The sequence below is a fragment of the Pseudomonas sp. B3(2017) genome (assembly GCF_002113595.1).
GTDB lineage: Bacteria > Pseudomonadota > Gammaproteobacteria > Pseudomonadales > Pseudomonadaceae > Aquipseudomonas > Aquipseudomonas ekonensis.
This window is the reverse complement of sequence record NZ_NEIU01000017.1, coordinates 57672-112644: the sequence shown is the minus strand read 5'-3', so window position 1 is coordinate 112644 and position 54973 is coordinate 57672. Positions and strand designations below refer to the sequence as shown.

The window sequence follows — 54973 nt, the reverse complement described above, 5'->3', positions numbered from 1 at the left end:
CTGGACGGAACTCCCCGTCGAGAGATGAGCAAAGAAACTCTGGACGCGCTGGAGAAAAAGTTTGGCGCGGACCTGGCGAAGCAGGCGGGCGGTCTTTCGCCTGAAACGACAGCCTTGGCCCTTTCCAATCTCTCACGTGTGGATCATTCGGCACGACACTTGATTGACGCGGGCATCATCACCGCCAATGCCGGTTCGAAAGCCGCGAGGGAAAGTTTCAGGGAAATCGCGGAAAACGTATTGACCAACCCGACAAAGACCTTCGATCACGTCATGTCCCAGGGTGGGCAGGCGGTGAAGGGGTACTACGGGAAGATCGATGGCAAGGATGTGGTAATTTACGTTGCGAAAGAGCCGAAAGGAAAGATCAAGGTAGGTGATCTCGTGACGGCTATTCAGCCAACACCTCAGCAAATGGTGAATTTTGGATTATGAAAACGGCTGAATGTCTCGGAATTTTCTGGAGCGACAAGGATCCGGCTACCGGCAATGTTTGTCAGGATGAAGTCAGTGGCCTGATATTTTATGGTTACTGGTCACAAGGCTTTTCGTCTGAATTCGCCAACCGGTTGGCGGCATTCGAGGCCATCTGGCAGGGGCGGGCGCAGTTCAATCCACGGTTATGGGAGGATGCCTCCCTGAGCGATCTTTCGGTGGAGGTCAGGATTCTCGCCTGGCCTTCCGACAGCGAGTGGCCTTCGCTGATTGAGCGCTCGCTGGCGTGGTTCGTCAGTCTGGGCGCCACCATCGCGTGGTGCGGAACGGAATACAGCAGCCCGTCAATTGAAGTGTTCAGCCTTGATGACGATCAATGGGCCGGGAGTGTGTATGCCGCCTACAGCAACGCAACCGGACTGCTCCTGGGCTCCGGTTTGTCCGCCGATTACAGGGAGCTCGAAGCGGTCGAGCTGAATCATGCCTACAAAGCAGCGTTCGGGCTTGTCTGAAAAGCGCCTTTCGTCTGGTTCTTTGAGTAGTCCGGGCTACTTGGGGTAGAGCGGCGGCAACCCGCTGTCGCCCACCGAAAAAGAAAGGGGACGAATCTATTTAATGCCAGTACCTTGCCTGCCGACAAGGTGGAGCAGATGAAGACGGTTGCCATCGGTGCGCAGGCGATAGTGGGGCCGATGAAGTTTGCACTGAACCTGGCTGCGAACGGCATCATGAATCTGGCCGCTGGCGAGCAGATTGAGGAGTACAAATCAAAAGCGGCCTTCAATCTGACCGTGTTTTTTACCGGAAGAAACACAGAGGAAGAGATTAAAGCCCTGGACGCGAGCAATGAGCTTGCGAAGATCGAACACGCCAAAGGGAACAAGGACTACCCTCTCGATGGCGATGGACAGGTTGTCGCTTCACGGTTTTTGATTGATGCTGTGTTAGGTGAATTCAAGTCGATTGGCGCCAAGGCTGGCGGTCGGGTAGTGGAAGTCACCAGGAAAAAGAGTCCAAAAGGCATACAGAAGATTCCTGGCTTTGGAGAGATAGATGATTTCATTGCATCACAATCGACTAACCTTAACAAAAAGCTTGGAGCAAAAATTGGTGAAGGTCGGTTACCCTATGAAAGAAGTAGGGCTGGGGTAGAACAGGCTAAAGCGACAGTTAAAGAAACTTTGGAGAACGCCACCTCTGTGAGTCCACTGATCCCCAGCTCAACTGTTCGAGGAGGTTACGATCTAATTCATGTATACAGCTCCAAGACGAATAGCACCGTAAGTCTGCGAGTGTTGCCGGGCGGAAAGTATGAGTTTGATATATTGATTCCAGAAAAGTCATCCAGGTTTTAATATGGGGGCGAAATCCTGTGCTGATTAATGAATTGTTGCGTGATGTCAGGTTTCGCTCGTTTTTTCTGAGTGGAAGTTTGGTTTGTGAGTTTTTAGTATTGTTTTTTAAGGTTTCTATTTCTGGGTGGGTATCTCTAACGATTGGCGAAGGAGTATTAAAGTTTGTAGCGTTGGATTCAGATCCGGAATTGCTGGAGTTGTCGGAAATAAATGATGATTTTGCGTACCCTATTAAGTCGTTGAATGGGTTGGATAAGTTTCTGGGGTTGAAGATTTTGGCGGTGTATGAATACAGGTTGAGCGGTGTCGATGAAGGTTGCATTGGAGTGTATTTGGATTTTGGCGACTGCGGGTTTAGTGTGGTTGAGTCTGATGGCTGTCTGTCAGTTATAGATGGCGCTGTTCAATTTTCAAGTGATAATGTTTTGCTGTGTAAAGTTGGAGTTTAGTTGGTGGTAACGGGTTTGGTTCTGACCCAGCATCGCCTCCTGTTCGGCCTGATATTCAAAAAATAAAAAATGGAGGATTTCTTCAGTATGCCTGGGTTCGGCTCAGAATTAGCCGATGCCACACGAAAAACATCGAAGAGAGTTCAAGGGCAGCCTGTCTACGAAGTGACTTCGAAGAATCCGCCATTAAGGAAAGGCGACCAGATTTATCTTGATAATGCTCATAATGATCACCTTGAGGTTTTCGACAAATTTAACGATGTGAGGCTTGTGTTGAATTTTGATGGTTCGGTGAATCAAGACAAGACGGATAAAGCCAAGGCGGAAAAAAGGAAACTGAGATGAATGACTTTGAATCGGTGAAAAGCCTGATCATCCAGACGATTAAAGAGAGGTCAGGTAGTTTCGATGGTGACAGCCTAGAAGCTGATTACAGAATGAACTGGGATGAAGACCTGTCGGAAGTGCTGGAGTACGTCCTCTGCAATATGTCTAATGCGGCATTCGCTAAACAGAGTGGAGATGACGTTATGTTGAAAGTGGCACTGATGAATTCATGTATACGTCTCAAGGAATTGTTTTTCTTTTTCAGGGATATCCAGGACGATCTGGAGGCCTTTGTCCTAGAATCGGGTTGGCCAGAGGTCCCAGAGGGATATGTATATAAAGAAAAACTGAAATGATCGGCGCTCTGATTGATCAGTAGGTTAAACAAGCAAGGGAGTGTAAAAGTCTGAAAAAGGGTAGTCGGTGGTCGGTGATCATGGAGTATTTATTGCTTAAGTGGAGCGAATGGTTGGTGCCGGTGGGGATCTTGTGAGGGAGAGTAAGTAAAAGTTAAGTTCAAGTGCTGATAGGAAAATACCTTGCTTGGGTTGGAACTGGAAATGAGGGGTTACGGGTGGAAAAGGAAACTGAAATGAATAACTTTGAATCGGTGAAAAGTCTGATTATTCAGACGATTAAGGAGAGGTCAGGTAGTTTCGATGGTGACAGCTCAGAGGCTGATTACGGAATGAACTGGGATGATAAACTGTCGGAGTCGCTGGATTACGTCTTTTGCAATATGTCTAATGCGGCATCCGCTAAAAAGAGCCGAGATGACGTTATGTTGCGAGTGGCACTGCTGCGCTCTTGTATACGTCTCAAGGAATTATCGTTTTTTTTCAGGGATATCCATGACGATCTGGAGGCCTTTATCCTAGAACCGGGTTGGCCAGAGATCCCAGAGGGATACGTATATAGAGAAAAACTGAAATAATCGCGCCCTCTGATTGATTGGTTAAGTAAGCAAGGATGTGTGAAAAGCTGGAGGTAATAGTATGCTTACGCAAGATTTCGAACTCGTCCAAAAAGTTTTTGAACTGGTAGAGGCAGGATAATCCACGGTTATGATGCCTTTCGATACAATGTCGAGTGGGGAGGAAACTATATGGAGACTGAACTTGCCGTTGAAAAAGATGGATCAGAAAATTGGAGCGCTGAAACCGATTTCAATATTTCAAAAATTTATGCGTTGGTAGAGCAGCTACATGGAAATGCAACTGCTCGTGGCGAGCCGTGGGCGTCCTTTGTCTTGTCTTATCGCGAAGGCGAGCAAGTGAAGATAAACTTTACATACTAAGCAGCGAAAGAAAGGGGACGAATCTATTTAATGCGATGATCAATTCAATAAACCTGACCCTTTTCACCCTTTATTCGTTAACGCGCCCACGATCTGAATCGCCGACCTTGACCAGAGCAAACGGAACTCTCTCATTGCACCATTCGAACTACCCCCGCCTAAAGGTATTCCTGGCCTTTCTTCTGTGCCCGTTGGTCCCTGGCTTCGTCGCCGGGATCGTCAAGACCGTTGCGACGGTTGCCCATCTGGCCATGAACCCGAGGCTGATCGGTGAGATGGGGCCGGAGCTGATGTTGATGCCGTTCCTCGCGCCCGTGCTGGCGCTGTTGATTTTCATCGTGCCGTTTCTGCTTTTCTCTTCGGTGATTACGGGGCTGAAAGTGACGAGAACGGTGCGAACCTGTGCGATGGTTGCGTTGGTGGGCGCCTGTGTCGCCACGTTGTGGGTCGTTCCGTTTGTGGTCGCCGTTTCCCGGGATGACCCACGGGGGAATGGCCTGGAATATGCCTTGGAGTTGGCCGGGCTGTTTGCTGTCTCGACGGCCACGTGCTGGCTGACCGCACGTTTCTTTTTGCCGGAGCCGGTCAGTCTTGAGGTCGATTCCGGTCCGGGTGTCGATTGATCCCCGCGCCACTGATTCAGAATCCCAACGCAAACGCCCCGAACAATGTCGGGACGTCTTCATTAATGTTGAGGCTGTAGAGAAAGGGGCATATCTATTTGAAGTGGGAAGCAATTTAATCGATGTGTCCACGTTCTTAATAAGCCTTGATTGTCGAGGATGTTCATGAAGCTCAAGTTTTATCATCAGCCAGGCGGAACCTATCCTGAAGTCGGGCAGATATTCCATGCGGTAGCTGAAGTGGTTTCAACGGATGAAGAGGCGTCGCGCTACGAGCTCTATGTCTGCAGTGTTCTCAGTGCGATCGCTCAGATCCCAAAGGATTGCGATCGATTGCTGACTGCCATTGAGTCGGTAGAGACAGGCGAGCAGGAGTCCGTCAGCGATGGTGGCAATGATGTTCTGCTGAACATTGATGCGAGCGCTGTGCAAGTCGATATTCTGGTCAACGATGACTGGGTGGGTCAGCCTGAGGGCAGGTTTACTCTTCAGGAGTGGCGTAAAGTGCTCGAAGGATGGAAATATCTTTTGGAGCTACCCAAAGGTTCCGCGCAAGTTGTGATGGTCGAGTTGCCATAGGCAAACGGTTGACCGCGCGCTTCTTTTTGCCTGAGCCGGTCAGTCTTGAGGTCGATTCCGGTCAGGGTGTCGATTGATCCCAGCGCAAATTATTCAGGCCCCCTACGCAAACGCCCCGAACGATGTCGGGGCGTTTTCATGTGTCGGGTTCAATAGCCGGGGTGTTTAGCGGAACGCCGGCACCACGTGCTTGATGAACAGCTCCAGCGATTTCTTTTTCTCCGCGTGGGGCAGGCTGTTGTCGCACCAGAAGCTGAACTCGTCCACGCCCAGCTCCTTGTAGTACTTGATCCGCGGAATGATTTCTTCCGGCGTACCGATCATTGCGGTCTTGTGCAGGCTTTCCAGTTCGAATTCCGGGCGGCCGGCGAATTTCTCTTCCGGGCTGGGGGCGAGGAAGCCGTTGACCGGGACTTCCTTGTTGCCGAACCACGCGTCGAACGTGCGGTAGAAGCGTGAGATGGCCTTGGCGCCGACTTTCCAGCCGTCCGGATCGTCAGCGGTGTGCACGTGGGTGTGGCGCAGCACCATGAGTTGCGGGCGCGGCACGCCGGGGTTGTTGTCCAGAGCGGCCTGGAATTTGTTCTTCAGGTCGACGACTTCTTCGTCGCCCTTCATCAGCGGCGTGACCATCACGTTGCAGCCGTTGGCCACGGCGAAGTTGTGGGAGTCCGGGTCGCGGGCGGCGATCCACATCGGCGGGTTGGGCTTCTGCACCGGTTTCGGCACGCTGGTGGAGGTCGGGAATTTCCAGATGTCGCCGTTGTGGGCGTAGTCGCCTTGCCACAAGGCGCGCACCACCGGAACCATTTCCCGCAGGGCCTGGCCGCCGGCCGATGCGGGCATGCCGCCGGCCATGCGGTCGAACTCCACCTGATAGGCGCCGCGGGCCAGGCCGACTTCCATCCGGCCGTTGCTGATCACGTCGAGCAGGGCACATTCGCCGGCCACCCGCAGCGGGTGCCAGAACGGCGCGATGATGGTGCCGGCGCCCAGGTGGATGGTGGTGGTCTTGGCCGCCAGGTACGCCAGCAGCGGCATCGGGCTCGGCGAGATGGTGTATTCCATGGCGTGGTGTTCGCCGATCCACACGGTACTGAAACCGCCGGCCTCCGCCATCAGGGTCAGTTCGGTCAGGTCTTCGAACAGTTGGCGGTGGCTGACGCTTTCGTCCCAGCGTTCCATGTGTACGAACAGGGAAAATTTCATGACGCTACCTCGGATCTCTTGTTGTTGGCCGGTCGCTGTCGGGCCTGTTTAACGGCAACCGGTTGGGGTCAGGCGAAAACGGGCAGGGCGCCCATCTTGCCGTGGCAATACACCAGCGGTCCTGCGTCTTGCTCGGGCACGATCAGGTTCTTCACCGCGCCGACCATGATGGCGTGGTCGCCGCCCTCGTATTCGCGCCACAACTCACATTCGATGATAGCCGTGGCGTTGGCCAGGATCGGGTTGCCCAGCTCGCTCAACGTCCATTCGATGCCCTGGGCCTTGTCCTTGCCTTTGCGGGCGAACGCGTAGGCCTCGCTCTGCTGGCCGCCGGACAGCACGTGGATGGCGAAGCGTTTGCTCTTGATCAGGACAGGGTAGGAGTCGGAGCTGTAGTTGGGGCAGAACAGCACCAGGGCGGGATCCATCGACAGCGAGCTGAAGGCGCTGGCGGTCAGGCCGACGATCTGGCCGTCGTCATCCAGGGTGGTGATGACGGTTACGCCGGACGGAAACGAACCCATGACTTGTTTGTAGAGGGCGGCATCGATCATTGGACGATCCTCGGATGGGGTGACGCGGTTTTTATGTGTTTGTGGGTCTGATGGTATACCGTAATACATCGTTTGCAAGCGCTTTTTTGATGAAACGATAAACGCGGCGCTTTCGTCGGAAACTCAGGGTTTACGGGGCTTTTCCGTAGCCGCAGGGGTTTGGGATCAGGGAGGATGGCGGATCAGATGACGCGCCGAACAGCGGATCAGTCTTGTGTAAATGTTGGAATACCATAATATGGTGTTCGCTCAGGATGGGCGGCGAATCCCTCCTGGTTTGGCTTCATACAAAGATAAAAACAGACAAGCTCGAGTTCATGCATATGTCCCAGATGTCCCGGCAAGATCCGTTGATCGAGAATCACACGGTCGACTACGTCCCACTCGCGGAACGCCACGGGAAGGCCCGCGACCTGTTCACCCTGTGGTTCAGCACCAACATCGCGCCGCTGCCCATCGTCACCGGCGCCATGGTGGTTCAGGTGTTTCACTTGGATCTGTTCTGGGGGCTGCTGGCGATTGTGCTGGGGCACCTGATCGGCGGCCTGGTGATCGCCCTGGCGTCGGCCCAGGGGCCGCGCATGGGCATTCCGCAGATGGTGCAGAGCCGCGGCCAGTTCGGCCGTTACGGCGCGCTGCTGATCGTGTTCTTCGCGGCGGTCATCTACATCGGCTTCTTCATTTCCAACATCGTGTTGGCCGGCAAGTCCATCGTCGGCATCGCGCCGTCGGTGCCGGCGCCGCTGAGCATCCTGATCGGGGCCCTCGGCGCCACGGCCATCGGCGTGATCGGCTACAACTTCATCCATACCCTCAACCGCATCGGTACGTGGGTGATGGGCAGCGCGCTGCTGGCCGGGTTCCTCTACATCTTCGCCCATGACCTGCCGGCGGACTTCTTCACCCGCGGCAGCTTCAACCTGTCCGGCTGGCTGGCCACGGTGTCGCTGGGGATCATCTGGCAGATCAGCTTCTCGCCTTACGTGTCCGACTATTCGCGTTACCTGCCGGCGGACATCGGCATCGCCAAGCCGTTCTTCGCCACCTACCTGGGGGCGACGCTGGGCACGATCCTGTCGTTCGCCTTCGGTGCGGTGGCCGTGCTGGCGGCGCCGGAAGGCACCGAGGCGATGGCGGCGGTCAAGCTCTCCACCGGTTGGCTGGGGCCGATCCTGATGGTGCTGTTCCTGCTCAACATCATCAGCCACAACGCCTTGAATCTGTACGGCGCGGTGCTGTCGATCATCACCTCGATCCAGACCTTCGCCAGCCAATGGACGCCGAGTGTCAAGGTACGTGTGGCGCTGTCGAGCGTGGTGCTGGCGGGCTGCTGTGTGGTGGCGCTGGGCGCGTCGGCGGACTTCATTTCCCAGTTCATCGGCCTGATTCTCGCGCTGCTGTTGGTGCTGGTGCCGTGGGCGTCGATCAACCTAATCGACTTCTACCTGATCAAGCGCGGCCGCTACGACATCGCGTCGATCTTCCGCGCCGACGGCGGCCTCTACGGGCGCTTCAACCTGCACGCGATCATCGCCTACTTCATCGGCATCCTGGTGCAGCTGCCGTTCGCCAACACGTCGCTGTACGTCGGGCCTTACGCCAATCTGGTGGACGGCGCGGACCTGTCGTGGCTGGTGGGGCTGGCCGTAACCTGCCCGCTGTACTACTGCCTGGCGACCCGCAGCCAGCCACAGCGCAGCGGGCGGGCGCAGTTCAGCTACACGGACTGATCCGCAAGCGCCTCACCCGCAATGCCCGGCCCTACGCCGGGCATTGTCGTTTCCGCACTGCGGCGGTCACTCAAATTGGCCGTTTCGATCCCCTTTTGGCCAACCGGCCACTGTGCCCGGCCAGCGCCGTCGGCAAGAATCGGACGCAACCGACAAGAACAACAGGATGCCGCAACACCTTGCCCTTGGCTGACGATCAGCCGCTGCCGTGTACAGAACAACAAAACCATCGAACTCACGCCGCTTCAGGGGAAACAACCATGGTCACGATCAAACGCATGCTGGGCGCCACCGTGTGCGGGCTGACGCTGCTGGCCAGCGCCGTCCAGGCCGAACAGCGCGAATTGCGGGTCTACAACTGGGCGGACTACATCCTGCCGTCCGTGCCCAAGGATTTCGCTGCCAACAGCGGGATCAAAGTGACCTGGGACACCTTCGACACCAACGAATCCCTGGAGGCGAAACTGCTGACCGGCAACTCCGGCTACGACCTGGTGGTGCCTTCGAACCAGTTCCTCGACACCCAGATCAAGGCCGGCGTGTTCCAGAAGCTCGACAAGTCCAAATTGCCGAACTGGCAACACCAGGATCCGGCGCTGCTCAAGCTGCTGGACGCCAACGACCCCGGCAACCAATACGGCGTGCCCTACATGTACGGCACGGTGCTGATCGGCTTCAACCCGGCCAAGGTCAAGGCGGCGCTGGGTGAGAATGCGCCGGTGGACAGCTGGGATCTGGTGTTCAAGCCCGAGAACATGGAAAAGCTCAAGTCCTGCGGCGTGGCGATGCTCGATTCGCCGTCGGAGATCCTGCCGCTGGCCCTGCATTATTTGGGGCTGGACCCGAACAGCCAGAACCCGGATGACTACGAAAAGGCTAAGGCGCTGATGCTGAAGGTTCGGCCGTATGTCACCTACTTCAACTCGGCGAAGTACATGACCGACATCGCCAACGGCGACATCTGCGTGGCCATCGGCTACTCGGGCAGCTTCTATCAGTTCGGCAACCGGGCGAAGGAGGCGGGCAACGGCGTGGTGGTCGACTGGCGCCTGCCGAAGGAGGGCGCGCCGATCTGGTTCGACACGTTCGCCATTCCGAAGAGCGCGCAGAACGTGGCCGAGGCCCATGAGTTCCTGAACAACCTGCTCGATCCCAAGGTGATCGCGCCGATCAGCGATTTCCTCGGCTACCCGAACGCCAACAAGGATTCGATGGCCCTGATCAACAAGGACATCACCGAAAACCCCAACCTGACGCCGACCCCTGCGGCGCTGGCGAAGCTCTACGTGGTGCAGCCGCTGCCGCAGAAGCTGGAGCGGGTGCGCACGCGGGTGTGGACGAGCATCAAGTCCGACAAGTAAGAGCGGGGCTTGTGTGTGGTGAGGGAGCAAACGCCCTCACCACAACGCAAATCACCGGGCATCCGGCTCGGCGGCAGCCTTGCTCCGGCTGACGATCAGGCTCAAGACCACCGACAGCAGAATCACCCCGCCCACCACCGCCAGCGACCATTCCACCGGCATGTGGAACCACGGCATGAGCGTCATCTTGCCGCCGATGAACACCAGCACCAGCGCCAAACCGTACTTGAGCAGATGGAAGCGGTCGGCCATGTCCGCCAGCAGGAAATACAGCGCCCGCAGGCCCATGATCGCGAAGATGTTCGAGGTGAACACGATGAACGGGTCGGTGGTGACGGCGAAGATCGCCGGGATGCTGTCGACCGCGAACATCAGGTCGCTGGCCTCGATCAGCACCAGCACCAGGAACATCGGCGTGGCCCAGCGCACGCCGTTCTGCACCACAAAGAAACGCTCGCCGTGAAACCCGTGGGTGATGCGCAGATGCCCGCGCACCCAGCGCAGCAGCGGGTTCTTGTCCAGGTCCGGCTGGTGCTCGGCGAACATCAGCATCTTGATCCCGGTGACGATCAGGAACGCGCCGAACACATACAAGAGCCAGGCGAACTGCGACACCAGCCACACGCCGGCGAAGATCATCGCCGCGCGCATCACGATGGCCCCGAGCACGCCGTACAGCAGCACCCGACGCTGCAGCTCCGGCGGCACGGCGAAGTAGCCGAAGATCATCACGAACACGAACATGTTGTCGATCGACAGCGATTGCTCGATCAGGTAACCGGTGAGGAACTCCAGGGTTTTGACCTTGGCGATTTCAGGGCCGAACTCGCCGTTCAGGTACCACCAGAGCAGCCCGGCGAAGGCCAGCGCCAGCGCGCACCAGGCGATCACCCAGCCTGACGCTTCGCGCACCGACACCCGATGGGCCTTGCGCCCGCCGAACACGAACAGGTCCAGGGCCAGCATGGCGAGGACGAAGACAATGAAGGCGCCCCACATCCAGGGCTCGCCGATGTTGATGGGTTGCATGCCGTTCTCCCTGTCTTTATGTTTTTCGGGGTGGACGGGGCCATGCTAGTGGGAGCCTTCCGACAAAGAAAAATCGTTTATTTCGTGGGTATTGTTCGTAAATAGCGAAGTGTCGGAATACAACACTTCTTTGCTAACCTCGCTGTCGAGCCAGTCCACCACTCCGGGAGCCAAGATCATCGACACGCCAGATCCTCAAGCCGTCTGCAGCCCGATCACCAGTGCCGCCATATTCATCGTGGCGACCCTCAACGCCGGGGCTGAGGCCGCCGACACCGTGCGCGGTTGGTGCGCCGACGTCGCGGGGCTGACGCGCTCGGTCGGCAAGCGCGTTCCCTCGGGCAACCTGTCTTGCGTCTGCGGGTTTTCCTCCAACGCCTGGGATCGTCTGTTCGGCGGTCCGCGCCCGGCATCCTTGCACGGTTTTCGCGAGTTCGGGGTAGAAGGGCGGCGCGCCGTTTCCACGCCGGGCGACCTGCTGCTGCACATTCGGGCCGACCAGATGGATCTGTGTTTCGAGCTGGCGACGCAGTTGATGTCCGCGCTGGACGGCGCCGTGACGGTGACCGACGAAGTGCAGGGTTTCCGTTATTTCGATATGCGCAGCATCATCGGGTTTGTCGATGGCACGGAAAACCCGGTCGGCCGCAAAGCCGAGCATTTCGCCCTCGTGGGCGATGAAGATCAGGCGTTCAGCGGTGGCAGTTATGTGCTGGTGCAGAAGTACCTGCACAACATGAAGGCGTGGAACGAGTTGTCGGTCGAGGCCCAGGAGCGGGTGATCGGCCGCACCAAACTGTCCGATATCGAGCTGGACGATTCGGTCAAGCCGAGCAATTCCCACAGCGCGCTGACGACAATCACCCAGGATGGCGAAGAGGTGAAGATCCTGCGCGACAACATGCCGTTCGGTCGGCCCGGCGCGGGGGAGTTCGGTACTTACTTCATCGGCTACGCGCGTTCGCCGGAGCCGCTGGAACTGATGCTGGAAAACATGTTCGTCGGCAAGCCGCCCGGCAACTACGATCGGTTGCTGGACTTCAGCACGGCGGTCACCGGCAGCCTGTTCTTTGTGCCTTCGGCGGATCTGCTGGAGGCGTTGGCGGAGCGATAAAAAAGGCGGGATCGAATGATCCCGCCTTTTTTCTCACTTGCCGATCGCCAGGGCTGGCGTACGCGGCGGCACCAGACGCTTCGAGCCGGTTGCCTCAAACGCCGCCGCCAGGCGCAGCAGCGTCGAGTCGTCGTAGGCGCGGCCGGCGAAGGTCAGGCCCACCGGCATGCCGATGTCCGCCATGACACCCATCGGCACGGTCACGGTCGGCACGCCGAGGTGACGGATGGCGAGGTTGCCGTTGGCGACCCAGATGCCGTTGCTCCAGGCGATGTCCGCCGACGCCGGGTTGACGTCCGCGTCCGCCGGGCCGACGTCGGCGTTGGTCGGGAACAGCACGGCGTCGAGGCCGAGGCGGTCCATCCAGTCTTCGAGGTCGAGCTTGCGGGTCTGCTCCAGGCCGCGCAGGCCGTCGGGCAGGGTCGGGATCTGGTCCCACGGCTTGATGCCGCGCTCGGCCATGCGCACGTATTCGTCCATGCCGGCGGCCAGGTCGCCTTCGCGGTTGGGCAGGGTGCCCGGATCGTGCGGGAAGATCTTCGGCCCGTCGACGTCCGCCAGGCGGTTGAGTTTCGGATCGCCGTTGGCCCGCAGGAAATCATCGAACGCCCAGGCCGACAGATCCCACAGCTCGTCGTGCATGAACTCCTTGGACACGATCCCGCGGTTGAACACGGTCGGCGCGCCCGGGCGGTCGCCTTCGCAATTGGACACCAGCGGGAAGTCCACCTCGATCACTTCGGCGCCGGCGGCTTCCAGCGCCTTGCGCGCCTGGTTCCACAAGTCGATCACCGAAGGGCGGGTGTTGATGCGTTGGCCGGTCGGGCCACCGATGCCGGGCGCTTCGCTGGTGCCGGCCTCGGCGTCGGCGTTGATGTACATGCGCGGCACGCCCAGACGCTTGCCGGCCAGGGCCGCAGTGCCGACGGCCAGTTCGGCGTAGGAGGCCGGACGCACCGACGCCACGCTCGGGATCGGCACCCACGGCTGCAGACGCCACAGGTCGCCACGGGTGTCGGTGTCTTCGGCCACGACCACGTCGAGCACTTCAAGCAGGTCGGCCATGGTGCGGGCGTAGGGCACGACCACGTCCATGGTCGGCGTCAGCGGCCAGTTGCCGCGCACCGAAATCACCCCGCGCGACGGCGTGTAGGCGCACAGGCCGTTGTTGGAGGCCGGGCCGCGGCCGCTCGACCAGGTTTCCTCGGCCAGGCCGAACGCCGAGTAGCTGGCGGCGGTGGCAGTGCCGGCGCCGTTCGACGAGCCGGAGGCGAAGGGAGCGGTCAGATAAGCGGCGTTGTACGGGCTTTCGGCGCGGCCGTAGACGCCGCGCTGCATCCCACCGTTGGCCATCGGCGGCATGTTGGTCTTGCCCAGGCAGATCGCCCCGGCGGCGCGCAGGCGTTCGATGGTGAACGCATCGCGGTGGGCGACCAGGTCGGCGAAGGCCGGGCTGCCGGACGCAGCGGTCAGGCCCTTGACCAGGTAGCTGTCCTTGGCGGTGTAGGGGATGCCGTCCAGCGGGCCGAGGGTCTTGCCGGCGGCGCGGCGGGCGTCGGAGGCCTCTGCTTCCTTCAGGGCTTCAGGGTTGCGCACCACCACGGCGTTGAGGGCGGTGGCGGTCTGCGGGCCGTCGTAGGCGTCGATCCGCGCGAGATAAGCCTGCACCAGCTCGACCGCGGTGGTCTGGCCCGATTCCAGGGCTGCGCGCAATTGGGCAATGGAAACTTCAGTGACTTCGATCATGCTGTTACCGCCGACAGGTTCTCAGATGGGTTGTTCGTCATGGTTATCGTGGCACGGTGTCAAGAATCCTTGATGAGCGAGACTCTACCCTGAAGTGATGCGGATGGGGTATTCAAATTCGATAAATATCGGCATTTATCATCGAAAAAATTCACCGGGCGTCTCTCCGAACTGTTGCCGGAACGCGGCGATGAAGGCCGAAGTTGAATCATAGCCGCAGGCCAGCGCCACATCGGTGACCCGTTCGCCCCGTTCCAGCGGCGTCAGGGCGCCGAGCAGGCGCAGGCGCTGGCGCCAGGCCCGGAAGGTCAGGCCGGTGTCGCGCAGGAACAGGCGGCTGAGGGTCTTTTCGGTGACGCCGAACCGGTCGCTCCAGTGCTGCAGCGTGGTCGACTGATCGGGATGCTGCTCAAGGCTGCGGTAGATCTGCTGCAAGCGGCTGTCCTGGGGCAGTGGCAGCATCAGGTCGATTTGCGGGGCTTCGGCCAACTGGTCGAGGATCACCTGAGCGAGCCGACCGTGGGGGCCGTCCAGGTCGTACTCCACCGGCACGCCGCTGAAGGTGCGGATCAGCTCGCGCAGCAAGTCGTTCACGGCCAGCACATGACACCGTTGCGCCGCCCGGCCTGCGACGCTGCAATCGATGTACAGGCTGCGCATTTCCGTGTGCGGCGAACTGAACACCCGATGCGGCACGCCGGCCGGGATCCACACCGCCCGCTCCGGCGGGGCGACGAAGCGCCCGGCGGCGGTCTGCACTTCCAGCACGCCCTGGATCGCGTAAGACAACTGCACCCACGGGTGGCTGTGGCGGCGGGTGAGGGCGCGGTTGGGCAGCGATTCGGTGCGGCCGTAGAGCGGTCGCGGCAGGCTGGGCAGTCCGGGAATGCTGCGTCTGACGCTTTTGTCGTGTCCTTTAGGCGGCATCTGTGGGCTCTTCGGCGTTAGTCGGTCATTGCCGATCACGTTAGAGTCGCCTTCACGTACTGGCAACCCCCGGAAGACCGCTTATGACCCGCCCACGCTTGTTACCCGACAACTTCACCCTGACCCTGATCGGCGTGGTGCTGCTGGCCAGTTTCCTGCCCGCCAGCGGCCAGGTCGCGGTCGGCTTCGGCTGGCTGACCAACATCGCCATCGCGCTGCTGTTCTTTCTGCATGGCGCCAAGCTTTCGCGGGAGTCGATCATCGCCGGCGCCGGCCACTGGCGCCTGCATTTGCTGGTGTTCGGCCTGACGTTCGTGCTGTTCCCGCTGCTGGGCCTAGCGCTCAAGCCGCTGCTGTCGCCGCTGATCGGCGACAACCTGTACATGGGCATGCTCTATCTGTGCGCGCTGCCGGCCACGGTGCAATCGGCGATTGCGTTCACTTCGCTGGCCCGGGGCAACATTCCGGCGGCGATCTGCAGCGCGGCGGCCTCCAGCCTGTTCGGGATCTTCCTGACGCCGCTTTTGGTGACGCTACTGTTGAACGTCCATGGTGACGGCGGTTCGACCCTTGATGCCATCGTGAAGATCAGCGTGCAGCTGCTGTTGCCGTTCATCGCCGGACAGATCGCCCGGCGCTGGATCGGCGCCTGGGTCGGGCGCAACAAGCATTGGCTCAAGTTCGTCGATCAGGGTTCGATCCTGCTGGTGGTTTACGGCGCCTTCAGCGAGGCGGTGAACGAAGGCATCTGGCATCAGATCCCGGTGTTGGATCTGTTCGGGCTGGTGGTGGTGTGCTGCATCCTGCTGGCGCTGGTGCTGCTGGCGTCCACGGTGCTGGGCAAGGCGTTCGGCTTCAGCCAGGAAGACCGCATCACCATTCTGTTCTGCGGTTCGAAGAAGAGCCTGGCAACCGGTGTGCCGATGGCCCAGGTGCTGTTCGCCGGCAGCACGATCGGCGTGCTGATCCTGCCGCTGATGCTGTTTCATCAGATTCAGTTGATGGTGTGTGCAGTGCTGGCGCAGCGATATGCCAAACGGCCGGAGTCGATTCCTGAACTGATGGCTCAGGTGGATCCATAAGGGAGTTGGCTAAGTAAGGGAGGGTGAAACGAGGAAGAAAATGGCAGGGGCGGCTGGATTCGAACCAACGCATGGCAGGATCAAAACCTGCTGCCTTACCGCTTGGCGACGCCCCTGTATTCGGTTGGCCTGTCTGGCTTCCCGGAAAGTGCGCGAAATTTAACAACATTTTTTCCGTCTGGGAAGCCCCGAACGAAATAATTTTCTTGGAAAACAGCCTGTTATCTTTTTTGCGCCGCCCGTGACGGCTCATTTCGCCGCTTTTCCTACAGCGTCCCCGAGTATTTCACCGCCGCAGCGGCACGGGAGGGGACGTTCAGCGTGCGCAGCAACGAAGACACATGAATGCGCACGGTAAACGGAGATATATCGAGTTCCCGGGCGATTTCCTTGTTCGTCTTGCCTTGGGCGATCAGCCGCAGCACTTCCTGCTGACGGGCGGTCAACGCCGTGCCGGATTCCAGCGGCAACAGGCCCGAAGGCGCAAACCTGACCAGCACTTCACCCTCGCGGATGGCCAGGATCGCCTGGCCGATCTCGTCCGGGGCGATGTTCTTGCCGATGAACCCGTCGATCCCGGCGGCCATCACTTCGCCGATCAGCGTTTCGTCGTCCACCATCGACACCACGATCAATGTGGTGCGCGGCCATTGCAGGCGCAGTTGCGCCAATTGGTCGAGGCTGGTCAGGCCGGGAAAGCGCAGGTCGAGGATCAGTGTGTCCGGCTCGTCGCCTGACCGGAGCAAGCGCTGCACGGCCTCGAAATCGCCGGCCTCGTCGACGGCGGCCTCGGGCAACAGGCGCTGGACGGTGCGCAGCAGCGCTTCGCGAAACAGCGGGTGATCGTCGGCTATGATGATTCGGCAAGCCATGGCTGCACCCTCCCTGGGTCTGGCGTTCCGTTGGCTTGCACCTTAGCACCGGGCAAAGGCGTTGCCTGTTGGTTCGTGCTGGATCTGACGACTGCCGCACAAGGACGTTCCCATGAAGTTCGAAAAGAACACCGAGCTCGACCAGGCCAACCTGCGCATCATTCTGGCGAGCGTGGCCCTGGCCTACATCAGCGTGCTGGGCTTTCTGCCGGGGCAGCGGGTGGACACCTACCTGCCGATCATCGCCTACATCAGCGTGTTCCTGCTGGCGTCGGCGGTGCTGCGCCAGGCCATTGTGCGTTGGCCCGGGCATTATCCGGCGCGGCGGATCTTCGGCATGGTCAACGACTACACCGGCACCTCGTTCGGGCTGGTGATGGGCGGCGCCACCGCGTTGCCGCTGTATGCGGTGATGGTCTGGGTCAACCTGGGCAACGGCATGCGCTACGGTTCGCGTTACCTGGCGATCGCCACGGCGCTGGCGTTGGCGGCGCTGGTCGTGGTGTACAGCCTGACGCCGGTGTGGCAGGCGCAGCCGTTCATGGTGCTGATGCTGATGATCACCAGCACGGTGATTCCGTTCTATGCGCACCTGCTGCTGGAACGCACGCGCAAGGCGTCGGAAGAGGCGGTCGCGGCCAATCTGGAGAAGTCGCGGTTCCTGGCCCAGGCCAGCCACGACCTGCGCCAGCCGATCCACTCCATCGGCCTGTTCACCGCGTGCCTGCGCGAGTCCCGCCTGGGTGACGAAGAGCGCCGGCTGGTGGACAACATCGACCGTTCGCTGCTCAACGTCTCGCAGCTGTTCCGTTCGATCCTCGACCTCTACACCCTCGACAACGGGCGGATCCAGCCCAAGCTCCAGACGTTCGAACTGGGCGAATGGCTGGCCGACCTGATCCGCCAGAACGCCGAAGCCGCACGCTGGGCCGGCGTGGAACTGCGCCTGCGTCCGTCCCGGCACTGGGTTCGCACCGACCCGGCGCTGCTGGCGACCATGGTGCAGAACGTCCTGTCCAACTGCTTCAAGTACGGTGCGCACCGGCCGGTGCTGATCGGCGTGCGCAAGCGTGCCGGCGGGCTGGCCATCGTCGTGTACGACTGCGGCAACGGCATCGCCGAGGAACATCTGCCGAAGGTCTTCGAGGAGTTCTACCGGGTTCGCCAGTTACGGGACAAGGATGTGGAGGGCGTGGGGCTGGGGCTGTCGATCGTCAAACGGTTGGGGCAACTGATCGGTGTCGGGGTGACGCTGCGCTCGCGGCTCGGGCATGGCACGGCGGTGACCCTGTTCGGATTGCCGTTGGCGACGGCGCCTGCGTTGCCGGCGGTGCGCGATGAGGCGCGTCAGGCGGGCATGCTGACTGGGCTGAAAGTGTGTCTGGTAGAGGATGACCGCAACGTGCTGCTGGCCACGTCGGCGCTGCTCGAGCGTTGGGGGTGCGTGGTGCAGGCCGAGACGACGGGGCAGGGGCTGGTGACGGACTGCGACATCATCGTCGCCGACTACGACCTGGGAGCCCACGGCACCGGCATCGAGTGCATCGACGACATTCGCCGGCAGCGCGGTCAGGCGGTGCCGGCGATGATCATCACCGGGCATGACATCGAGAAAATCCAGGCGGCGCTGCATGACCGTCGGATCGCCATCCTGTCAAAACCGGTGCGTCCGGCCGAGCTGCGCGCGACCTTGCGTGCGCTGCGCGAGCGGCGGGACGAGCCGGTGGGCGCCGGCAGCGACAGCCTGGCGTGAGGGCGGATCCGGTTACCGGTACGGGATCGGCGAGGCGCCTTTGGGCAGGCAGGTCAGCGGCGGCGACATGATCCCCATGCTGGCCACGGCGACGATCGCGCCGCTGGGCAGCTCGCAGTTGTACTCGCCGCCGGCGGTGTAGGCCGTGTAATAGGTGAGGGTGCTGTCGCTGCGCACGTTGGCGATCTTGGTGACGGGCTGGCCGATCACGGTCTGGGCCCGTTCCTTCATGCTGTCTTCGGTGGGTTTGGCGGTCTGGCAACCGGCGGCGCCGGCCAGCAGCGCACCGATGACAGCGAGTTTGCAGAGGCGTGAGTGCAGTTTCATGGTGTGTCTTCCTTGGTGTTGTTCTTTTTCCGGGCGCGACGGTGCCGTGCACGGTGCAAGGGCCGTGTGGGGAAGCGTCGGGGGTTGCGGGGACTATAGCGCCGGGCGACGCAGCGGTCATTAGCACAAATGTGCTAGCGGGGACGAAACGGGCGGTCGGATGGGACCGCCCGTTTTACCTGGCTGGGCCGGTTATTGAGGGCTGTTGAACTGGTCGGAATAGCTGCCGGTCATGAGCGCCGAGGCGACCCGGTCGGAGCCGACGCCGACGCGGGAGTAGGCCAGCCGGTTGGCGCCGACCTTGTCCGCGCCATCGGCGGCCAGGGCGCCTGCACCGACATGGTCGGAACCGTCGGAAGCCACAGCGCCTGCGCCGACATGATCGGAACCGTCGGAGGCCACAGCGCCCGCGCCGACGTGGTCAGAGCCATCGGAAGCCACAGCGCCCGCGCCGACATGATCGGAACCGTCGGAAGCCACGGCGCCCGCGCCGACGTGGTCAGAGCCATCGGAAGCCACGGCGCCTGCGCCGACGTGGTCAGAGCCATCGGAAGCCACAGCGCCTGCGCCGACATGATCGGAACCGTCGGAGGCCACAGCGCCCGCGCCTACATGATCGGAGCCGTCGGAAGCCACAGCGCCCGCGCCTACATGATCGGAGCCGTCGGAAGCCACAGCGCCTGCGCCGACGTGGTCGGAACCGTCGGAGGCCACAGCGCCCGCGCCTACATGATCGGAGCCGTCGGAAGCCACAGCGCCCGCGCCGACGTGGTCGGAACCGTCAGAGGCCACGGCGCCCGCGCCGACATGGTCGGAGCCGTCGAAAGCCACAGCGCCCGCGCCGACGTGGTCAGAACCGTCAGAGGCAACGGCACCCGCACCGACATGATCCGAGCCATCGGACGCCAACGCCTGCGGCTGCGCCGCCCAGGCCACAGGCACCACCACCGTTGCGGCCACCGCAAGAACGACGCCTGTCAAAAGCTTGTGTTTCATGATCTTCTCCACGACCCATCAGCCACAACGCGTCCGAGCGGCGTCCGTCGGCTGCACCGGCGGCAGGGCTCGTTGGCCCGGGGTTAACCAGATTGGCGATTGGCACGGGCGCACCGCCAGGTGCACGGGTGTCGACGTACTGCATGAAACTTCGTTAGCGAACTGAAAAGTATAGTCGGCCAATCGTCGGCGACGGAGGCCGCTCGGCCCGGGGCGATAGTCGGTTAACGTCCTTGCGGGCGGGCGCTAGAAGGAAATCGGTCTAAAAAGGGCGTTTCGGATTTCAAAGCCTTTGCTAGGCTCATAGGTGTAGGCGAACACGCAGACTGATGCGCAAGCGGATAGCGAGGAAGCGTTGGGCGCGTTCCGAAGGGTACACGGTTAGAAAGATCCCCGCGCTGGGATCCAGCCCTTATGCCGTGTGAAGCAGCAGAGCACATTGCCTGTACTGTGGGAGTCCTGATAAACCTCGTAAGCCAGAGACCAGCACTGGCCGCCTACTCGAACACCAAAGCCCGCCTTGTGCGGGCTTTGACGTTTCGGGGCCTATATCTTCGCCAACGCCTGCGCCAGGTCGGCGCGCAGGTCCTCGACATCTTCCACGCCCACGGACAGGCGCACCAGCGTATCGCCGATGCCCAGCCGCGCGCGGGTCTCTGCCGGGATGGTGGCGTGGGTCATGATCGCCGGGTGCTCGATCAGGCTTTCCACGCCGCCGAGGCTTTCGGCCAGGGCGAAGATCTTCACGTTCTCCAGGAAGCGTCGGGCGCCGGCCAGGTCGCTGTTCACGTCCAGGGAGATCATCCCGCCGAAACCGCGCATCTGCCGTTTCGCCAGTTCATGCTGCGGGTGCGACGGCAGGCCCGGGTAATAGACGCGCTTGACCTGCGGCTGGCGCTCCAGCCACTGCGCCAGTTCCAGGGCGTTGCTGCAATGGCGCTCCATGCGCAGCGCCAGGGTCTTCACGCCGCGCAGGGTGAGGAACGCGTCGAACGGCCCGGCGATCGCGCCGACCGCGTTCTGCAGGAAGCCCAGGCGCTCGGCGAGTTCCGCGTTCTGCCCGACCACGGCGATGCCGCCGATCACGTCGGAGTGACCGTTGAGGTACTTGGTGGTCGAGTGCAGCACGATGTCGAAGCCCAGCTCCAGCGGACGCTGGATGTACGGGCTGGCGAACGTGTTGTCGGCCACGCACAGGATGCCCCGCGCCCGGCAGGTGCGGGCGATGGCCGCGAGGTCGACCAGACCCAGCAACGGGTTGGTCGGGGTCTCGACGATGACCATGCGGGTGTCGTCCTGCAGCGACGCTTCGAAGGCCGACAGGTCGCTCAGGTCGACATAGGTGAAACGGTGTCCGGCGCTGTGCTGGCGCACCTTGTCGAACAGGCGGAACGTGCCGCCGTACAGGTCGTTGCCCGACACGACGTGCGAGCCGGCCTCAAGCAGTTCGAGCACCGTGGAAATGGTCGCCAGGCCCGAGGCGAAGGCGAACGCCCGGGTGCCGCCCTCCAGATCCGCCACGCAGCGCTCCAGGGCGAACCGGGTCGGATTGTGCGAGCGGCCGTAGTCGAAGCCCTTGTGCACACCGGGGCTGTCCTGCAGGTAGGTGGAGTTGGCGTAGATCGGCGGCATCAGCGCCCCGGTGGTCGGGTCCGGCGTTTGCCCGGCGTGGATCACGCGGGTGGCGAAGCCCCGTGGCGGGGCGTTTTCATCGTGCTGGCTCATGCCAGGGATCTCCGTAGTTGGTTGAGCATGTCGACGCGGGTGATCAGGCCATGGAAGCCCGAGGCGTCGGCGATGATCGCCACCAGGCCGCGGTTGAGGACCTTCTCCAGCTCGGCCAGGTCGGCGTTCGGCGCCAGGGTCTGCAGCTTGTCGGTCATCGCGCTGGCGACGGTCTTGCGAAAATGCGCAGCGTCCTCATGGACGCCGAGCAGGATGTCGGATTCGTCGATCACACCGACCAGCTGGCGGCCTTCGACCAGGACGGGCAGCTGCGACACATCGGCCAGGCGCATGCGCTGGAAGGCCGTGAGCAGGGTGTCTTCCGGGCCGACGCTGATCACCCGGCCGTCCTCGAAGCGTCGGGCCACCAGGTCGCGCAGGTCGCCGTAGCGCTTGCGCGCCAGCAGGCCCTGGTCGTTCATCCACTGATCGTTGTAGACCTTGGACAGGTAGCGGGTGCCGGTGTCGCAGACGAAGCTGACCACCCGTTTCGGTTCGGTCTGCTCGCGGCAGTAGCGCAGCGCGGCGGCGAACAGGGTACCGGTGGAGGAACCGCCGAGAATGCCTTCGACCCGCAGCAGTTGGCGGGCGTGGTCAAAGCTTTCTTCGTCGCTGATGGAATAGGCGTGGCGCACGCTGGAGAGGTCGGAGATCGACGGGATGAAGTCCTCGCCGATGCCTTCCACCGCCCAGGAACCGGCGGTGCCGAGGTGGCCGCTGCGGCTGTATTCGGCCATCACCGAGCCGACCGGGTCGGCCAGCACCATTTCAAGGTCCGGCTGCACGCGCTGGAAGAACCGGGTCAGGCCGGTGAGCGTGCCGGCGGAGCCGACGCCGACGACGATGGCGTCCAGGTCATGTTCGGTCTGCGCCCAGATTTCCGGGGCGGTGCTGCATTCGTGGGCCAGCGGGTTGGCGGGGTTGTTGAACTGGTCGGCGAAGAAGGCGCCGGGAATGTCCTTGGCCAGGCGTGCGGCGACGTCCTGGTAGTACTCGGGGTGGCCCTTGCCGACGTCGGAGCGGGTGATGTGCACTTCGGCGCCCATGGCCTTGAGGTGCAGGACCTTTTCGGTGGACATCTTGTCCGGCACCACCAGCACCACCCGGTAGCCTTTGGCGCGGCCCACCAGGGCCAGGCCCAGGCCGGTGTTGCCGGCGGTGGCCTCAACGATGGTGCCGCCGGGCTGGAGGCGGCCGTCGCGTTCGGCGGCGTCGATCATGGCCAGGCCGATGCGGTCCTTGATCGATCCGCCGGGGTTCTGCGATTCGAGTTTGAGAAACAGCGTGCACGGCCCGGTGTCGAAGCGGGTGACACGAACCAGCGGTGTGTTGCCTATCAGCCCAAGCACTGCAGGGCGTGAATCCTTTGACATCTCTTCACCTCGTTTGTGGTGATTGATCGCGATCCATTCGCGGGGAACAAGCTCGCATGCAACATAGGCCCGGATGGTCTGCGCCGCAACCTTTCGCTGGTTGGGCCAATGGTTTGGGGCGTGGGTGCGGCAAGGTCCGATTGCGGTTTTCGTTCGAACGCCGCTAATATACGTTCCATATGCATTTCATATCAGGTATTGCCGTGGGCATCGTAAAAATCTCCGAGGACATGCACGAGAACCTGCGCATCTCCAGCAGCGCACTCAGCCGTTCGATCAACGCACAGGCCGAGCACTGGATGCGCATCGGCATGCTTGCCGAGCTGCACCCCAACCTGGATCACAGCGCCATCTGCCGCTTGCTGATCCGCGCCGAGCAGGCGGGCGGTCTCGATCTGCAGCGTCTGTGCACGTTGGCGGATGCCTCGTCTGCGGCCTCGTCTGCGCAGAGGACCGAAGCATGAGAAACCCGATCAAGATCAACACCGCCGCCGACATCGCCCAATCGCGGGAGGCGGGCCGTTTGGCCGCCGAAGTGCTGGCCATGCTGGTGCCCCACGTCAAGGCCGGGGTCTCCACCGACGACCTCGACCGTCTGTGCAACGACTATATCGTCAACGTGCAGAAGGCGATTCCCGCCAACGTCGGTTATCACGGTTTCCCGAAGACGGTGTGCGCGTCGGTCAACGAGGTCGTGTGCCACGGCATTCCGTCGGGCCGCAAGCTGAAGGACGGCGACATCGTCAACCTCGACATCGCGGTGATCAAGGACGGCTGGTTCGGCGACACCAGCCGCATGTACGTGGTCGGCGAGCCGACGCCCGAGGCCCGGCACCTGATCAAGACCACCTACGACGCCATGTGCGCCGGCATCCGCGCCGTGCGCCCGGGCGCGACCCTGGGCGACATTGGCTTCGCGATCCAGAGCCTGGCGGAGCGGGAAGGCTTCAGCGTGGTGCGCGAGTACTGCGGGCACGGCATCGGCAAGGTCTATCACGATGAGCCGCAGGTGCTGCACTACGGGCATCCGAACCAGGGCCTGAAGCTGAAGGCGGGGATGATCTTCACCGTCGAACCGATGCTCAACGCCGGTAAGCGCCATGTGAAAAGCCTGGCCGACGGCTGGACCGTGGTGACCAAGGACCAGTCGCTCTCGGCGCAGTGGGAGCACATGGTGGCGGTGACCGAGGACGGCTTCGAAGTGCTGACGGCGTGGCCGGACGAGATCGCAGGGTTTGCGCCGATCCTTCGGTCGTAAAAAAGGGCCGGCACCGCCCGACGCGATGCCGGCCCGAAGGTGACACTTCCTAGACGCCGCGATCCCTGTGGGAGCGGGCTTGCCCGCGATGGCGGTGGGCCAGGCAACATGGATGTCGGCAGTGCCGGCCTCATCGCTGGCAAGTTGAGTCGTCGCACCGCAGCTCCCACAGGTTCTGTGGTGTGCAGGGATCTCTTGTGGCGATGCCGGGCTCAGTGAGCGCCGGCCGCCTTGTTCAAGTCGCTTTCCGCCCATTCGGTGTACACGCAGGCGTCCGCCGTGGCCCAGCGCACCTGCACCGGATCGCCGGCCTTGAGCGGCATGCCGGCAGCGGACAGGGCCTTGACCGTCATTGCGGTGCCGCCCGGCGTGACCACGCTGCACGTCTGGCTTTCGCCGAGGAACAGCACCTCCACCACCTTGGCCGACACCTCGTTCCAGCCGGCGGCCAGCGGTTCGTTGACCGCTTGCTGCACGCTCAATGCCAGGGCCTTTTCCGGGCGCACCATCAGCAGCACGTCCTGCCCGCTGTGCAGGCCGGCGGTGAGGCGGATCGACAGCGCTTGCCCTTCGAAATCCGCCGCCCCGTTGCCCTGGGCCTTGAGCCGCAGGAAGTTCGAGTTGCCGAGGAACGACGCCACGAAGGCGTTCGGCGGGTTCTGGTACAGGTCGTAGCCGCTGCCCAGGCCGACGATCTTGCCGTGGCTGAAGATCGCGATGCGCTGGGACAGGCGCATGGCTTCTTCCTGGTCGTGGGTCACGTAGACGATGGTGATGCCCAGGCGCCGGTGCAGCTGGCGCAATTCGTCTTGCAGGTCTTCACGCAGCTTCTTGTCCAACGCGCCGAGAGGCTCGTCCATCAGCAGGATGCGCGGCTCGTAGACCAGCGCCCGGGCGATGGCGACCCGTTGCTGCTGGCCGCCGGACAACTGCGAAGGGCGACGGTGGGCGAACTGTTCCAGTTGCACCAGCTTGAGCATCGCATCGACGCGCTTGTCCCGCTCGGCGGCGGCGAGCTTGCGGATCGCCAGGGGGAAGGCGATGTTGTCGCGCACCGAAAGGTGCGGGAACAGCGAGTAGCGCTGGAACACCATGCCGATGTCGCGCTTGTGCGGCGGCACGTTCACCAGCGACTGGCCGTTGACCAGGATCTCGCCGCTGCTCGGCGTCTCGAAGCCGGCGAGCATCGACAGCGTGGTGCTCTTGCCCGAGCCGCTGGAGCCCAGGAAGGTGAGGAATTCGCCGTCCTTGATGTCCAGCGAGATGTTGTCCACGGCGGCGAAATCGCCGTAGTGCTTGTTAAGGTGGCGCAGGCTGACCAGGGGTTTGTCGCTCTGCTGGGATGCGTCTTTGATCACGGCACTCATGTCGTACTCCTGGGCGCTCAGGCGCGGATTTCGTTGCGCCGGCGCAGGGCGGCGGCGATCACCATGACCAGCACCGACAGGCCGATCAGCAGCGTCGAGGCGACGGCGATCACGGGTGTCAGGTCCTGACGCAGGGTGGTCCACATTTTCACGGGAAGGGTCTGCAGGGTCGGGCTGGCCATCATCACGCTCAGCACCACTTCGTCCCACGAGACGAGGAAGGCGAAGAGGGCGCCGGCGACCATGCCCGGACGGATCGCCGGGAACGTCACCTTGAACACCGCCTGCAGGCGTGAGGCGCCGCAGATCACCGCCGCGTCTTCGATCGACTGGTCGAACAGCTTCAGCGAGTTGATGATCGAGATGATGGTGAACGGCAGGGCGACGATCACGTGGCTGACGACGAAGGCGAACATCGTCCCGGTGTAGCCGAGCTTGAGGAACAGCGCGTACACCGCCACGGCGATGATCACCAGCGGCACGATCATCGGCAGGGTGAACAGGCCGTAGAGCATTTCCCGGCCGGGAAAGCGCCCGCGCACCAGGGCGAAGGCGGTCGGCAGGCCCAGGGCCACGGCGCAGACGGTGGTCAGCACCGCGACCTTGAGGCTGGCCATGGCCGCGCTCATCCAGTCGGCATTGGAGAAGAACTGCACGTACCACTTCAGTGTCCAGCCCGGCGGCGGGAACACCAGCCACTGGGACGAGCCGAACGACAGCAGCACGATGAACACGATGGGCAGCAGCAGGAACAGGCCGATCAGCCCGGTCGTCGCGTACAGGCCCAGGCGCATCCGGCGGCTCATGGCATTGGGTGTCAGGAGCATGTCGGCTTACCTCGCGTTGCTGGCGCCAACCGGGGATTCCGGCTGAAGCTTCAGGTAGAAGTAGAACAGCACCAGGGTGATGACGATCAGCAACGCGGCGCCGGCGCTGGCCAGGCCCCAGTTGAGGAACGACTGCACCTGCTGAATGATGAACTCCGGCAGCATCATGTTCTGCGCCCCGCCCAGCAGCGCCGGGGTGACGTAGTAACCGAGCGACATCACGAACACCATCAGCCCGCCGGACGCCAGCCCCGGCCGGCACAGCGGCAGGAACACCCGGAAGAAGTTGGTCCAGGGGCTGGCGCCGCAGATCGAGCCGGCCTGCAGGATCATCGGGTCGATGGCCTGCATGGTCGCCTGCAGCGGCAGCACGATGAACGGGATCATGATGTAGCTCATGCCGATCACCACGCCGGTGAGGTTGTGCACCATCTCCAGCGGCTGGTCGATGATGCCCATCGCCATCAGGGCCTTGTTGATCACCCCCGAGGCCTGCAACAGCACCAGCCAGGAGTAGGTGCGCGCCAGCAGGCTGGTCCACATCGACAGCAGCACGATGTTGAGCATCCAGCGGCCCCAGCCGCGCGGCACCAAGGTGATCGCCCAGGCCAGCGGGAAGCCCAGCAGCAGGCTGAACAGGGTCACCAGCCCGGCCACCGAAAAGGTGTTGAGCAGCACCCGCGCGTAGGCCGAGTTGGCGAACAGCTGCTGGTAGTTGCCCAGGCCCGGCTCAGGCTCCAGCACGCCGCGCAGCAGCAGGCCGATCAGCGGCGCGAGAAAGAACAGGCCGAGGAACAGCAGCGCCGGGGCCAGGTTGCCGGCGCCGCGCCAGCGTTGTTTGAGGGACGGGGCTTGCGCCATGGCACTCGCCTTGACCGGGGCCGGGCCGGCAGCGCTGGCAGCGCTCCCGGCGGCAGTGGAGGGACGGGACGCGGTGGCCGCCATTTTCATTTGACCAGCCATTCGTTCCACCGTGTCGCGATGGCCGGACCGTTCTTGGCCCAGTATGCGAAATCAAGGGTGATCTGATCCTTAGCGTAGGCAGTCGGCAGGTTGGGGGCCAGCGTCGAGTCCAGACGCGCCACGCTGTCGACGTTGACCGGGGCGTAGGCGGTCAGGTTGGAGAAGTCGGCCTGGCCTTTGGCGCTGCTGGCGCTGGCCAGGAACTTCATCGCCGCGTCCTTGTTCTTAGAGCCCTTCGGCACGACCAGGATGTCGGCCATCACCAGGTTCTGCTTCCAGCTCACGCCCACCGGCGCGCCGTCCTGCTGCAGGGCGTAGGTGCGGCCGTTCCAGAACTGGCCGAGGCTAGCCTCGCCGGACGCGAGCAATTGCTGCGACTGGGCGCCGCCGCCCCACCAGACGATGTCTTTCTTGATGGTGTCGAGTTTCTTGAAGGCACGGTCCAGGTCCAGCGGGTAGAGCTTGTCCGCAGGCACGCCGTCGGCCAGCAGGGCCAGCTCCAGCACGCCGGGGCTCGGCCATTTGTACAGGGCGCGCTTGCCGGGGTAGGTCTTGGTGTCGAACAGGGCGCTCCAGTCCTGGGGCTTGTTGGCGCCGACCTTGCCTTCGTTGTAGCCGAGCACGAAGGAGAAGAAGAACGAGCCGACGCCGTGGTCGCTGACGAAGCGCGGGTCGATCTTGTCGCGCTGGATCTGCTTGAAGTCGAGGGGTTCGAGCAGGCCTTCGGCGGCGGCGCGCAGGGCGAAGTCGGCTTCGACATCGACCACGTCCCACTGCACGTTGCCGCTTTCGACCATGGCCTTGAGCTTGCCGTAGTCGGTGGGGCCGTCCTGCACGACGGTGATGCCGCTGGCCTTGCTGAACGGGTCGGCCCAGGCCTGCTTCTGCGCATCCTGGGTGCTGCCGCCCCAGCTGACGAAGTTCACGCTTTCGGCGGCCATTGCAGCGGGGCCGGTCACGCTCAGCAGTCCCGCAAGAAGGATTGCGGTTGCAGCTTTGTTCAACACCATTTTCACGCCCTCATTGTTGTGTTTTTCAGCGGGCTTGCGTTGTTGCCCGCCTGTCGGGAGCAGTAGAGGGACGGCTTCGTCAGCTCGTCCGGTCTATGGAATATCATATTATGGTATTCCAAACTTTGTGCAAGCATTTTGCCGTACCGGTTATCCGGCAAACGGCGTCACTCGGTGAAGGGAATGCTCTCGACCACTTCCAGGTCGTAGCCGGTCAAACCGGCATATTTCAGCGGCGGCCCGAGGTGGCGCAGTTTGCCGACGCCCAGGTTCTGCAGAATCTGCGCCCCGGTGCCCACTTCAGAATAGATCCGCGACTGCGAACGGCTGAACTGGCGCGGTGGCTGGGTCAGTTGCGGCACCCGCTCCAGCAGCGCCTGGGAGGACTCATGGTTGGCCAGCACCACGACCACGCCATGGCCCTCGGCCGCGACCCGTTGCAGCGCCGCCCACAGCGTCCAGTTGCGCGGCCCGTTGTACTCGGCGCCGACCAGGTCGCGCAGTGGGTCGATCACATGCACGCGCACCAGCGTCGGCTGCTCGCGGCGCAGTTCGCCCATCACCATGGCCATGTGCACGCCGCCCTCGATGCGGTCCTCGAAGGTGATCAGGCGGAAGGTGCCGTGCACCGTCGGCAGCTCACGTTCGCCGATGCGCTCGATGGTGTGCTCGGTGCTCAGGCGGTAGTGGATCAGGTCGGCGATGGTGCCGATCTTGATCCCGTGCTTTCGTGCGAAGGCTTCAAGGTCCGGTCGGCGGGCCATGGTGCCGTCGTCGTTCATCACCTCGACGATCACCGAGGCGGGCGTGAAGCCGGCCAGGCGCGCCAGGTCGCAACCGGCCTCGGTGTGCCCGGCACGGGTCAGCACGCCGCCTTCGCGGGCGCGCAGGGGGAAGATGTGGCCGGGCTGCACCAGATCCTCGGCGCAGGCATCGGGCGCCACCGCGGCGGCCACGGTGCGGGCGCGGTCGGCGGCGGAGATCCCGGTGGTGACGCCCACCGCCGCTTCGATGGAGACGGTGAACGCGGTGCTGAACACGCTGCCGTTGCTCGGCACCATTTGCTCCAGGCCCAGCCGCTGGCAATGTTCGTCGGTCAAGGTCAGGCAGATCAGCCCGCGAGCCTCCCGGGCCATGAAGCTGATCGCTTCGGGCGTGCAGCGGTCGGCGGCCAGCAGCAGGTCGCCTTCGTTCTCCCGGTCCTCGTCATCGACCAGCAGCACCATTTTGCCGAGGCGGTAATCTTCGAGGATTTCTTCGATAGTGTTGAAGGGCATGCTGGACTCCCGGTGTCTGTTGGAAATTTGTGGTATACCATAATACAAATTCAACCGAGAGGTCACTATGAAGGCTTACTGGATTGCTCATGTGGACGTCACCGACCCGGACCGCTACAGCCAATACACCCAACGCGCGCCGAAGGCGTTCGCCGAGTACGGCGGACGTTTCCTGGCCCGGGGCGGGCGCAGCGAAGCGATGGAGGGCAGGGCGACGCCGCAGCGCAGCGTGGTGATTGAGTTCGACAGCTACGAACAGGCGGTGGCGTGCTATCGCTCGGTGGCGTATCAGGAAGCGAAAAGCTACCGGGAGGAATGGGCGAGGGCGGAAGTCATTATTGTGGAAGGGATGGCGCCGTAAGGGCTTGCTTGCAAGGCTGCGCGAAATACAGCGAAATGCGCGGCTTGTCATTCATCGAAGGACGAGCCGCGCGTACGCAATCCAGAGCTCAGCACGGGATTTTCTTGCCTGCGGATTCACAAGCCATGCTCGAAGGGATTATTGAGGCACACCATGACAAGAGGAATGTTTGCAAATAGGCGAATTGGCTATTGGCTGCTGGGCGTTCTATTTGTAAATGCGATCTTTCTGGCGTTTCTGATTTTCGGGAACGGCTCGAAGGAACGTGATTTGGAGAGGGTTAAAACCACAGAGCCACTGCTGATCGAAGGGCAAAGTGGCGATGACAATTACTATGTCCTCCCCATCGGGACGACGCTATACCACGATAAAAGCTTTCCTGAAGGGCACGATCGCTATGTTGTCTATCTGAACCACAAAGGTTCAATCGCTCACGAAGAGGTTCCCATGAAGCCTGAGTATGGTGGCTCCTTCATCGACCCTCTTTGGTTGCAGAATATCGATGCGGACACATTGAAGGACATTTTCAAGCGCTTCCCGCTTTCCAAAAAAGACATCTCCGCTGCGCTCAAGACCAATGAGATCACCAAAGATGATTTGGCTGACATCATTCGGTCGATGCCGGACTGAGCACCGGCTATCGGGGATCCGGGCCGGGCTCTGCATCTGTTGAAGGTGGCTTCTGATCAGCGGATGAAATGAATCTTGCCGCTGTCGTCGTTGCCCACGTAGATGCCGTAGACGCCGGCCTGGCGTTCTTCGATGTAGCGTTCGAGGATCTGGCGGATCGCCGGGTAGTAGATCTTGTCCCAGGGGATGTCTTCGGGGGCGAAGAATTGGCAGTCGAGGGTTTCCGGGCCGTATTGGCCGGTGATCTCCAGGGCGATGGCGCGGAAGATGATGTACACCTCGCTGATCTTCGGCACGCTGAAGATCGAGTAGGGCGAGACGATCTCGGCGCGCACGCCGCTTTCTTCCCAGACTTCGCGCACCGCCGCCTGCTCGGTGGTCTCGCCGCTTTCCATGAAACCTGCCGGCAGCGTCCAGGTGCCCGGACGCGGCGGGATCGCCCGCTGGCACAAAAGGTATTTGCCGTCCTGCTCGATGATGCAGCCGGCGATGATCTTCGGGTTCACATAGTGGATGTAGCCGCAGCCGCGGCACATCAGGCGCTCGTGCGTATCGCCCGGCGGCACCTGCTGACCGAGGTCGGCGCCGCCGCATTTCGGGCAAAAGCTCGGGCTGAACATGTCAGCGGCCTATGCGCGGTTCTTTCAGCGCGATGGGCAGGGTGATCGCCGGGGTGGCGCCGGGCTCTTCCTGCTTGCGCTTGAGGTAGTCGAGGGCGACGGCGGCCGCGGCGCGCACGTGGTCGACCGACGCCTGGTGGGCGGCCAGCGGATCGCCGCTCTTGATCGCCTCGACGATCTTTTCCATTTCCTGGTTGCTGGCGCCGCGGCGGTTCTCCTGGGACACCGACGTCGCCCGCAGGTAGCTGATGCGCGCCTGCAACTGGCGCAGCTGAGTGGCGGCGATGTGGTTGCCGGAGCCTTCCAGCAGCACGTCGTAGAAACCCTGCACCGAGTCGATCACCTGCTGCAGCTCGCCGTCCTTGAGGGCCTTGCGGTTCTCCTCCAGCGCTTTCTCCAGGGCCTTGATGTCCTTGGCCTTGGCGCGCAGGGTGAACAGCTGGACGATCAGGCCTTCGAGCACGCACCGCAGCTCATAGATGTCGACCGCGTCGGCCAGCGTGATGATCGCCACGCGCGGGCCCTTGGCGTCGGCGAATTCCACCAGGCCTTCGGATTCAAGGTGACGCAGGGCCTCACGCACCGACGTGCGGCTCACGCCCAGGCGGTCGCACAGGTCGCGTTCGACCAGGCGGTCGCCCGGCAGGAGCTGGAAGTTCATGATGGCGCTTCGCAGCTTGTCCAGCACGATCTCGCGCAGGGTGACGGGGTTGCGATTGACCTTGAAGCTGTCGTCGAGTGGCAGGCGTTTCATGGAGTCCGCTCTAAATGTGGCTGTCCTTGCGGGGCGGTCAGACAGCCGAGTGTTGACTGGAGGCCTCGGCGTCGGCGTCGGCGAAGGCTTCACGGGCGAGCCGGAAACTGTCTACGGCAGCGGGAACGCCGCAGTAGATGCCGACCTGAAGCAGAATTTCGCGTATTTGCTCACGACTCAAGCCGTTACGCAAGGCGCCGCGCACATGCAGCTTGAGTTCGTGCGGGCGGTTGAGCGCCGAGATCATCGCCAGGTTGATCATGCTGCGCTCCTTGAGCGACAGGCCGTCGCGGCCCCAGACATGGCCCCAGCAATATTCGGTGACCATTTCCTGCAGCGGGCGGGTGAAGTCGTCGGCGTTCTGGATCGAACGGTTGACGTAAGCCTCGCCCAGCACTTGGGTGCGAATCTTCAGGCCCTTTTCGTATTTTTCGTTATTCATATTCTCAACCTCACCTCAGGCCCTGTGGGAGCTGGCTTGCCAGCGATGACGGCATCACATCGACATCTATGCTGGCTGACCCACCGCCATCGCTGGCAAGCCAGCTCCCACAGTGTTTTGCATTGTTTTCTCAAGTCAGGCTCGGCAACGCGCCGAGCTTGCCCTTGTGATAAATCATCGGCGTCACCGGCTGCGCCGGCAGGATCAGGTTCTTCACCGCGCCGACGATGATCGCGTGGTCGCCGCCGTCGTATTCGCGCCACAGCTCGCACTCGATGATCGCCGTGGCCCTGTCCAGGATCGGGTTGCCCAGTTCGCTCAGGTGCCAGGCGATGCCTTTGGCCTTGTCCTTGCCCTTGCCGGCGAAGGCATAGGCTTCGGCGGTCTGGTCGGCGGACAGCAAGTGGATCGCGAAGCGCTGGCTGTCACGCAGCACCGGGTAGGTGTCGGAGGCGTAGTTGGGGCAGAACAGCACCAGCGCCGGGTCGATCGACAGCGCGCTGAAGGCGCTGGCGGTGATGCCGACGATGCCCCCGTCCGCGTCGAGGGTGGTGACCACCGTGACTCCGGACGGGAAGGAGCCCATCACGTCTTTGTAAATGCCGGGTTCGATCATGTCGCAGGACTCCTAGCGCATCACGAAGGGATCAGGCATCGGGGCCTGGGAAAGGTTGATCCACACCGTTTTCAGTTCGGTGTAGGCCAGCACCGAATCGATGCCGCTTTCGCGTCCGTAGCCACTGTTCTTGAAGCCGCCGATGGGCGCCATCGCCGACACCGCGCGGTAGGTGTTGACCCAGATGATCCCCGAGCGCACGTCACGGGCCAGGCGATGGGCGCGGCCCAGGTCGCGGGTCCAGATGCCGGCGGCGAGGCCGAACTGCGAGTCGTTGGCGATCGCCAGCGCTTCGGCCTCGTCCTTGAAGCGGATCACCGAGGCCACCGGTCCGAACACTTCTTCCTGCATGATCTTCATCGAGTTGCGGTCGCACTCGAACAGCGTCGGCTCATAGAACCAGCCGTCGCCCACGCCCGCCGGGCGCTTGCCGCCGATGCGCAGGCGCGCCCCTTCGGCGAGGGCGTCGGCCACCAAGCCTTCGACCACGGCCAGTTGCTGGGCGGTGGCCATCGGGCCCATTTCGCTGCTGTCGTCCTGGGGGTTGCCGATGCGGATGCGCTGGGCGCGCTCGACCAAGCGGCCGACGAACTCATCGTAGATCTCGTCCTGCACCAGCAGGCGCGAGCCGGACACGCAGCTCTGCCCAGACGCCGCGTAGATCCCGGCGATGGCGCCGTTGATGGCGCTGTCGAGGTCGGCGTCGGCGAAAATGATGTTCGGCGATTTGCCGCCCAGCTCCAGCGACAGCTTGGCGAAGTTCTCGGCGCTGCTGCGTACCACGTGCCGGGCGGTCGTCGCGCCGCCGGTGAAGGCGATCTTGCGCACCAGCGGATGGCGGGTGAGGGCGGCGCCAGTGCTCGGGCCGTAGCCGGTGACGACGTTGACCACGCCCGGCGGGATGCCGGCTTCGAGGGCCAGGCGCGCCAGTTCCAGGATCGTCGCCGAAGCGTGCTCGGACGGCTTGATCACGATGGTGTTGCCCGCCGCCAGGGCTGGCGCGAGTTTGATCGCGGTCAGGTACAGCGGGCTGTTCCACGGAATGATCGCGGCGACCACGCCCATGGCTTCGTGCACGGTGTAGGCGAACAGGTCGGGCTTGTCGAGCGGCAGGGTGCCGCCTTCGAGCTTGTCGGCCAGGCCGGCGGTGTAGTGGAAGAATTCCGGCAGGTAGCCGACCTGGCCGCGGGTCTCGCGGATCAGCTTGCCGTTGTCGCGGCTTTCCAGCTGGGCCAGCTGCTCCTTGTTTTCGGCGATCAGGTCACCGAGGCGGCGCAGCAGCTTGCCGCGCGCGGTGGCGGTCAGGCCGCGCCAGGCCGGGCTGTCGAAGGCGGTCTGGGCCGCCTGCACGGCGCGTTCGACATCGGCCTCGTCGGCATCGGGCAGCTCGGCCCAGGGCTCGGCCAGCGCCGGGTTGAGGCTTTCGAAAGTCTTGCCGGAGAGGGCGTCGACCCATTCTCCGCCGATGCACATCTGGAAGCGTGCGAGTGTCATGCAACGATCCCCTTTATATGGTTTTGTCGGGCGTTTGCGGATTCGAGAAATTCCAGCAGCATCTGGTTGACCAGGCGCGGCGACTCTACGGGCATCATATGCCTTTGCTCGGGCAGCACGGCGACCTTCGCGCCGGGGATGCGCCGGGCCAGTTGCTCGGCCATCTCCGGGGTCGAGCCGGGATCCAGCTCGCCCGTGGCGATCAGCGTCGGCACCTGGATGCTGCCCAGGTCGTCGGCGCGGTACATGTCTTGCGTGGCGAACAGCGAATAGGTGGTCAGGTAGCCCTGCGGGTCGTTGCCGGCCAGGGTCTGGCGGATCGCGGCGATCTGCGCCGGGTTGGCCGCCTGGTATTCGCGGCTGAACCAGCGCGACAGCGCTGCTTCGGCGTTGGCGTCCGGCCCGTGCTCGGCGGCCTGGCTGGTGCGGGCGATGACGCCGGCGCGCTGCTCCTCGGTGCGGTTGAACACACTGTTGAGCACCACCAGCCCTTGCAGGCGCTGCGGGTAGTGCAGGGCGAAGGCCCGTGCCACCAGGCCGCCCATGGAAAACCCGATCACGGTGACCTGGGGCAGTTGCAGGTGCTCCAGCAGCTCCAGCAACTGATCGGCGTAGCCGAGCAGGCCGGTGTCGGCGGCCGGTCGCGGACTGGCGCCATGCCCGAGCATGTCGTAGGCGATCACCCGGTACTGAGAGGCGAGGCCGACGATCTGGCCGCCCCACATTTCTTTGTTCAGGCCCACGCCGTGGATCAGCACGACGGGTTGGCCGAGGCCGGTCGCCAGATAACTGGTGCCGGCGGGGGTGAGTTCAGCGGTGAGCCGAATCATGGAGCGCTCCTGCAATGCTTTCTTATTGTGGTCACTGGGCCTTTTCGGCGGCCAGCTCTTCCAGGTCGATGTAGCGGTTGCCGATGCGCGGGTGCAGGCGGCCGCCGTCGGCGCAACCGAGCACCACGACGATCTCGTCGGCGCGCGGCGCGTCTTCGATCTGCATTTCCAGGGTGATGTAGTGCGAGCGCAGGCCTTCGTCGTCCTTGTGCATCATCGGGATCTGGATCGAGGTGCCGGGACCGCCGCGCTTGTTGGTGAAGCTCAGGTAGCTCTTGGCCTTGACCGCTTCGCGGTAGTGATTGCCGAAGCGCAGGGTGTGGATCACCGCGGAGGCGTGTTCGATCTCGCCGTCGGCGCCGACCACGGCGGCCTTGCCGTAGGCTTCGATCTTCTCGGCGCCGCCGATGGCGGCCACCAGGCGTTCGACCATCAGCGCGCCGAGGTCGGAGCAGTTGGCGCGGATCTCCGGTTTCAGGTCTTCGACGAAGCCGCGGCCCAGCCACGGGTTCTTGATCACGACCGCCAGGCCGACCATGGTCACCGGGGTGTCGGTGGCCTTGCCGCCTTCGATGAAAGTCTCTTCGATGTAGCTGACGATCTTGCGGATTTCGAAACTCATGGGCTGCTCCGTAGGGGATAAGAGTGTCTGTGCGTCTGATGGTATACCATAATACCTATCGCGCAAGTCCCCTTCGCAAGTTTTGCGTCATCCATCCGGCGAATGGCCGTTCATTCGGCCGTCATCGCCAGCAGGCTGGCTCCCACATTGTTCTGCTGTGGCCACCGACTCTGCATTCACCCCAGATCCCTGTGGGAGCCAGCCTGCTGGCGATGGGGCCGCTCCGGCCTGCGTCTTTGTGGCCTGACCTGGCGCCTTCGTGAGCAAGCATTCGTCTGCAACAGACCGGTTTGGCGGTTAACAAAAGATAACGTGGCGCCGATTGTCAGACGTTTCCAAAGCCCGATAGGATGAGCCAGCATCCGAAGGGGCTCTGGACTGCGGGTTTCAGGACTATGCTGCACGCAGCGCAGCTGACCGGTCGGTCCCGGAGCACCCTTGCGGCGCCCTTGAAGGCCCGATGGCCCAACAATAATAAATAGGGGAAGGTCTATGGTTCGTTGCCGCCCGCCGGCGTTACGCAAAACCGCACTGCTGGCCACCGCCTGCGCCCTGCTGGGCCTGGCAGCCGTACCGGCCTGTGCACTGGCCGACGAAGCGCCCGCGGACGGGGTCTATTCCACCGCTTCGGCCAAGGCCGCCAAAAGCCTGATGCTCGATGTCGTCCATGCCGGCGCCCGGCTGGTGGTGGTCGGGGATCGCGGCCACATTCTCTATTCCGACGACCAGGGCAAGACCTGGATCCAGGCCAAGGTGCCGACCCGGCAACTGCTCACCGCCGTGTACTTCGTCGACGACCGGCACGGCTGGGCCGTCGGCCATGACGCGCAGATCCTCGCCAGCGAAGACGGCGGCCTGACCTGGACCAAGCAGTTCGAAGACCTCAAGCGCGAAGCGCCGCTGCTCGACGTCTGGTTCAAGGACGCCAGCCACGGCATCGCCGTCGGCGCCTATGGGGCGCTGCTGGAGACCACCGACGGCGGCCAGCACTGGGAAGACGTCAGCGACCGCCTCGACAACGAAGACCAATACCACCTCAACGCCATCGCCGCCGTGAAGGACGCCGGGCTGTTCATCGTCGGCGAGCAGGGCAGCATGTTCCGCTCCGCCGACTGGGGCCAGACCTGGGAAAAGCTCGAAGGCCCGTATGAAGGCTCGCTGTTCGGCGTGATCGGCACCGCGCAGCCGCAGACCCTGCTGGCCTACGGCCTGCGCGGCAACCTCTACCGCTCCACCGACTTCGGCGGCACCTGGGAACAGGTCGAGCTGAAGGCGGCGCGCGGTTCCCTGGAGTTCGGCCTGTCCGGCGCCACGCTGCTCGACGACGGTTCCATCGTGATCGTCGGCAACGGCGGCTCGGTGATCAGCAGCAGCGACAACGGCGAGACTTTCAGCGTGTTCAACCGGCCCGACCGCATTTCGCTGTCGTCGGTCACCGCCGCCGGCAACGGCGACCTGATCCTGACCGGGCAGGGCGGGGTACGCATCACGGCGCCCAACGGCGCCGAGCTGGGCAAATGAGCCGGATCAATAATAAGAAGGCGGGGCTATGACTTCCTTGAGCACTCATCATCAGGACAAGGCGACGTTCCTCGAACGCCTGATCTTCAACAACCGCCCGGCAGTGATCGTGATCTGCCTGCTGGTCAGCATCTTCCTATTCTGGCAGGCCACGCTGATCCGGCCGTCCACCAGCTTCGAGAAAATGATCCCGCTCAAGCATCCGTTCATCGAGAAGATGATGGAGCACCGCAACGACCTGGCGAACCTGGGCAACACGGTGCGGATCTCGGTGGAGGCCACCGATGGCGACATCTTCTCCAAGGAGTACATGGAGACCCTGCGCCAGATCAACGACGAGGTGTTCTACATCTCCGGCGTCGACCGCTCCGGCCTTAAGTCGCTGTGGAGCCCGAGCGTGCGCTGGACCGAGGTGACCGAGGAAGGCTTCGCCGGCGGCGAAGTGATCCCGCAGAGCTACAACGGCTCCCAGGACAGCCTCGACCTGCTGCGCAACAACGTGCTCAAGTCCGGCCAGGTCGGGCGGCTGGTGGCCAACGACTTCAAGTCGAGCATCGTCGACATCCCGCTGCTGGAGTCCTACCCGGATCCGCAGGACCAGGGCAAGCTGCTGGCGCTGGACTACCGCAAGTTCTCCCATGAGCTGGAGGACAAGATCCGCAACAAGTTCGAGGCGCAGAACCCCAACGTCAAGATCCACATCGTGGGCTTCGCCAAGAAGGTCGGCGACCTGATCGACGGCCTGGTGATGGTGGTGATGTTCTTCGGCGTCGCCTTCGTCATCACCCTGATCCTGCTCTACTGGTTCACCCACTGCATGCGCAGCACCGTGGCGGTGCTGAGCACCACGCTGGTGGCGGTGATCTGGCAACTGGGGCTGATGCATTTCTTCGGCTTCGGGCTCGATCCGTATTCGATGCTGGTGCCGTTCCTGATCTTCGCCATCGGCATCTCCCACGGCGTGCAGAAGATCAACGGCATCGCCTTGCAGTCCAGCGAGGCGGACAACGCCCTGACGGCCGCGCGGCGCACCTTCCGGCAACTGTTCCTGCCGGGGATGATCGCGATCCTGGCGGACGCCGTCGGCTTCATCACCCTGCTGATCATCGACATCGGCGTGATCCGCGAACTGGCCATCGGCGCGTCCATCGGCGTGGCGGTGATCGTGTTCACCAACCTGATCCTGCTGCCGGTGGCGATTTCCTATGTCGGCATCAGCAAGCGCGCCGTGGCCAAGAGCAAGAAAGACGCGAACCGCGAGCATCCGTTCTGGCGCCTGCTGTCGAACTTCGCCAGCTCCAAAGTGGCGCCGGTGTCGATCCTGATCGCGCTGGTCGCCTTCGGCGGCGGCCTCTGGTACAGCAAGAACCTCAAGATCGGCGACCTCGACCAGGGCGCGCCGGAACTGCGGCCGGACTCGCGCTACAACAAGGACAACAACTTCATCATCAGCAACTACTCCACCAGTTCCGACGTGCTGGTGGTGATGGTCAAGACCAAGTCCGAAGGCTGCTCGCGCTACGAGGCGATGGCGCCCATCGACGAGCTGATGTGGAAGATGCAGAACACCGAGGGCGTGCAGTCGGCGATCTCGCTGGTGACCGTGTCCAAGCAGATGATCAAGGGCATGAACGAGGGCAACCTGAAATGGGAGACCCTGTCGCGCAACCCGGACGTGCTGAACAACTCCATCGCCCGGGCCGACGGCCTGTACAACAACAACTGTTCGCTGGCGCCGGTGCTGGTGTTCCTCAACGACCACAAGGCCGAGACCCTGGACCGTGCCGTGAAGGCGGTGCAGGCATTCGCCGCGGACAACAACAAGGACGGCCTGGAGTTCATCCTCGCCGCCGGCAACGCCGGGATCGAGGCGGCCACCAACGAAGTCATCAAGCAGGCTGAGCTGACCATCCTGGTGCTGGTGTACATCTGCGTGGCGGTCATGTGCATGATCACCTTCCGCTCGTGGGCGGCGACCCTGTGCATCGTCCTGCCGCTGGTGCTGACCTCGGTGCTGGGCAACGCGCTGATGGCGTTCATGGGCATCGGCGTCAAGGTCGCGACCCTGCCGGTGGTGGCGCTGGGCGTGGGGATCGGCGTGGACTACGGCATCTACATCTACAGCCGCCTGGAGAGTTTCTTGCGTGCCGGCCTGCCGTTGCAGGAAGCCTACTACCAGACCCTGAAGTCCACCGGCAAGGCCGTGCTGTTCACCGGCCTGTGCCTGGCCATCGGCGTGTGCACCTGGATCTTCTCGGCGATCAAGTTCCAGGCCGACATGGGCCTGATGCTGACCTTCATGCTGTTGTGGAACATGTTCGGCGCGCTGTGGCTGCTGCCGGCGCTGGCGAAGTTCCTGATCAAGCCTGAGAAGCTGGCGGGGCAGAAGGGCAATTCGCTGTTCGCCCACTGATCCTTGGGGGCTGGAACGACAAAGCCGCAACCTTCGGGTTGCGGCTTTTCTGCATTTAACGATTCACACAAAACCCTGTGGGAGCTGGCTTGCCAGCGATGAGGGCTTAACATTCAACGTTGATGTTGGCTATTGGTCCGCTATCGCTGGCAATTCGAATCGTCGCACCGCAGCTCCCACAGGCTTTTTGGTATTTCAGGCGAGGTCGGTGCCGAGCACCACACTCAAGGCACTGCGCGCATCATCCAGCTGCACCAGCGTCGCATGCCGTGCGCCGAGGGCATCGCGGTTCTCGATGGCGGTCAGGATCGCCTTGTGCCGCGGCAGCGCCAGTTCGTGCAGGTTCGGCCGCTGGTTGGAGTGCTTGAGCGCTTCGGCGATCGCCACCGAGAGCATGTTGCACAGGTTGGCGAGCAGGTCGTTGTGGGTGGCGTCGGCGATGCGGCTGTGGAAATCCAGATCCGGCTGCAGCAAGGCTTCCGGCGTCGGCGCCGCCTCCATGCGCCGGTAGGCTTCGCCGATGGCGGCGATGTCGGCCTCGGTGGCGTGCTGGGCGGCGAGGGCGGCGGCGGCCGGCTCGATGATGCTGCGCACGCTGGTCAGCACGTTGAAGAACTCGTTCTGCGGGCTGCTCTGCATCAGCCAGTGCAGCACGTCAGGGTCGAGCATGTGCCATTCGCGGCGTGGCTTGACCACGGTGCCGACCCGCGGCTTCGAATACACCAGCCCCTTGGCCACCAGCACCCGCGTGGCCTCGCGCAGCACCGGCCGGCTCACCGCGTACTCCTCGCAGAGCAAGGCTTCGGCGGGCAGTTTGTCGTCGGGCGCAAAGCGTCCGGAAACGATCTGCAGGCCCAGTTCCTGGACGATGCGCGAGTGCATGCTTTTGCGGTCGGAGGGTTTGCGGTAATCCATGGGGAGCGGGGCGATCCTGTGGGGTGAACGGTGCCCGGCATCATAGCAGGCGTGGCATGGTCTTGAGGCAGGTGCACAAAGCAAATGTGGGAGCTGGCTTGCCAGCGATGGCGGCGTGTCAGTCAACATGAATGTCAGCTGAAAGACCGTAATCGCTGGCAAGCCAGCTCCCACAGGGGAAGGCGTTGTCAGTGGGAGTGGCGCGGGACTTCGGCACCCCGGCAGCCGACCAGGAAGTCGAAGTCGCAGCCCTGGTCTGCCTGCAGCACATGGTCGATGTACAGCTGACGGTAACCCCCCACCAGCAATGGCTGCGGCGGTTGCAGATCGGCCAGGCGCGCCGCCAGTTCGGCGTCCGGGATGTCCAGGTGCAAGCGCCCGCCGGCGCAGTCCAGCTCGATCCAGTCACCTTCTTTCACTGCCGCCAACGGCCCGCCGGCCGCCGCTTCCGGGGCGACGTGCAACACCACGGTGCCGTACGCCGTGCCGCTCATCCGCGCATCGGAGATGCGCACCATGTCGGTCACGCCTTGGGCCAGCAGCTTGGCCGGCAGCCCCATGTTGCCGACCTCGGCCATGCCCGGATAACCCTTCGGCCCGCAGTTTTTCATCACCAGAACCGAGTGGGCATCGACGTCCAGTTCCGGGTCGTTGATCCGTGCCTTGTAGTGGTCGAAGTTCTCGAACACCACGGCGCGGCCGCGATGCTGCATCAGTTCCGGCGTCGCGGCCGATGGCTTGAGCACCGCGCCGAGCGGCGCCAGGTTGCCGCGCAAGACACAGATACCGCCGTCGGCGCGGATCGGGTTGTCGAGGGTGCGGATCACTTCGTCTTCGCCGTAGATCGGCGCGTCCTGGGTGTTCTCGCGGATGGTTTTGCCGTTGACGGTCAATGCGTCCGGGTTCGGAATCAGGTTGGCCTCACCCAGGCGCCGCAGCACTGCCGGCAAGCCCCCGGCGTAGTAGAACTCTTCCATCAGGAAACGCCCGGACGGCTGCAGGTCGACGAGGGTCGGCATGCCCCGGCCGATGCGCGTCCAGTCGTCCAGATCCAGGTCGACGCCGATGCGTCCGGCGATGGCTTTGAGGTGGATCACCGCGTTGGTCGAACCACCGATCGCCGCGTTGACCCGGATCGCGTTCTCGAACGCCTGCTTGGTCAGGATCTTCGACAGCCGCAGGTCTTCGCGCACCATCTCCACCGCGCGCATGCCGGACATGTGCGCCAGTACGTAGCGCCGCGCGTCCACCGCCGGGATCGCCGCGTTGTGGGGCAGGGAGGTGCCCAGCGCTTCGGCCATGCAGGCCATGGTGGACGCGGTGCCCATGGTGTTGCAGGTGCCGGCGGAGCGGGACATGCCGCCCTCGGCCGCCAAGAAGTCATCGAGCGTGATGGTGCCGGCCTTGACCTGTTCGCTGAGTTGCCAGACCACGGTGCCGGAACCGATGTCCTTGCCCTTGTGCTTGCCGTTGAGCATCGGCCCGCCGGTGACGACGATGGCCGGCACGTCGCAACTGGCCGCGCCCATCAGCAGCGCCGGGGTGGTCTTGTCGCAGCCGGTCAGCAGCACCACGCCGTCGATGGGGTTGCCGCGGATGGCTTCCTCCACGTCCATGCTCGCCAGGTTGCGGGTGAGCATGGCGGTCGGGCGCAGGTTCGACTCGCCGTTGGAGAACACCGGGAATTCCACCGGAAACCCGCCGGCCTCGATCACGCCGCGTTTCACGTGCTCGGCGATCTGGCGAAAGTGCGCGTTGCACGGTGTCAGCTCCGACCAGGTGTTGCAGATGCCGATGATCGGCTTGCCGTGGAACTGATGGTCGGCGATGCCCTGATTCTTCATCCAGCTGCGGTACATGAAGCCGTTCTTGTCGGCGGTGCCGAACCATTGGGCCGAGCGCAGGGCGGGTTTCTTATCAGACATGATCGGTTCTCTTATTGTAAGACTATTGTTTGCAAGATTTGGCTTAAGCTAAGCGAAAAATGGCTGCTGTGGAAGTGTTGGCGTCTAATAAGTATTACTATATAGTCGATTTCAACGAGAGGATCGGCCCTGGCGAGGTTCGCCTGAGGCATCCCCCGAGGTTCCATAACAACAACAATCGGAGACCGACCCCATGAGCCAGGAACAGCGGCTTGTCCGGCGCATCACCTTGAAACTGATTCCCTTCCTGATCCTGCTGTACCTGATCGCCTACGTGGACCGCTCCGCCGTCGGCTTCGCCAAGCTGCACATGGGCGCCGACATCGGCATCGGCGACGCGGCCTACGGGCTCGGCGCCGGTCTGTTCTTCATCGGTTATTTCCTGCTGGAGATCCCCAGCAACCTGATGCTCGAACGCTTCGGCGCAAGGCGCTGGTTCGCGCGGATCATGATCACCTGGGGCGCCATCACCATCGGCATGGCGTTCGTCCAGGGCCCGTACAGCTTCTATGTGATGCGCTTTCTGCTCGGCGCGGCGGAGGCGGGGTTCTTTCCCGGTGTTCTGTACTACATCACCCAATGGTTCCCCGTGCGCCACCGCGGCAAGATCCTCGGGCTGTTCATCCTGTCCCAGCCCATCGCCATGATGATCACCGGCCCCGTGTCCGGCGGCCTGCTGGGCATGGACGGCATCCTCGGCCTGCATGGCTGGCAATGGCTGTTCATCGTCATTGGCACCCCGGCGATCCTGCTGACCTGGCCGGTGCTGCGCTGGCTGCCGGACGGGCCGGAGCAGGTGGACTGGATGGAACGGTCCGAAAAGGACTGGCTCAGCGGCGAGCTGAAAAAGGATCTGCAGGCATACGGCCAGACCCGTCACGGCAACCCGCTGCATGCGCTCAAGGACACGCGCGTCTTGCTGCTGGCGCTGTTCTACCTGCCGGTGACCTTGAGCATCTACGGCCTGGGCCTGTGGCTGCCGACCCTGATCAAGCAGTTCGGCGGCAGCGACCTGGTCACCGGGTTCGTGTCGGCGGTGCCGTACCTCTTCGGCATCGTCGGCCTGCTGATCGTGCCGCGCAGCTCCGACCGGCTGAACGACCGCTACGGCCATCTGGCGGTGCTCTACGTGCTGGGCGCGCTCGGCCTGTTCTTCAGCGCCTGGCTGGCGTTGCCGGCGATGCAGTTGGCGGCGCTGTGCCTGGTGGCGTTCGCGCTGTTTTCCTGCACGGCGGTGTTCTGGACCTTGCCGGGGCGGTTCTTCGCCGGCGCCAGCGCGGCGGCGGGCATCGCGCTGATCAACTCGGTGGGTAACCTGGGCGGCTACATCGGTCCGTTCGTGATCGGGGCGCTGAAGGAATACACCGGCAACCTCGCCTCGGGCTTGTACTTCCTGTCCGGGGTGATGGTGTTCGGACTGATGCTGACCGGTGTGGTCTACCGGGTGCTTGAGCGCAGACACGTGTTGCCGGCAGACCAGTTCGCAGCGAGCGCACGGGGCGCGACTCGCACCTGACGCTACCTGCCGGACACAGGTTTTCCGGTGTTCAGACATTTTGTTGAGAGGAGAGAACACATGCATCTGGTGCAATTCGAATTGAGCAACGGCGAACGCCGCGTCGGCGTGGTCGAGGGCGGTCTGCTGCGGGAGGTGCAGGACGTGCGCGCCGTGCGTGATCTGGCGTTGGCGGCCATCGAGGCCGGCGTCAGCGTCGCGCAGCAGGTGCAGGCCTTCGGCCTGGGCATCAGCCACGATTACGCCGAACTGCGGGAGCAGCTGCGTATCCTGCCGCCGCTCGACCATCCGGATCCGGCGCACCTGCTGGTCAGCGGCACCGGGCTCACGCACCTGGGCAGCGCCTCGGCCCGGGACAAGATGCACCAGCAGGCCGGCGACGAAGCGACGCTGACCGACACCCTGCGCATCTTCAAATGGGGCGTGGAGGGCGGCAAACCGGCGGCGGGGCAGGCCGGGGTGCAGCCGGAGTGGTTCTACAAGGGCGACGGCAGCATTGTCGTGCGGCCGGGGCAGCCGTTCCCGTTGCCGCCGTTCGCCGAAGACGCCGGCGAAGAACCGGAGCTCACCGGGCTCTACGTCATCGGCCACGACGGCAAACCGTACCGCCTCGGTTTTGCCCTGGGCAACGAGTTCTCCGACCACGTGATGGAACGCAAGAACTACCTGTACCTGGCCCATTCGAAACTGCGCAGCTGCAGTTACGGCCCCGAGCTTCGGGTCGGTGAGCTGCCGCCGCACCTGGCCGGCACCAGCCGCATCCTGCGCGACGGCGAAACGCTGTGGCAGAACGAGTTCTTGAGCGGCGAAGCGAACATGTGCCACAGCCTGGCGAACCTCGAATACCACCATTTCAAGTACGCCCAGTTCCTGCGGCCGGGCGATGTGCACATTCATTTCTTCGGCACCGCGACGCTGTCGTTCGCCGACGGTGTCCGCACCCGTCCGGGCGATGTGTTCGAGATCAGCCTGGCCGAATTCGGCGCGCCCCTGGTCAACGGCATCGCCCCGGCCGACGCGGTTTTCGCCCCCGGCAGCATCGGTACCCTTTAAGGAGATCCCATGACTCAGATTCTCGGCCTCAACTACATCGGCGGGCGCCGCAGCGCCGCCGGCAACGTCCAGTTGCAGAGCGTGGACGCCAGCTCCGGCGAACCGTTGCCTTACGGTTTTTTCCAGGCAACGGCGCAGGAGGTGGACGCCGCCGCCCAAGCGGCCGCCGCCGTGTACCCGGCCTACCGCAGCCTCAGCGCAGAGCGCCGGGCGCAGTTCCTCGATGCGATCGCCGATGAGCTCGACGCGCTGGACGACGAGTTCGTGGCCGTGGTCTGCCGCGAAACCGCACTGCCGGCGGCGCGGATCCAAGGGGAGCGCGCCCGCACCAGCGGCCAGATGCGCCTGTTCGCCCAGGTGCTGCGTCGCGGCGACTTCTATGGGGCGCGGATCGATCTGCCGTTGCCGGCGCGTCAGCCGCTGCCGCGTCCGGACCTGCGCCAGTACCGCATCGGCCTCGGGCCGGTGGCAGTGTTCGGCGCCAGCAACTTTCCGTTGGCCTTTTCCACGGCGGGCGGCGACACCGCCGCCGCGCTGGCCGCCGGCTGCCCGGTGGTGTTCAAGGCCCACAGCGGCCACATGGCCACCGCCGAGTGGGTGGCCGATGCGCTGATCCGTGCGGCGGAGAAGACCGGCATGCCGGCGGGCGTGTTCAACATGATCTACGGCGGTGGCGTCGGCGAATGGCTGGTCAAGCATCCGGCGATCCAGGCCGTGGGCTTCACCGGTTCGCTCAAGGGCGGACGGGCGCTGTGCGACATGGCGGCCGCACGCCCGCAGCCGATCCCGGTGTTCGCCGAGATGTCGAGCATCAACCCGGTGATCGTGCTGCCGCAGGCGCTGGCTGCCCGCACGGAGTCCGTGGCCCGTGACCTGACGGCCTCGGTGGTGCAGGGCTGCGGTCAGTTCTGCACCAACCCCGGCCTGGTCATCGGCCTGCGTTCGCCGCAGTTCAGTGGGTTCGTGGCACAACTGGCCGGGCTGATCGCCGATCAACCGGCGCAGACCATGCTCAACGCCGGCACCCTCGCCAGTTACGGCAAGGGCTTGCAGAAGCTGCTGGCCCACGCGGGCATCACGCACCTGGCGGGGAATCCGCAGCAAGGCAACCAGGCGCAGCCGCAGTTGTTCAAGGCCGATGCTCGGTTGCTGATCCAGGGCGACGAGGTGCTTCAGGAGGAAGTGTTCGGGCCGGCCACGGTGGTGGTCGAAGTAGAAGACCAGGCGCAGTTGCATGCGGCGCTCAACGGCCTGCACGGGCAACTCACCGCGACGCTCATCGGTGAGCCGCAAGACTTTGCGCAGTTCCCGGAACTGACGGCGCTGCTGGAGCAGAAGGTCGGGCGGATCCTGCTCAACGGCTATCCGACCGGGGTCGAGGTGTGCGATTCGATGGTGCACGGCGGGCCGTACCCGGCGACCTCCGATGCCCGTGGCACCTCGGTCGGCACGTTGGCGATCGACCGTTTCCTGCGCCCGGTGTGCTTTCAGAACTACCCCGACCACCTGCTGCCGGAACCGCTGAAGAACGCCAATCCGCTGCGCATCCAGCGCCTGGTGGACGGTAAGCCAACGCGCGAGGCCCTCTGACAGATGTCTGTTGTACCGGCCTCATCGCCAGCAGGCTGGCTCCCACAGGACTTGCGGTGATCTGCCATTTCTGCGAACACCGCTAAATCCTGTGGGAGCTTGCCTGCAAGCGATGAGGCCATCACAGCCGACATCTCTGTTGCCTGATCCACCGTCATCGCTGGCAAGCCAGCTCCCACAGGTTTTTGTGGTGTACCTAGATCCTGCAAACACCCGAGATACCTGTGGGAGATTGCCTGCAAGCGATGGGGCCGGCACTGTCGGCCTCTGTACCCACCTGCGTTCCCGCAGAGGATCCAGCCTCACATTGAGCTATCATTGCCGCTTTCCCCCTGAAAGACATGATTGCCATGACTGCCGTACCCAACTCCCTTCTCGACGCCCTCGAACATTGCGGGATGGTCGAAATCGACGGCCTGCACGCCTTCGAATTCGCCCTCGACGAAGTCGACAACCTGCACATCGAATGCATAGACGGGCGCTTGTCCAAACACTGGGAATTCACCCCGGCCCAGGTCAAGGCCGCGACCTTCGACGAATCCCTTCAGAGCTGGCTGATCGTCGGCGCCAGCGGCGAACACCGTCTGGTCTGCCTCGACGCCTTCGGCGGTGGCGACGATGAGGATGACGCTCATGAAGATGCGTAAGTTCTGGCCGCTGCTGATGGCCGGCAGCGTCGGCGCGATGGGCCTTTCCAGTGCCTCGGCCGAAACCTTCCAGTTGCTGGTGGGCTCCTACACGGCGGGCGCGAGCCAAGGCATCTACCGGATGAGTTTCGACAGCGCCACCGGCCGCATCGGGCCCAACCCGCTGCAAGTGGTCAAGAGCGCCAACCCGTCGTGGCTCACCTTGTCCAAGGATCAGCGCAAGCTGTTCGTGGTCAACGAAAACGGCCCCGGCCAGAAAGACCCGGTGGGTCGCGTCAGCAGCTACGCGATCAACCCGAAGACCCAGGCCCTGAGCCTGATCAGCCAGGTGCAGAGCTTGGGCAACGAGCCGACCCATTCGAGCCTCAGCGGCGACGCCAGCCACCTGTTCGTCAGCAACTACTCGGTGGCTGAGGATCCGGGCGGCACGCTGGCGGTGGTGCCGGTGGGCAGCGACGGCCGCCTGAAGCCGGTGGTGCAGATGAGCGCCCACCCGGCCAGCCGGGTGAACCCGGAGCGTCAGGCATCGAACCATGTGCATTCCACGGTCTCCTCGCCGGACGGCCGCTACGTGTTCTCCAATGACCTGGGCGCGGACAAGGTCTTCATCTACCGCTACGACCCGAAGGCCAACCCCGAGCTGCCGCTGACCCCGGCGAAAACCGCGTCGGTGGAACTGCCGCCGGGCAGCGGCCCGCGTCACCTGCTGTTCAGCGCCGACGGCAAGCACGCCTGGCTGACCATGGAAATGAGCGCCCAAGTGGCGGTGTTCGACTACCGGGACGGGGTGCTGACCCAGACCCAACTGGTGGACCTGGCGGCCGGCCAGCCGACCTCGGACAAGGCCGCAGCCGCTTTGCACGCCTCCGCCGACGGCAAGTTCCTGTACGTCAGCAACCGGGGCACGGCCAACCAGATGCTGGTGTTCGCCATCGACCCTGCCAGCGGCAAGCTCAGCGAGCTGCAACGGCGTTCGGTGGAGGGCGATCACCCCCGTGAGTTCAGCCTCGACCCCACCGGCAAGTTCCTGCTGATCGCCAACCAGAAGAGCAACGGCATCGTCGTGCTTGAGCGCGACGACAAGACCGGTCTGCTGGGCAAAGTCGTGCAGACGTTGCCGATGGATGCCCCGAGCGACCTCAAGTTCCTGCTGCGTCAATGAGCCGCAGGCCCCGGTTCGCGGGGCCTGCGCCTTTGTATTAATCGCGCTGATAACAGCTAATGCCATAAAGCATTTCAAGCGGCGGACCCTCGAGCGTTAAGTTTGCTTCACGGCCCGAACGGGCAAGCAAGCCAACCGAACACGAGGGTTACCGCCATGAACTTCAATCTCTTTTCCGTGATTGCCGCGTCCGCCATCTCCGCTTCCGTGGCCCTGCCAGCCAGCGCCAGCGTCGAAGTCAGCGACAAGAAATCCCACACCCAGAGCTACACCCAGAAGTACTTGCAACAGAGCGCCAACTTCTACGCCGCTCTGGACCACAAAGCCCAACACTGAAACTCTTCCCGCACTGCACCCGTTATGCAGGAGCGAAGTCATTGACGCCGCCGCAGTTTTCCAAGCGTTGGCCGCAACAGTGATGTCGCTCCTGCATAACCGTTTGCGACAGCATCTGCCGGATATCACTGTCCGCGCTTGATATCACATAGCCATGAACGTAAAGTTGACGCTGATTTTTTGACTCCTTCCCCGCATAAGGATCGACAGCATGGCGATGCGTCTGGTCGTGGTACTCCTGTTTCTCTATTCCACCCCCATCCTGTCGGCTGCCGAGCCTGTCGCCGGCGAGCCGGAAGCCGCGTTCGAACGCCTCATGAGTATTATTGAAGGCTGAGATAGACCGGTTTAATGATCAACGAAGCTGATGGTCACTATGGATAACCCTGAGTGGTTCCTTCGGCTTTTTTGATCGATTCTGTGGGCCTCGAAACAGGTTCACGGAGTCCACATCATGGCCAGTTCCCTCATCGCTTACGCCAAACGCGGCGCTTACCTGGCCATCGGTCTGTACCTGGTCATGGTGTTGTCCGTCAGCCTCGTCTCGCAGTCGCAGCACCGCTTCGACGCACCGGTCCAGGTCGCCCATCCCGGCATTCAGTTCGAGCTCCGTTCCCACGGCGCAACGGCGGACGCGGCTGAACTGGCGGGAGTCGGCGGAGCATGAAAGGCTACAGACTCTGGATCATCGCCGGCCTTGCGTTCATGACCAACGGCGCCTCGCTCTTGGGCTTCGGCCAAGGTTCGGTCGGCGGCCTGGCCCGGGCCATAGAGGCCAACCACACCATCGCCCACAACATCGAACGGGCCAACGCTTTGGGGCTGCTGGCCGGCAATCCGCCGGTCAAGTCCGAGCGTGATTTCCTCGGGCCGTTCGAAGTGGATTGCTCGGCCATCGGCATGTGTGAAGTGCTGGCCTGAACCCGGGATTACTTTTTCATGATGCCGGTGAACAGGTCGGATTCGAGAAAGCGCTGCAACCATTGCTGCAACCGCACGTAAGGCGTCTGCGCGAACCACTCGCGGTCGACGTGGGCGAACTGGCGCACGAAGGGCAGCAGCGCGATGTCGGCCAGGCACGGATGGTCGGCCAGCAAGTACTCGCGCTTGCCGAGCAGCTCGTCGAGCTTCTGCAGGAACAGCGTCCCCTCGGCGCGATAGGCCTCCATCGGCTGCTCCGGGTAGCGTTCGGCGTACTTGTACCGGTTCAGGTTCACCTTGAACACTTGGTCGTTGCCGTAGATCAGCTTCTCCATCCACAGGGCGTGGAACGAATCGTCCTTGAGCAGCCAGTCGTCCGGATCGTTCTGCGCCAGTGCCCAGCGCATGATCTCCAGGCTCTCGTCGATCACCCGGCCGCCGGCGTCGAGCACCGGCACCGTGCCTTTGGGCGAGAGCTCCAGCATCCTCGCCGGCTTGGCCTTGAGGCTGACCTCGACGATGTCCACCGGCACCCCCGCATAGCGCAGCGCCATCCGCGCGCGCATGGCGTAGGGGCAGCGGCGGAACGAGTAGAGCGTGTTCATTTCACCTCCACGGTGCTCAAGCCGTTGCCCTGGCGTCGCACCTGGATCTGCACCGGAATCCGTTCGTGCATTTCCTGCACGTGGGAAATCACCGCCACCTTGCGTCCCTGGGCCTGCAAGCCGTCGAGGGCATCCATGGCCAGTTGCAGGGATTCCGGATCCAGGCTGCCGAAGCCTTCGTCGATGAACAGCGATTCGATCTTCAGCGTGCTCGACGCCATCGACGCCAGCCCCAGCGCCAGGGCCAGCGACACCAGGAACGTCTCGCCGCCGGACAGCGAATGCACCGAGCGCAGTTCGTCGCCCATCTCCGTGTCCATCACCAGCAGGCCGAGCATGCTGCCGCCGCGCTTGAGCCGATAGCGCTTGACCAACTGACGCAGTTGCACGTTGGCGTGATGCACCAGCAGGTCGAGGTTGTAGGCCTGGGCGATCTTGCGGAAGGTGTCGCCGGTGGCCGAGCCGATCAACGCATTGAGCCGGGCCCAGCGCTGGTATTCGGCGTAGGCCTCGGCGATCCGCTGCGCCAGCGCCTGATTGGCGTTTTGCCGGCGCTGGTCTTCGGCCTGCTCGGCACGCAGTTCGGCGCACTGCTGCTCGCTGACGGCGAGCTGTTGTTGCAGGTCGGCGAGGGCAGTCGCCAATGCGTCGGCCTCCAGGCCGCCGTTGCGCTGCGCCTGGTGCTCGAGCAGGCGTTGGTCACGCTCCTGCAGCAGGACGTTGGCCTGCTCGATGGCCTTCTCGTTGTGCTGCAGGCGCTGGCGCAGTTCGCTGACTTGCGCGTCGTCGATCCGCAGCAGGTCTTCGAGGCCCTCGTCGTCGAGCTCGGGGTGCCGCGCGCGCCAGTCGGCGATCTTGCCGGCCAGCTCCCGATCCTCGGTGTCCAGCGCTTGCCAGCGTTCTTGCTGCGCCTTGAGTTCCGCCGCCGTCTGCACCTGTTGCGTGCGCAGATCTTGCAGGGCGTGGGCGGTGTCGGCCTCGGCGCGGCGGGCCTGCTCCACGGCGTGCTCCAGCCGCTGCTGCCATTGCTCGGCGCTGGTGTGTTCGCCGAGCAACTGCGCCAGCTTCTGTTGGCTGGCCAGTTGCTGCTCGGCCAAGTCATTGAATTGCCGCTCGGCGGCCTGCGCCTGCTCGGCGCGGCTCCGCTGACGCTCCTGCTCTTTGTCCAGCGTCTGCTGGCGTTCCTGCTGTTCCTCCAACGCCTCCTTCTGCTGATCGACCTGCGCCAGGCGCTCGGCGATCTGGCGGTCAAGCTGCATGAAGGCGGCCGCCGGCTCGACGCGCAGCGCTTGCAGGGTGTCCGCCGGGAGCAGGTTGGCGAAGGCGTCGAGTTCTTCGTCGAGGCGTTGCCGGTCGCTGTCCAGTTCCCGCTGCTGATGGCTCAGGTGCTGCGCCGCCTGCTGATGGGCGGATTCGGTCTTGCGCAACTGCTGGGTCAGCCGCGCCGCGTCCTGTTGCAGGGTGAGCAGGTCGCTCTGGCGCTGTTCGTCCTGGGCGATGCTCAGGTTCAGCTGATCGTTCTGCCGCACGAGCCAGGCGTCACGCTTGTCGGCGTCCTGAACCTTCAACTGCGTAGCCAACGGATGCGCGTCAAGGGTCGGCGCCAAGGCGTGCTGTTGCGCGGTCAGTTGCTCTTGTTGCTGCAGCAGCTCTTTCTGCCGGGCGATGACGGCACCGACGGCCGTACGCAGTTCGATCAGCGATTCCTTGAGCCGCTCCACCGCTTGCAGCGCGTTGGCCTGTTCGCTCTCGTCATGCCGGCCGAGGCTTTGCAGCAGCGCCTCGGGCTGATGGTACGGATGCGCGTCGCTGCCGCAGACCGGGCAAGGCTGGCCGTCCTGCAGCTGCGCGCGCAGTTCCTCGACGCTGGCGCTGCGGGCCAGGCGCTGGCGTTCCAGCAGCTCGCGGGTGACCGTGAGGGTCTGTTCGGCGACGGCCAGTTCGGCCTTGGCCTTCACCCCGTCCTGGGTCAGGCGGTCGCGTTCCTGCTGGGCTTCGACCAGGCGTTGCTGCAGGTCGGCGCTGCGGGTGCCCAGTTCCTGATGGTGGCTCCACAGACGCGTCAGGTCTTCGACGGCGCGCAGCTGCTTGCGGTTGTCCTGCAGCAGGTTGCCGAGGAGGCCGATCTGTTCGGCGACCGCGTCCGGTTCGGCGCCGGCCTCCTTGAACAGCACGTCCAGCTCCTGTTTCTGCCGGGCGAGGTCTTCGGCGCTGCGGGTGGCGGCCTGTTCAAGGCTGGCCAGTTCGGCCTGGCCCTTGTTCAGGCGGTTGCCGATCAGCATCAGCTGTTGCAGGCGGTCGCGGTAGGCGTTCCAGGCATCGCTCAACGGCGCCAGGTGGGCGCTTTGCCCGAGCCCGCCTGCGATGTCCCGCAAGCGTTCGGCGACCTCGGCCTGTCTCTCCACCAAGGCTTGAATGCCGGCCTGGCCCTGGGCGCAGGCTTGTTCCGCGAGCTGCCTGGCTTCGGCGCTGAGGGCGGTTTCCTTGGCCAGGCGGGCGAGGGTGCTTTGCTCCTCGAAGGCGATACGCAGCAGCGGCGTGCTGTCGCCTTGCCGTTGTTGCGCCTCGCCCAGGGCGGCCTTCGCCGCGTCGAGACCTTGCGCAAGTTGCGATTGGCGTTCGGCCAGTTCGGTCTGCTGCTGCGTGTGGGCGGCGATCTGCTCGGCCAACGGCGTCAGCAGCGCTTCCAGTTCGGACTTGCGGGCGAACTGGTGCCGCTGCGGCCCGAGCTGTTCCAGCCGGGTCAGCCTCAGGCGCTCGGCGGCCAGGCCTTCCCACTGCTGTTGCGCGCTGTGCAACTGCTCGGCGGCGGCCTGCTGCGCTTCCTGCAAGCGGCTCAGTTCCTTCAGCCAGGCCTGTTGCTGGTCAAGCTGCTTGAGCTGCGCCTGTTGCCCCTTCAGTTGCTGTTGCGCCGCGTTGAAGCGCTCGTCCAGTTCGGCGCGAGCCTCCGGTGCCAGCGGCGTGACCCCCACGGCTTGTTCCTGCAGCAGCCTGTGCGCCTCGCGGGCCTCTTTGGCCTTGTCGAAGGCGCGCCGGCCCAGGCGGGTGTAGAGCGCGGTGTCGGTGAGTTTTTCCAGCAGTTCGCTGCGGTCGTTGTCGTCGGCCTTGAGGAAGGCGCTGAACTCGCTCTGGGCCAGCAGCACGGCGCGGGTGAACTGCTCGAAGTTCAGCCCCAGGGCCGCTTCCAGTTGGGTCTTGTATTCGCCTTTCTGGCTGGCCAGCAGTTGATCCTGGTCGATGTCGCGCAGGCTCTGGCGGCTGACCTGCAATTTGCCGGCGGCTTTCTCGCGGGCACGGTTGGCTTCCCAGCGGGCGCGGTAGCGGCGGCCGTCGACGCCGACGAAGTCCACTTCGGCGAAGCCTTCGCCGGTGCCGCGGCGCAGCAGGGTGCGCGGGTCGCCGGTGGCGATCTCGCCGTCGGCGTCCGGTACCTTGGCGTCGCGGCCGGTGTTGCTGAGCCGCGGCACCGCGCCGAACAGCGCCAGGCACAGGGCATCGAGCAGGGTGCTCTTGCCGGCGCCGGTCGGGCCGGTGATGGCGAACAGGCCGGCGCTGGCCAGCGGTTCGGCGGTGAAGTCGATTTCGAACGGGCCGGCCAGCGAGGCCAGGTTCTTCAGGCGGATGGCGAGGATCTTCATGGCTGGCCGACCTCCATCTGTACGTCCTGGAGCAGTTCGGCGAAGTCCTTGAGGGTCTGCTCGTCGGCCTCGTTGCCGTAGCTGTCGAACCAGGCCCGGCTGAACAGTTCCTGCGGGGTGAGCTGGTCCAGCTCGATCAGGGCATCGCCCTCGTCGGTGCCGTTCCGTCCGCCGCTGCCGGCGTATTCGGCAGCGATCCGCACCAGCCGCACGGCCTTGCCTTGCAGGGCGCTTTCCACTTGCTGGCGCAGGTCCGGCTGCGGCTCGTCGAGCTGCACGCGCACTTCCAGCCAAGGTTGGCGCTGGGTCTCGGCAAGCAGGTCGATGTTCGGCAGGTCCGCCAGTTGCAAAAGGATGTCGGCCAGCGGCGCCGGGCCGACGCGTTGCAGGTGCACGGAGCGGGGGATCAGTCGGGGTTCGACGCTGACCAGGGTTTCGCCGTCGAGGGTGACGTCGAGGATCTGGTGCTGATAGTTGATCTCCGAGAACGACAGGGGGATCGGCGAGCCGCTGTAGCGGATCCGTTCCTCGCCGTTGACCTTCTGCGGCTTGTGCAGGTGGCCGAGGGCGACGTAGCTGACGGTGTGCCCGAACAGGCTGGCCGGCAGGGCCTCGGCGTTGCCGATGATCAGGCTGCGCTCGGAGTCCTCCGACACCGAGCCGCCGGCCATGTGCGCATGGCTGACGGCGATCAGCGCCTGGCCGGGCGCGCGTTTGGCGTTCGCCGCATCGATCAGGCGCTCATGCACCTGGCCGATGCCGTGCAGGTAGTCGTCGCCCAAGTGCGGGCCGGTCAC

57 protein-coding genes and 1 tRNA gene (2 of these 58 only partly in view) are annotated in these 54973 nt (G+C 63.4%); 30 read left to right on the top strand and 28 right to left on the bottom strand.

Going from position 1 to position 54973, the window contains the following annotated elements; translation table 11 throughout:
- The 10 genes from CAG33_RS22310 to CAG33_RS22265 form a co-directional block, all read left to right on the top strand.
- Positions 1–435: the end of a hemagglutinin repeat-containing protein gene (locus tag CAG33_RS22310; protein ID WP_139833030.1), read on the top strand. 1821 nt of this gene lie to the left of the window's left edge; the window shows 435 of its 2256 coding nt (coding positions 1822–2256); its start codon lies off the left edge, out of view; the stop codon is at positions 433–435.
- On the top strand, positions 432–947 hold the full coding sequence (locus CAG33_RS22305; RefSeq protein ID WP_085640568.1) for a hypothetical protein: 516 nt from the start codon (positions 432–434) through the stop codon (positions 945–947). Before CAG33_RS22310 ends, CAG33_RS22305 begins: the two co-directional genes overlap by 4 nt.
- 138 nt (positions 948–1085) lie before the next feature.
- Positions 1086–1790 carry a hypothetical protein gene (locus CAG33_RS22300; protein WP_139833031.1) on the top strand — a complete coding sequence of 235 codons (705 nt, stop codon included), beginning with the start codon at positions 1086–1088 and terminating at the stop codon, positions 1788–1790.
- Between the two features lie 17 nt (positions 1791–1807).
- Entirely contained in the window at positions 1808–2239 is a 432-nt protein-coding gene (locus tag CAG33_RS22295) for a hypothetical protein (RefSeq protein ID WP_085633313.1), read from the top strand.
- A 69-nt stretch (positions 2240–2308) separates the two neighbouring features.
- Positions 2309–2584: a hypothetical protein gene (locus CAG33_RS22290; RefSeq protein ID WP_085633315.1), complete on the top strand. Its 276-nt coding sequence runs from the start codon at positions 2309–2311 to the stop codon at positions 2582–2584.
- Positions 2581–2922 (top strand): hypothetical protein, encoded by a 342-nt coding sequence (locus tag CAG33_RS22285; RefSeq protein WP_085633318.1) that lies wholly within the window; start codon positions 2581–2583, stop codon positions 2920–2922. The genes CAG33_RS22290 and CAG33_RS22285 overlap by 4 nt, the downstream gene beginning before the upstream one ends.
- A 236-nt stretch (positions 2923–3158) precedes the next feature.
- Positions 3159–3500 (top strand): hypothetical protein, encoded by a 342-nt coding sequence (locus CAG33_RS22280; RefSeq protein ID WP_085640566.1) that lies wholly within the window; start codon positions 3159–3161, stop codon positions 3498–3500.
- 171 nt (positions 3501–3671) lie between these two features.
- Positions 3672–3863, top strand: a complete 192-nt coding sequence (locus tag CAG33_RS28840; RefSeq protein ID WP_256576750.1) for a hypothetical protein — start codon at positions 3672–3674, stop codon at positions 3861–3863.
- A 134-nt stretch (positions 3864–3997) separates the two neighbouring features.
- Positions 3998–4486 (top strand): hypothetical protein, encoded by a 489-nt coding sequence (locus CAG33_RS22270; RefSeq protein WP_085640564.1) that lies wholly within the window; start codon positions 3998–4000, stop codon positions 4484–4486.
- 165 nt (positions 4487–4651) lie between these two features.
- A complete protein-coding gene (locus CAG33_RS22265; protein ID WP_085633362.1) occupies positions 4652–5065 on the top strand; it encodes a hypothetical protein in 414 nt (137 codons plus the stop codon).
- A gap of 165 nt (positions 5066–5230) precedes the next feature.
- Here the strand turns inward: CAG33_RS22265 and CAG33_RS22260 are convergent, their stop codons facing one another.
- Together CAG33_RS22260 and CAG33_RS22255 are read right to left on the bottom strand one after the other, a co-directional pair.
- Complete coding sequence (locus CAG33_RS22260; RefSeq protein ID WP_085586836.1) at positions 5231–6274, bottom strand: LLM class flavin-dependent oxidoreductase; 1044 nt, start codon at positions 6272–6274, stop codon at positions 5231–5233.
- Between the two features lie 68 nt (positions 6275–6342).
- On the bottom strand, positions 6343–6828 hold the full coding sequence (locus CAG33_RS22255) for a flavin reductase family protein (protein WP_085640562.1): 486 nt from the start codon (positions 6826–6828) through the stop codon (positions 6343–6345).
- Between the two features lie 323 nt (positions 6829–7151).
- On the opposite strand from CAG33_RS22255, the gene CAG33_RS22250 reads away from it, so the two are divergent.
- Both CAG33_RS22250 and CAG33_RS22245 read left to right on the top strand, forming a co-directional pair.
- The gene (locus CAG33_RS22250) at positions 7152–8558 is read left to right on the top strand and encodes a cytosine permease (RefSeq protein ID WP_085640560.1); all 1407 of its coding nucleotides are present in this window, start codon (positions 7152–7154) and stop codon (positions 8556–8558) included.
- Between the two features lie 260 nt (positions 8559–8818).
- Positions 8819–9919 carry a polyamine ABC transporter substrate-binding protein gene (locus tag CAG33_RS22245; protein ID WP_085586833.1) on the top strand — a complete coding sequence of 367 codons (1101 nt, stop codon included), beginning with the start codon at positions 8819–8821 and terminating at the stop codon, positions 9917–9919.
- A 51-nt stretch (positions 9920–9970) separates the two neighbouring features.
- On the opposite strand, the gene CAG33_RS22240 is transcribed toward CAG33_RS22245, so the two are convergent.
- Positions 9971–10948, bottom strand: a complete 978-nt coding sequence (locus tag CAG33_RS22240) for a TerC family protein (protein WP_085640558.1) — start codon at positions 10946–10948, stop codon at positions 9971–9973.
- Positions 10949–11078: 130 nt separating this feature from the next.
- Here CAG33_RS22240 and CAG33_RS22235 point away from each other — a divergent pair, with 130 nt between their 5' ends.
- Entirely contained in the window at positions 11079–12062 is a 984-nt protein-coding gene (locus tag CAG33_RS22235) for a Dyp-type peroxidase (RefSeq protein WP_371856135.1), read from the top strand.
- A gap of 33 nt (positions 12063–12095) precedes the next feature.
- On the opposite strand, the gene CAG33_RS22230 is transcribed toward CAG33_RS22235, so the two are convergent.
- A complete protein-coding gene (locus CAG33_RS22230; RefSeq protein ID WP_085640556.1) occupies positions 12096–13808 on the bottom strand; it encodes an amidase in 1713 nt (570 codons plus the stop codon).
- A gap of 138 nt (positions 13809–13946) precedes the next feature.
- Positions 13947–14735 (bottom strand): helix-turn-helix domain-containing protein, encoded by a 789-nt coding sequence (locus CAG33_RS22225; protein ID WP_085586830.1) that lies wholly within the window; start codon positions 14733–14735, stop codon positions 13947–13949.
- Between the two features lie 83 nt (positions 14736–14818).
- Here CAG33_RS22225 and CAG33_RS22220 point away from each other — a divergent pair, with 83 nt between their 5' ends.
- A complete protein-coding gene (locus CAG33_RS22220; protein ID WP_085586829.1) occupies positions 14819–15817 on the top strand; it encodes a bile acid:sodium symporter family protein in 999 nt (332 codons plus the stop codon).
- Between the two features lie 41 nt (positions 15818–15858).
- On the opposite strand, the gene CAG33_RS22215 is transcribed toward CAG33_RS22220, so the two are convergent.
- Positions 15859–15933: transfer RNA gene (locus tag CAG33_RS22215), tRNA-Gln, on the bottom strand.
- 150 nt (positions 15934–16083) lie between these two features.
- Complete coding sequence (locus tag CAG33_RS22210) at positions 16084–16689, bottom strand: response regulator transcription factor (protein ID WP_085586828.1); 606 nt, start codon at positions 16687–16689, stop codon at positions 16084–16086.
- A gap of 112 nt (positions 16690–16801) precedes the next feature.
- On the opposite strand from CAG33_RS22210, the gene CAG33_RS22205 reads away from it, so the two are divergent.
- The gene (locus CAG33_RS22205; RefSeq protein ID WP_085640554.1) at positions 16802–18442 is read left to right on the top strand and encodes a hybrid sensor histidine kinase/response regulator; all 1641 of its coding nucleotides are present in this window, start codon (positions 16802–16804) and stop codon (positions 18440–18442) included.
- Between the two features lie 12 nt (positions 18443–18454).
- On the opposite strand, the gene CAG33_RS22200 is transcribed toward CAG33_RS22205, so the two are convergent.
- From CAG33_RS22200 to CAG33_RS22185, 4 genes are all read right to left on the bottom strand, one after another.
- Positions 18455–18769: a hypothetical protein gene (locus tag CAG33_RS22200; protein ID WP_085586826.1), complete on the bottom strand. Its 315-nt coding sequence runs from the start codon at positions 18767–18769 to the stop codon at positions 18455–18457.
- 192 nt (positions 18770–18961) lie between these two features.
- Positions 18962–19765, bottom strand: a complete 804-nt coding sequence (locus CAG33_RS28835; protein WP_256576749.1) for a hypothetical protein — start codon at positions 19763–19765, stop codon at positions 18962–18964.
- A 546-nt stretch (positions 19766–20311) separates the two neighbouring features.
- Positions 20312–21490 carry a cystathionine gamma-synthase gene (locus tag CAG33_RS22190; RefSeq protein ID WP_085586825.1) on the bottom strand — a complete coding sequence of 393 codons (1179 nt, stop codon included), beginning with the start codon at positions 21488–21490 and terminating at the stop codon, positions 20312–20314.
- Positions 21487–22863: a pyridoxal-phosphate dependent enzyme gene (locus CAG33_RS22185; RefSeq protein ID WP_085586824.1), complete on the bottom strand. Its 1377-nt coding sequence runs from the start codon at positions 22861–22863 to the stop codon at positions 21487–21489. Before CAG33_RS22185 ends, CAG33_RS22190 begins: the two co-directional genes overlap by 4 nt.
- A gap of 203 nt (positions 22864–23066) precedes the next feature.
- Between CAG33_RS22185 and CAG33_RS22180 the strand changes: the two genes are divergently transcribed.
- Together CAG33_RS22180 and map are read left to right on the top strand one after the other, a co-directional pair.
- Entirely contained in the window at positions 23067–23327 is a 261-nt protein-coding gene (locus CAG33_RS22180) for a ParD-like family protein (RefSeq protein ID WP_085640552.1), read from the top strand.
- Positions 23324–24121, top strand: coding sequence for a type I methionyl aminopeptidase (gene map, locus CAG33_RS22175; RefSeq protein WP_085586823.1), 798 nt, complete (start codon positions 23324–23326; stop codon positions 24119–24121). Before CAG33_RS22180 ends, map begins: the two co-directional genes overlap by 4 nt.
- A gap of 212 nt (positions 24122–24333) precedes the next feature.
- Here the strand turns inward: map and CAG33_RS22170 are convergent, their stop codons facing one another.
- From CAG33_RS22170 to ribBA, 5 genes are all read right to left on the bottom strand, one after another.
- Entirely contained in the window at positions 24334–25488 is a 1155-nt protein-coding gene (locus tag CAG33_RS22170; protein WP_085586822.1) for an ABC transporter ATP-binding protein, read from the bottom strand.
- 17 nt (positions 25489–25505) lie between these two features.
- Complete coding sequence (locus CAG33_RS22165; protein WP_085586821.1) at positions 25506–26315, bottom strand: ABC transporter permease; 810 nt, start codon at positions 26313–26315, stop codon at positions 25506–25508.
- A 6-nt stretch (positions 26316–26321) separates the two neighbouring features.
- A complete protein-coding gene (locus CAG33_RS22160; RefSeq protein ID WP_085586820.1) occupies positions 26322–27266 on the bottom strand; it encodes an ABC transporter permease in 945 nt (314 codons plus the stop codon).
- Positions 27263–28288, bottom strand: a complete 1026-nt coding sequence (locus CAG33_RS22155; protein ID WP_085586819.1) for an ABC transporter substrate-binding protein — start codon at positions 28286–28288, stop codon at positions 27263–27265. The genes CAG33_RS22160 and CAG33_RS22155 overlap by 4 nt, the downstream gene beginning before the upstream one ends.
- A 167-nt stretch (positions 28289–28455) precedes the next feature.
- The gene (gene ribBA, locus CAG33_RS22150; protein ID WP_085586818.1) at positions 28456–29565 is read right to left on the bottom strand and encodes a bifunctional 3,4-dihydroxy-2-butanone-4-phosphate synthase/GTP cyclohydrolase II; all 1110 of its coding nucleotides are present in this window, start codon (positions 29563–29565) and stop codon (positions 28456–28458) included.
- A 67-nt stretch (positions 29566–29632) separates the two neighbouring features.
- Between ribBA and CAG33_RS22145 the strand changes: the two genes are divergently transcribed.
- Entirely contained in the window at positions 29633–29926 is a 294-nt protein-coding gene (locus tag CAG33_RS22145) for a DUF1330 domain-containing protein (RefSeq protein ID WP_085640550.1), read from the top strand.
- Positions 29927–30079: 153 nt separating this feature from the next.
- On the top strand, positions 30080–30556 hold the full coding sequence (locus CAG33_RS22140; protein WP_085586816.1) for a hypothetical protein: 477 nt from the start codon (positions 30080–30082) through the stop codon (positions 30554–30556).
- A 56-nt stretch (positions 30557–30612) separates the two neighbouring features.
- Here the strand turns inward: CAG33_RS22140 and CAG33_RS22135 are convergent, their stop codons facing one another.
- From CAG33_RS22135 to CAG33_RS22105, 7 genes are all read right to left on the bottom strand, one after another.
- Positions 30613–31176 carry an NUDIX hydrolase gene (locus tag CAG33_RS22135; RefSeq protein WP_085586815.1) on the bottom strand — a complete coding sequence of 188 codons (564 nt, stop codon included), beginning with the start codon at positions 31174–31176 and terminating at the stop codon, positions 30613–30615.
- 1 nt (position 31177) lies between these two features.
- A complete protein-coding gene (locus CAG33_RS22130; protein ID WP_085640548.1) occupies positions 31178–31930 on the bottom strand; it encodes a GntR family transcriptional regulator in 753 nt (250 codons plus the stop codon).
- 37 nt (positions 31931–31967) lie between these two features.
- Entirely contained in the window at positions 31968–32372 is a 405-nt protein-coding gene (locus CAG33_RS22125) for a carboxymuconolactone decarboxylase family protein (RefSeq protein ID WP_085640546.1), read from the bottom strand.
- Positions 32373–32502: 130 nt separating this feature from the next.
- Positions 32503–32988: a flavin reductase family protein gene (locus CAG33_RS22120; protein WP_085640544.1), complete on the bottom strand. Its 486-nt coding sequence runs from the start codon at positions 32986–32988 to the stop codon at positions 32503–32505.
- Between the two features lie 12 nt (positions 32989–33000).
- On the bottom strand, positions 33001–34482 hold the full coding sequence (locus CAG33_RS22115) for an aldehyde dehydrogenase (protein ID WP_085640542.1): 1482 nt from the start codon (positions 34480–34482) through the stop codon (positions 33001–33003).
- On the bottom strand, positions 34479–35312 hold the full coding sequence (locus CAG33_RS22110) for an alpha/beta fold hydrolase (RefSeq protein WP_085586810.1): 834 nt from the start codon (positions 35310–35312) through the stop codon (positions 34479–34481). The genes CAG33_RS22115 and CAG33_RS22110 overlap by 4 nt, the downstream gene beginning before the upstream one ends.
- A gap of 31 nt (positions 35313–35343) precedes the next feature.
- Positions 35344–35934 carry an amino acid synthesis family protein gene (locus tag CAG33_RS22105; RefSeq protein WP_085586809.1) on the bottom strand — a complete coding sequence of 197 codons (591 nt, stop codon included), beginning with the start codon at positions 35932–35934 and terminating at the stop codon, positions 35344–35346.
- 492 nt (positions 35935–36426) lie between these two features.
- Between CAG33_RS22105 and CAG33_RS22100 the strand changes: the two genes are divergently transcribed.
- Together CAG33_RS22100 and CAG33_RS22095 are read left to right on the top strand one after the other, a co-directional pair.
- A complete protein-coding gene (locus CAG33_RS22100) occupies positions 36427–37455 on the top strand; it encodes a YCF48-related protein (protein WP_085640540.1) in 1029 nt (342 codons plus the stop codon).
- Positions 37456–37483: 28 nt separating this feature from the next.
- Positions 37484–39868: an RND family transporter gene (locus tag CAG33_RS22095; protein ID WP_085586807.1), complete on the top strand. Its 2385-nt coding sequence runs from the start codon at positions 37484–37486 to the stop codon at positions 39866–39868.
- A gap of 195 nt (positions 39869–40063) precedes the next feature.
- On the opposite strand, the gene CAG33_RS22090 is transcribed toward CAG33_RS22095, so the two are convergent.
- Both CAG33_RS22090 and CAG33_RS22085 read right to left on the bottom strand, forming a co-directional pair.
- On the bottom strand, positions 40064–40783 hold the full coding sequence (locus tag CAG33_RS22090) for a FadR/GntR family transcriptional regulator (RefSeq protein ID WP_085633348.1): 720 nt from the start codon (positions 40781–40783) through the stop codon (positions 40064–40066).
- A 188-nt stretch (positions 40784–40971) separates the two neighbouring features.
- Positions 40972–42708, bottom strand: a complete 1737-nt coding sequence (locus CAG33_RS22085; protein ID WP_085586958.1) for an IlvD/Edd family dehydratase — start codon at positions 42706–42708, stop codon at positions 40972–40974.
- Between the two features lie 193 nt (positions 42709–42901).
- Between CAG33_RS22085 and CAG33_RS22080 the strand changes: the two genes are divergently transcribed.
- From CAG33_RS22080 to CAG33_RS22045, 9 genes are all read left to right on the top strand, one after another.
- Entirely contained in the window at positions 42902–44224 is a 1323-nt protein-coding gene (locus CAG33_RS22080; protein WP_085640538.1) for an MFS transporter, read from the top strand.
- Positions 44225–44284: 60 nt separating this feature from the next.
- Positions 44285–45277 (top strand): AraD1 family protein, encoded by a 993-nt coding sequence (gene araD1 / locus CAG33_RS22075; RefSeq protein ID WP_085640536.1) that lies wholly within the window; start codon positions 44285–44287, stop codon positions 45275–45277.
- Positions 45278–45286: 9 nt separating this feature from the next.
- On the top strand, positions 45287–46867 hold the full coding sequence (locus CAG33_RS22070; protein ID WP_085586955.1) for an aldehyde dehydrogenase (NADP(+)): 1581 nt from the start codon (positions 45287–45289) through the stop codon (positions 46865–46867).
- Between the two features lie 341 nt (positions 46868–47208).
- Entirely contained in the window at positions 47209–47514 is a 306-nt protein-coding gene (locus CAG33_RS22065) for a DUF5629 family protein (RefSeq protein WP_085586954.1), read from the top strand.
- Positions 47501–48676: a lactonase family protein gene (locus CAG33_RS22060; RefSeq protein WP_085640534.1), complete on the top strand. Its 1176-nt coding sequence runs from the start codon at positions 47501–47503 to the stop codon at positions 48674–48676. The genes CAG33_RS22065 and CAG33_RS22060 overlap by 14 nt, the downstream gene beginning before the upstream one ends.
- 156 nt (positions 48677–48832) lie before the next feature.
- Positions 48833–49012, top strand: coding sequence for a hypothetical protein (locus CAG33_RS22055; RefSeq protein ID WP_085586952.1), 180 nt, complete (start codon positions 48833–48835; stop codon positions 49010–49012).
- A 211-nt stretch (positions 49013–49223) separates the two neighbouring features.
- On the top strand, positions 49224–49349 hold the full coding sequence (locus CAG33_RS28830; protein ID WP_256575612.1) for a hypothetical protein: 126 nt from the start codon (positions 49224–49226) through the stop codon (positions 49347–49349).
- Between the two features lie 117 nt (positions 49350–49466).
- Positions 49467–49679: a hypothetical protein gene (locus CAG33_RS22050; protein ID WP_085586951.1), complete on the top strand. Its 213-nt coding sequence runs from the start codon at positions 49467–49469 to the stop codon at positions 49677–49679.
- Entirely contained in the window at positions 49676–49933 is a 258-nt protein-coding gene (locus tag CAG33_RS22045; RefSeq protein WP_085586950.1) for a hypothetical protein, read from the top strand. The genes CAG33_RS22050 and CAG33_RS22045 overlap by 4 nt, the downstream gene beginning before the upstream one ends.
- A gap of 8 nt (positions 49934–49941) precedes the next feature.
- On the opposite strand, the gene CAG33_RS22040 is transcribed toward CAG33_RS22045, so the two are convergent.
- The 3 genes in view from CAG33_RS22040 to CAG33_RS22030 are tightly spaced (each overlapping or abutting the next) and all read right to left on the bottom strand, a layout consistent with a single transcriptional unit that may run on beyond the window.
- A complete protein-coding gene (locus tag CAG33_RS22040) occupies positions 49942–50538 on the bottom strand; it encodes a glutathione S-transferase (protein WP_085586949.1) in 597 nt (198 codons plus the stop codon).
- Positions 50535–54176 carry an AAA family ATPase gene (locus CAG33_RS22035; protein WP_085640532.1) on the bottom strand — a complete coding sequence of 1214 codons (3642 nt, stop codon included), beginning with the start codon at positions 54174–54176 and terminating at the stop codon, positions 50535–50537. The genes CAG33_RS22040 and CAG33_RS22035 overlap by 4 nt, the downstream gene beginning before the upstream one ends.
- Positions 54173–54973 carry the 3' portion of an exonuclease SbcCD subunit D C-terminal domain-containing protein gene (locus CAG33_RS22030; RefSeq protein ID WP_085640530.1) on the bottom strand. 444 nt of this gene lie beyond the right edge of the window, so the window shows 801 of its 1245 coding nt (coding positions 445–1245); the start codon falls outside the window, past its right edge — the gene reads right to left on this strand; its stop codon occupies positions 54173–54175. Before CAG33_RS22030 ends, CAG33_RS22035 begins: the two co-directional genes overlap by 4 nt.

Coding starts and splice junctions, on each gene's coding strand:
- CAG33_RS22305 (WP_085640568.1), top strand. CDS start 432: ATGAAAACGGCTGAATGTCTCGGAATTTTCTGGAGCGACAAGGATCCG.
- CAG33_RS22300 (WP_139833031.1), top strand. CDS start 1,086: ATGAAGACGGTTGCCATCGGTGCGCAGGCGATAGTGGGGCCGATGAAG.
- CAG33_RS22290 (WP_085633315.1), top strand. CDS start 2,309: ATGGAGGATTTCTTCAGTATGCCTGGGTTCGGCTCAGAATTAGCCGAT.
- CAG33_RS22285 (WP_085633318.1), top strand. CDS start 2,581: ATGAATGACTTTGAATCGGTGAAAAGCCTGATCATCCAGACGATTAAA.
- CAG33_RS22280 (WP_085640566.1), top strand. CDS start 3,159: ATGAATAACTTTGAATCGGTGAAAAGTCTGATTATTCAGACGATTAAG.
- CAG33_RS28840 (WP_256576750.1), top strand. CDS start 3,672: ATGGAGACTGAACTTGCCGTTGAAAAAGATGGATCAGAAAATTGGAGC.
- CAG33_RS22265 (WP_085633362.1), top strand. CDS start 4,652: ATGAAGCTCAAGTTTTATCATCAGCCAGGCGGAACCTATCCTGAAGTC.
- CAG33_RS22260 (WP_085586836.1), bottom strand. CDS start 6,274: ATGAAATTTTCCCTGTTCGTACACATGGAACGCTGGGACGAAAGCGTC.
- CAG33_RS22255 (WP_085640562.1), bottom strand. CDS start 6,828: ATGATCGATGCCGCCCTCTACAAACAAGTCATGGGTTCGTTTCCGTCC.
- CAG33_RS22250 (WP_085640560.1), top strand. CDS start 7,152: ATGTCCCAGATGTCCCGGCAAGATCCGTTGATCGAGAATCACACGGTC.
- CAG33_RS22245 (WP_085586833.1), top strand. CDS start 8,819: ATGGTCACGATCAAACGCATGCTGGGCGCCACCGTGTGCGGGCTGACG.
- CAG33_RS22240 (WP_085640558.1), bottom strand. CDS start 10,948: ATGCAACCCATCAACATCGGCGAGCCCTGGATGTGGGGCGCCTTCATT.
- CAG33_RS22230 (WP_085640556.1), bottom strand. CDS start 13,808: ATGATCGAAGTCACTGAAGTTTCCATTGCCCAATTGCGCGCAGCCCTG.
- CAG33_RS22225 (WP_085586830.1), bottom strand. CDS start 14,735: ATGCCGCCTAAAGGACACGACAAAAGCGTCAGACGCAGCATTCCCGGA.
- CAG33_RS22220 (WP_085586829.1), top strand. CDS start 14,819: ATGACCCGCCCACGCTTGTTACCCGACAACTTCACCCTGACCCTGATC.
- CAG33_RS22210 (WP_085586828.1), bottom strand. CDS start 16,689: ATGGCTTGCCGAATCATCATAGCCGACGATCACCCGCTGTTTCGCGAA.
- CAG33_RS22205 (WP_085640554.1), top strand. CDS start 16,802: ATGAAGTTCGAAAAGAACACCGAGCTCGACCAGGCCAACCTGCGCATC.
- CAG33_RS22200 (WP_085586826.1), bottom strand. CDS start 18,769: ATGAAACTGCACTCACGCCTCTGCAAACTCGCTGTCATCGGTGCGCTG.
- CAG33_RS28835 (WP_256576749.1), bottom strand. CDS start 19,765: ATGAAACACAAGCTTTTGACAGGCGTCGTTCTTGCGGTGGCCGCAACG.
- CAG33_RS22190 (WP_085586825.1), bottom strand. CDS start 21,490: ATGAGCCAGCACGATGAAAACGCCCCGCCACGGGGCTTCGCCACCCGC.
- CAG33_RS22185 (WP_085586824.1), bottom strand. CDS start 22,863: ATGTCAAAGGATTCACGCCCTGCAGTGCTTGGGCTGATAGGCAACACA.
- map (WP_085586823.1), top strand. CDS start 23,324: ATGAGAAACCCGATCAAGATCAACACCGCCGCCGACATCGCCCAATCG.
- CAG33_RS22170 (WP_085586822.1), bottom strand. CDS start 25,488: ATGAGTGCCGTGATCAAAGACGCATCCCAGCAGAGCGACAAACCCCTG.
- CAG33_RS22165 (WP_085586821.1), bottom strand. CDS start 26,315: ATGCTCCTGACACCCAATGCCATGAGCCGCCGGATGCGCCTGGGCCTG.
- CAG33_RS22160 (WP_085586820.1), bottom strand. CDS start 27,266: ATGAAAATGGCGGCCACCGCGTCCCGTCCCTCCACTGCCGCCGGGAGC.
- CAG33_RS22155 (WP_085586819.1), bottom strand. CDS start 28,288: ATGGTGTTGAACAAAGCTGCAACCGCAATCCTTCTTGCGGGACTGCTG.
- ribBA (WP_085586818.1), bottom strand. CDS start 29,565: ATGCCCTTCAACACTATCGAAGAAATCCTCGAAGATTACCGCCTCGGC.
- CAG33_RS22145 (WP_085640550.1), top strand. CDS start 29,633: ATGAAGGCTTACTGGATTGCTCATGTGGACGTCACCGACCCGGACCGC.
- CAG33_RS22140 (WP_085586816.1), top strand. CDS start 30,080: ATGACAAGAGGAATGTTTGCAAATAGGCGAATTGGCTATTGGCTGCTG.
- CAG33_RS22135 (WP_085586815.1), bottom strand. CDS start 31,176: ATGTTCAGCCCGAGCTTTTGCCCGAAATGCGGCGGCGCCGACCTCGGT.
- CAG33_RS22130 (WP_085640548.1), bottom strand. CDS start 31,930: ATGAAACGCCTGCCACTCGACGACAGCTTCAAGGTCAATCGCAACCCC.
- CAG33_RS22125 (WP_085640546.1), bottom strand. CDS start 32,372: ATGAATAACGAAAAATACGAAAAGGGCCTGAAGATTCGCACCCAAGTG.
- CAG33_RS22120 (WP_085640544.1), bottom strand. CDS start 32,988: ATGATCGAACCCGGCATTTACAAAGACGTGATGGGCTCCTTCCCGTCC.
- CAG33_RS22115 (WP_085640542.1), bottom strand. CDS start 34,482: ATGACACTCGCACGCTTCCAGATGTGCATCGGCGGAGAATGGGTCGAC.
- CAG33_RS22110 (WP_085586810.1), bottom strand. CDS start 35,312: ATGATTCGGCTCACCGCTGAACTCACCCCCGCCGGCACCAGTTATCTG.
- CAG33_RS22105 (WP_085586809.1), bottom strand. CDS start 35,934: ATGAGTTTCGAAATCCGCAAGATCGTCAGCTACATCGAAGAGACTTTC.
- CAG33_RS22100 (WP_085640540.1), top strand. CDS start 36,427: ATGGTTCGTTGCCGCCCGCCGGCGTTACGCAAAACCGCACTGCTGGCC.
- CAG33_RS22095 (WP_085586807.1), top strand. CDS start 37,484: ATGACTTCCTTGAGCACTCATCATCAGGACAAGGCGACGTTCCTCGAA.
- CAG33_RS22090 (WP_085633348.1), bottom strand. CDS start 40,783: ATGGATTACCGCAAACCCTCCGACCGCAAAAGCATGCACTCGCGCATC.
- CAG33_RS22085 (WP_085586958.1), bottom strand. CDS start 42,708: ATGTCTGATAAGAAACCCGCCCTGCGCTCGGCCCAATGGTTCGGCACC.
- CAG33_RS22080 (WP_085640538.1), top strand. CDS start 42,902: ATGAGCCAGGAACAGCGGCTTGTCCGGCGCATCACCTTGAAACTGATT.
- araD1 (WP_085640536.1), top strand. CDS start 44,285: ATGCATCTGGTGCAATTCGAATTGAGCAACGGCGAACGCCGCGTCGGC.
- CAG33_RS22070 (WP_085586955.1), top strand. CDS start 45,287: ATGACTCAGATTCTCGGCCTCAACTACATCGGCGGGCGCCGCAGCGCC.
- CAG33_RS22065 (WP_085586954.1), top strand. CDS start 47,209: ATGATTGCCATGACTGCCGTACCCAACTCCCTTCTCGACGCCCTCGAA.
- CAG33_RS22060 (WP_085640534.1), top strand. CDS start 47,501: ATGAAGATGCGTAAGTTCTGGCCGCTGCTGATGGCCGGCAGCGTCGGC.
- CAG33_RS22055 (WP_085586952.1), top strand. CDS start 48,833: ATGAACTTCAATCTCTTTTCCGTGATTGCCGCGTCCGCCATCTCCGCT.
- CAG33_RS28830 (WP_256575612.1), top strand. CDS start 49,224: ATGGCGATGCGTCTGGTCGTGGTACTCCTGTTTCTCTATTCCACCCCC.
- CAG33_RS22050 (WP_085586951.1), top strand. CDS start 49,467: ATGGCCAGTTCCCTCATCGCTTACGCCAAACGCGGCGCTTACCTGGCC.
- CAG33_RS22045 (WP_085586950.1), top strand. CDS start 49,676: ATGAAAGGCTACAGACTCTGGATCATCGCCGGCCTTGCGTTCATGACC.
- CAG33_RS22040 (WP_085586949.1), bottom strand. CDS start 50,538: ATGAACACGCTCTACTCGTTCCGCCGCTGCCCCTACGCCATGCGCGCG.
- CAG33_RS22035 (WP_085640532.1), bottom strand. CDS start 54,176: ATGAAGATCCTCGCCATCCGCCTGAAGAACCTGGCCTCGCTGGCCGGC.